Origin of the sequence: Blautia sp. NSJ-140 (assembly GCF_022868965.1) — a bacterium.
In the GTDB taxonomy this organism is placed as follows: Bacteria; Bacillota; Clostridia; order Lachnospirales; family Lachnospiraceae; genus Blautia_A.
On record NZ_JALIFS010000019.1, the window covers coordinates 1 to 49,474 of the forward strand.

Annotated in this window: 43 protein-coding genes, 1 pseudogene and 1 riboswitch; of the genes and pseudogenes, 9 read left to right on the forward strand and 35 right to left on the reverse strand. The window is 43.5% G+C overall.

Features of this window, described 5'->3' with window-relative positions; translation table 11 throughout:
* Positions 1 to 170: 170 nt before the first annotated feature.
* The 10 genes and pseudogenes from MUB50_RS16225 to MUB50_RS16270 form a co-directional block, all read right to left on the reverse strand.
* Complete coding sequence (locus tag MUB50_RS16225) at positions 171 to 950, reverse strand: YibE/F family protein (protein ID WP_244791691.1); 780 nt, start codon at positions 948 to 950, stop codon at positions 171 to 173.
* Positions 947 to 2,047 carry a YibE/F family protein gene (locus tag MUB50_RS16230; RefSeq protein ID WP_244791718.1) on the reverse strand — a complete coding sequence of 367 codons (1,101 nt, stop codon included), beginning with the start codon at positions 2,045 to 2,047 and terminating at the stop codon, positions 947 to 949. Before MUB50_RS16230 ends, MUB50_RS16225 begins: the two co-directional genes overlap by 4 nt.
* Positions 2,048 to 2,241: 194 nt before the next feature.
* Entirely contained in the window at positions 2,242 to 3,714 is a 1,473-nt protein-coding gene (locus MUB50_RS16235) for a PTS transporter subunit EIIC (RefSeq protein WP_118515802.1), read from the reverse strand.
* A 113-nt stretch (positions 3,715 to 3,827) separates the two neighbouring features.
* Positions 3,828 to 4,307 carry a PTS sugar transporter subunit IIA gene (locus tag MUB50_RS16240; RefSeq protein ID WP_118626249.1) on the reverse strand — a complete coding sequence of 160 codons (480 nt, stop codon included), beginning with the start codon at positions 4,305 to 4,307 and terminating at the stop codon, positions 3,828 to 3,830.
* Positions 4,308 to 4,558: 251 nt separating this feature from the next.
* A pseudogene (locus MUB50_RS16245) lies at positions 4,559 to 4,675 on the reverse strand (sugar phosphate isomerase/epimerase); the annotation flags it as partial.
* Positions 4,676 to 4,866: 191 nt separating this feature from the next.
* Positions 4,867 to 6,867, reverse strand: a complete 2,001-nt coding sequence (locus MUB50_RS16250) for a CHAP domain-containing protein (protein ID WP_244791693.1) — start codon at positions 6,865 to 6,867, stop codon at positions 4,867 to 4,869.
* Positions 6,868 to 6,898: 31 nt separating this feature from the next.
* On the reverse strand, positions 6,899 to 7,420 hold the full coding sequence (locus MUB50_RS16255) for a cysteine hydrolase family protein (RefSeq protein ID WP_244791695.1): 522 nt from the start codon (positions 7,418 to 7,420) through the stop codon (positions 6,899 to 6,901).
* A gap of 101 nt (positions 7,421 to 7,521) precedes the next feature.
* The gene (locus MUB50_RS16260) at positions 7,522 to 9,594 is read right to left on the reverse strand and encodes a beta-galactosidase (protein ID WP_244791697.1); all 2,073 of its coding nucleotides are present in this window, start codon (positions 9,592 to 9,594) and stop codon (positions 7,522 to 7,524) included.
* Positions 9,595 to 9,942: 348 nt separating this feature from the next.
* Positions 9,943 to 11,238 (reverse strand): aminotransferase class V-fold PLP-dependent enzyme, encoded by a 1,296-nt coding sequence (locus MUB50_RS16265; protein ID WP_244791699.1) that lies wholly within the window; start codon positions 11,236 to 11,238, stop codon positions 9,943 to 9,945.
* A gap of 675 nt (positions 11,239 to 11,913) precedes the next feature.
* Positions 11,914 to 12,555 (reverse strand): YczE/YyaS/YitT family protein, encoded by a 642-nt coding sequence (locus MUB50_RS16270; RefSeq protein WP_118515793.1) that lies wholly within the window; start codon positions 12,553 to 12,555, stop codon positions 11,914 to 11,916.
* A gap of 363 nt (positions 12,556 to 12,918) precedes the next feature.
* Positions 12,919 to 13,026, forward strand: a riboswitch (glycine riboswitch).
* A gap of 1 nt (position 13,027) precedes the next feature.
* Here MUB50_RS16270 and MUB50_RS16275 point away from each other — a divergent pair.
* Positions 13,028 to 14,440 carry an alanine/glycine:cation symporter family protein gene (locus MUB50_RS16275; RefSeq protein ID WP_244791701.1) on the forward strand — a complete coding sequence of 471 codons (1,413 nt, stop codon included), beginning with the start codon at positions 13,028 to 13,030 and terminating at the stop codon, positions 14,438 to 14,440.
* Positions 14,441 to 14,648: 208 nt separating this feature from the next.
* Here MUB50_RS16275 and MUB50_RS16280 read toward each other — a convergent pair whose 3' ends face one another.
* The 6 genes from MUB50_RS16280 to MUB50_RS16305 all read right to left on the reverse strand — a co-directional run bounded on the left by MUB50_RS16280 (position 14,649) and on the right by MUB50_RS16305 (position 20,357).
* The gene (locus MUB50_RS16280; protein WP_118515790.1) at positions 14,649 to 15,206 is read right to left on the reverse strand and encodes a TIGR00730 family Rossman fold protein; all 558 of its coding nucleotides are present in this window, start codon (positions 15,204 to 15,206) and stop codon (positions 14,649 to 14,651) included.
* Complete coding sequence (locus MUB50_RS16285; RefSeq protein ID WP_182434024.1) at positions 15,203 to 15,409, reverse strand: hypothetical protein; 207 nt, start codon at positions 15,407 to 15,409, stop codon at positions 15,203 to 15,205. The genes MUB50_RS16280 and MUB50_RS16285 overlap by 4 nt, the downstream gene beginning before the upstream one ends.
* A 134-nt stretch (positions 15,410 to 15,543) precedes the next feature.
* Entirely contained in the window at positions 15,544 to 17,064 is a 1,521-nt protein-coding gene (locus tag MUB50_RS16290; RefSeq protein WP_244791703.1) for an FGGY-family carbohydrate kinase, read from the reverse strand.
* A 10-nt stretch (positions 17,065 to 17,074) separates the two neighbouring features.
* The gene (locus MUB50_RS16295; RefSeq protein WP_244791705.1) at positions 17,075 to 18,007 is read right to left on the reverse strand and encodes a transketolase family protein; all 933 of its coding nucleotides are present in this window, start codon (positions 18,005 to 18,007) and stop codon (positions 17,075 to 17,077) included.
* Between the two features lie 2 nt (positions 18,008 to 18,009).
* Complete coding sequence (locus tag MUB50_RS16300; RefSeq protein WP_118515784.1) at positions 18,010 to 18,840, reverse strand: transketolase; 831 nt, start codon at positions 18,838 to 18,840, stop codon at positions 18,010 to 18,012.
* Positions 18,841 to 18,956: 116 nt separating this feature from the next.
* Positions 18,957 to 20,357, reverse strand: a complete 1,401-nt coding sequence (locus MUB50_RS16305) for an L-fucose/L-arabinose isomerase family protein (protein ID WP_118515782.1) — start codon at positions 20,355 to 20,357, stop codon at positions 18,957 to 18,959.
* 233 nt (positions 20,358 to 20,590) lie between these two features.
* Between MUB50_RS16305 and MUB50_RS16310 the strand changes: the two genes are divergently transcribed.
* Complete coding sequence (locus MUB50_RS16310; RefSeq protein ID WP_118515780.1) at positions 20,591 to 21,598, forward strand: LacI family DNA-binding transcriptional regulator; 1,008 nt, start codon at positions 20,591 to 20,593, stop codon at positions 21,596 to 21,598.
* A gap of 79 nt (positions 21,599 to 21,677) precedes the next feature.
* Here the strand turns inward: MUB50_RS16310 and MUB50_RS16315 are convergent, their stop codons facing one another.
* The 5 genes from MUB50_RS16315 to MUB50_RS16335 form a co-directional block, all read right to left on the reverse strand.
* Positions 21,678 to 23,135, reverse strand: a complete 1,458-nt coding sequence (locus MUB50_RS16315; RefSeq protein WP_244791707.1) for a S1C family serine protease — start codon at positions 23,133 to 23,135, stop codon at positions 21,678 to 21,680.
* Positions 23,136 to 23,231: 96 nt separating this feature from the next.
* The gene (locus MUB50_RS16320) at positions 23,232 to 24,029 is read right to left on the reverse strand and encodes a metal ABC transporter permease (protein ID WP_015526431.1); all 798 of its coding nucleotides are present in this window, start codon (positions 24,027 to 24,029) and stop codon (positions 23,232 to 23,234) included.
* Positions 24,026 to 24,688, reverse strand: coding sequence for a metal ABC transporter ATP-binding protein (locus MUB50_RS16325; RefSeq protein WP_110103058.1), 663 nt, complete (start codon positions 24,686 to 24,688; stop codon positions 24,026 to 24,028). The genes MUB50_RS16320 and MUB50_RS16325 overlap by 4 nt, the downstream gene beginning before the upstream one ends.
* 39 nt (positions 24,689 to 24,727) lie before the next feature.
* Entirely contained in the window at positions 24,728 to 25,657 is a 930-nt protein-coding gene (locus tag MUB50_RS16330) for a metal ABC transporter substrate-binding protein (RefSeq protein ID WP_420314116.1), read from the reverse strand.
* 17 nt (positions 25,658 to 25,674) lie between these two features.
* Complete coding sequence (locus MUB50_RS16335) at positions 25,675 to 26,091, reverse strand: Fur family transcriptional regulator (RefSeq protein WP_138276917.1); 417 nt, start codon at positions 26,089 to 26,091, stop codon at positions 25,675 to 25,677.
* A gap of 209 nt (positions 26,092 to 26,300) precedes the next feature.
* Here MUB50_RS16335 and MUB50_RS16340 point away from each other — a divergent pair, with 209 nt between their 5' ends.
* Positions 26,301 to 27,065 (forward strand): DeoR/GlpR family DNA-binding transcription regulator, encoded by a 765-nt coding sequence (locus MUB50_RS16340; protein WP_118515774.1) that lies wholly within the window; start codon positions 26,301 to 26,303, stop codon positions 27,063 to 27,065.
* A 152-nt stretch (positions 27,066 to 27,217) separates the two neighbouring features.
* Here the strand turns inward: MUB50_RS16340 and MUB50_RS16345 are convergent, their stop codons facing one another.
* The 4 genes from MUB50_RS16345 to MUB50_RS16360 all read right to left on the reverse strand — a co-directional run bounded on the left by MUB50_RS16345 (position 27,218) and on the right by MUB50_RS16360 (position 30,137).
* Entirely contained in the window at positions 27,218 to 28,735 is a 1,518-nt protein-coding gene (locus MUB50_RS16345; RefSeq protein WP_118515772.1) for a CoA-acylating methylmalonate-semialdehyde dehydrogenase, read from the reverse strand.
* Between the two features lie 643 nt (positions 28,736 to 29,378).
* Positions 29,379 to 29,663: a branched-chain amino acid transporter permease gene (locus MUB50_RS16350; RefSeq protein WP_280520166.1), complete on the reverse strand. Its 285-nt coding sequence runs from the start codon at positions 29,661 to 29,663 to the stop codon at positions 29,379 to 29,381.
* 37 nt (positions 29,664 to 29,700) lie between these two features.
* Positions 29,701 to 29,913 (reverse strand): hypothetical protein, encoded by a 213-nt coding sequence (locus MUB50_RS16355; RefSeq protein ID WP_118626225.1) that lies wholly within the window; start codon positions 29,911 to 29,913, stop codon positions 29,701 to 29,703.
* A 2-nt stretch (positions 29,914 to 29,915) separates the two neighbouring features.
* Positions 29,916 to 30,137, reverse strand: coding sequence for a hypothetical protein (locus MUB50_RS16360; protein WP_015526439.1), 222 nt, complete (start codon positions 30,135 to 30,137; stop codon positions 29,916 to 29,918).
* A gap of 314 nt (positions 30,138 to 30,451) precedes the next feature.
* Here MUB50_RS16360 and MUB50_RS16365 point away from each other — a divergent pair, with 314 nt between their 5' ends.
* Both MUB50_RS16365 and MUB50_RS16370 read left to right on the forward strand, forming a co-directional pair.
* Positions 30,452 to 31,204, forward strand: coding sequence for a hypothetical protein (locus MUB50_RS16365; protein WP_244791709.1), 753 nt, complete (start codon positions 30,452 to 30,454; stop codon positions 31,202 to 31,204).
* Complete coding sequence (locus MUB50_RS16370; RefSeq protein WP_244791711.1) at positions 31,114 to 33,270, forward strand: HD domain-containing phosphohydrolase; 2,157 nt, start codon at positions 31,114 to 31,116, stop codon at positions 33,268 to 33,270. The genes MUB50_RS16365 and MUB50_RS16370 overlap by 91 nt, the downstream gene beginning before the upstream one ends.
* Before the next feature lie 85 nt (positions 33,271 to 33,355).
* Here the strand turns inward: MUB50_RS16370 and MUB50_RS16375 are convergent, their stop codons facing one another.
* Both MUB50_RS16375 and MUB50_RS16380 read right to left on the reverse strand, forming a co-directional pair.
* Positions 33,356 to 34,693 (reverse strand): MATE family efflux transporter, encoded by a 1,338-nt coding sequence (locus MUB50_RS16375; RefSeq protein ID WP_178687514.1) that lies wholly within the window; start codon positions 34,691 to 34,693, stop codon positions 33,356 to 33,358.
* 27 nt (positions 34,694 to 34,720) lie between these two features.
* Positions 34,721 to 36,076, reverse strand: a complete 1,356-nt coding sequence (locus MUB50_RS16380) for an MATE family efflux transporter (protein ID WP_244791714.1) — start codon at positions 36,074 to 36,076, stop codon at positions 34,721 to 34,723.
* 428 nt (positions 36,077 to 36,504) lie between these two features.
* Here MUB50_RS16380 and MUB50_RS16385 point away from each other — a divergent pair, with 428 nt between their 5' ends.
* A complete protein-coding gene (locus MUB50_RS16385; RefSeq protein WP_244791716.1) occupies positions 36,505 to 38,265 on the forward strand; it encodes a diguanylate cyclase domain-containing protein in 1,761 nt (586 codons plus the stop codon).
* A 61-nt stretch (positions 38,266 to 38,326) separates the two neighbouring features.
* Here MUB50_RS16385 and MUB50_RS16390 read toward each other — a convergent pair whose 3' ends face one another.
* The 6 genes from MUB50_RS16390 to MUB50_RS16415 form a co-directional block, all read right to left on the reverse strand.
* Positions 38,327 to 38,797, reverse strand: a complete 471-nt coding sequence (locus tag MUB50_RS16390) for a GNAT family N-acetyltransferase (RefSeq protein WP_138276912.1) — start codon at positions 38,795 to 38,797, stop codon at positions 38,327 to 38,329.
* A gap of 357 nt (positions 38,798 to 39,154) precedes the next feature.
* Complete coding sequence (gene asrC / locus MUB50_RS16395; RefSeq protein ID WP_118064000.1) at positions 39,155 to 40,120, reverse strand: sulfite reductase subunit C; 966 nt, start codon at positions 40,118 to 40,120, stop codon at positions 39,155 to 39,157.
* Positions 40,121 to 40,134: 14 nt separating this feature from the next.
* Positions 40,135 to 40,923, reverse strand: coding sequence for an anaerobic sulfite reductase subunit AsrB (gene asrB / locus MUB50_RS16400; RefSeq protein WP_118368662.1), 789 nt, complete (start codon positions 40,921 to 40,923; stop codon positions 40,135 to 40,137).
* 1 nt (position 40,924) lies between these two features.
* A complete protein-coding gene (gene asrA, locus MUB50_RS16405) occupies positions 40,925 to 41,923 on the reverse strand; it encodes an anaerobic sulfite reductase subunit AsrA (RefSeq protein WP_118626213.1) in 999 nt (332 codons plus the stop codon).
* A 20-nt stretch (positions 41,924 to 41,943) separates the two neighbouring features.
* On the reverse strand, positions 41,944 to 42,633 hold the full coding sequence (locus MUB50_RS16410) for a Crp/Fnr family transcriptional regulator (RefSeq protein ID WP_118626211.1): 690 nt from the start codon (positions 42,631 to 42,633) through the stop codon (positions 41,944 to 41,946).
* A gap of 109 nt (positions 42,634 to 42,742) precedes the next feature.
* Positions 42,743 to 43,435, reverse strand: coding sequence for a Crp/Fnr family transcriptional regulator (locus tag MUB50_RS16415; protein ID WP_118368665.1), 693 nt, complete (start codon positions 43,433 to 43,435; stop codon positions 42,743 to 42,745).
* A 148-nt stretch (positions 43,436 to 43,583) separates the two neighbouring features.
* Here MUB50_RS16415 and hcp point away from each other — a divergent pair, with 148 nt between their 5' ends.
* A complete protein-coding gene (gene hcp / locus MUB50_RS16420) occupies positions 43,584 to 45,158 on the forward strand; it encodes a hydroxylamine reductase (RefSeq protein WP_173754347.1) in 1,575 nt (524 codons plus the stop codon).
* 70 nt (positions 45,159 to 45,228) lie between these two features.
* Here the strand turns inward: hcp and MUB50_RS16425 are convergent, their stop codons facing one another.
* A complete protein-coding gene (locus MUB50_RS16425; protein ID WP_022427004.1) occupies positions 45,229 to 46,116 on the reverse strand; it encodes an AraC family transcriptional regulator in 888 nt (295 codons plus the stop codon).
* A 151-nt stretch (positions 46,117 to 46,267) separates the two neighbouring features.
* On the opposite strand from MUB50_RS16425, the gene MUB50_RS16430 reads away from it, so the two are divergent.
* Together MUB50_RS16430 and MUB50_RS16435 are read left to right on the forward strand one after the other, a co-directional pair.
* Complete coding sequence (locus MUB50_RS16430; protein ID WP_147419635.1) at positions 46,268 to 46,420, forward strand: DUF1349 domain-containing protein; 153 nt, start codon at positions 46,268 to 46,270, stop codon at positions 46,418 to 46,420.
* A gap of 3 nt (positions 46,421 to 46,423) precedes the next feature.
* Entirely contained in the window at positions 46,424 to 47,620 is a 1,197-nt protein-coding gene (locus MUB50_RS16435) for an MFS transporter (RefSeq protein WP_118626207.1), read from the forward strand.
* Positions 47,621 to 47,853: 233 nt separating this feature from the next.
* Here MUB50_RS16435 and MUB50_RS16445 read toward each other — a convergent pair whose 3' ends face one another.
* Positions 47,854 to 49,209: an MATE family efflux transporter gene (locus MUB50_RS16445; RefSeq protein ID WP_092071000.1), complete on the reverse strand. Its 1,356-nt coding sequence runs from the start codon at positions 49,207 to 49,209 to the stop codon at positions 47,854 to 47,856.
* Positions 49,210 to 49,474: the final 265 nt, after the last annotated feature.

Sequence of the window (49,474 nt, forward strand, 5' to 3'; positions counted from 1 at the left end):
TCTCCTTATATTATAGTTTTGTTTTGTGTAAATATCTATATCTTGTAGAAATTAATTCTGCAGAAATCCCTTTACTTATCAGTACTAGCACATGGTGGAAGTTACTTTTTCATTCAACCTCTTCACATTTTCACATTCTTCTCCACAGGTCTGACTGTTTTTTAACGCTATTATATAACTTCAGATTTTTCTTCCGAATCAGTACGGTGAATCTGTCGAATAATACATCTGATCGATACCGGGACGGTAATAAGGCAGGCTACCGCACCAGATAGCATGACTGCAACATCCTGGAATAGGAACTGGGAATTAAGAATAATCTCCATGGTATATTGCTGTGTCTGAATGTATGAAAATAATAAAATAGTTCCTCCAAGATAGGCAAACAGCAACGTATTTACCGTTGTTCCGATAATTTCTTTCCCAACCTGATAGCCGGAAGCTGTAAGCTCTTTCGCTGTCAGACCGTTTTTATGAGTCCAGACTTCATATACAGAAGATGTTACAGATAATGCTGTATCGATAACAGCCCCAAGAGTACTGAAAACAGTTACAAATATTCCTACATGAAGCATGTTAATATGAAGGTCCGTACTGTAATAATACATAAAATCGTCTTCCGAAATCTGCAGCTCATTTAACCCGTAACTTCCTGATCTCCATGTAATAATATAGATCGGAATAAACAAAAGTAACATTACCAGCAGTGTAGCCAGAAAAGCCGCCCGCGTCTTTGGATTATTTCCGTTCTGATAAAACAGAGAAATATAACAGACACCTGCACCTGCCACCAATATCAGGAGCAGTACAGGAAAACCGGCAGACATCAGCATAATTGAAAAAAATAAAATTACAATATTCCCCGCCAGTGTCATAATTGACATGGCTCCACGCTCTCCGCCAATCAAGATCACCAGAAAAATTAAAATCAATGCAAGAAAAATGATCATTCTCTGACACTCCTTTTCCGTGATGGTATTTTCATAATCGCTGAAGCAATAAAAACAGATACCGGTATTGCCAGTACAATTCCAATACTTTCTATCAGAAAACGACAGATATCATATGGAATGTGATATCTCACGATCGTTATAAAGCTTACATCATTATTCATCTTAAGTATGAACATGGGAATCATGCCACTTGCCAGAACAAACAACAGTACATTTATCATGGTTCCCATAATATCATATCCGATTTCACGACCGGAATGTATCAGTCTTCTCAGAGAAACCGATGGATTTTTCCGCACGATTTCTCCTACTGCTGCGCTGATCGTCACCGTCACGTCCATAATTGCACCAAGTCCTGTCAGCATAATATCTGCCCAGAATATATCCGCAGAATTGCCCATACTTCCAAGGTATTCCAGATTGGAATAATCCAGATCTCCGTACATATAAATAGAAAATTCAAACAATGCCATGATCAGAAACAGAACACACAGTGTTGAAAGAACTGAGGAAAATGTTTTTCTGTGAATTCCATTCAAGCAGATCAATGTAGTCAGTGAAAAAAGAACTGCGATGACATTACAGATATTTAAAATATTTTTCCCCTCTGTAAAAGCCTGAAATCCATATGCAAATATGACCGTATTCAGTATCAGTGATATTATCGTGTAAAATCCCTGCTTTCCTGTAATGCAGATCAGAAGAAAAAATAATCCTCCTGCCAATAAGGCCAGATACCCATCCCTTTTTACAGAACGTATCGTTTTTCCGGGGCTTTCCTTTGAACCGCTTAAAAGAACGGTGTCTCCTTTATGATATTTCTTGGTCTGAACCTGAGAAGATGTATATTCATTAGAGACCGTTATTTTTTCCCCTTTATGCGAACCGTTTAATATCCGTGCCGTAATATTCTGAGTATAGTAATATTCTTTTGATCCCCTGGTTCCTTCTCTGCTCAGAGTCTGTTTTTCTGTTACAGAACATATTTTTGCCAGCGGTGTATGATAAAATCGGGAATTACAGCAGGTAAACAGAACAAAAATAATATATATGCCGGCTAAAAGATATTTTTTGTGAAATACGCAGGATTTCATTAACTTCATTCCCCCTGTAGAAATATTGCAATCGTAAACGCAATGACCTATTGCTTTTTATCGAAGTAACATTGTACGCTTTTTGAAAGTATCGGTCAATATAAGGTATACAAAAAAGCAGCAGCAGAACCGTTTTCACAATTCTGCTGCTGCCCCATAATTATTTTAACAAATACCTGACTCCAAAAAAGCCATTATTTACAAAGCTCAGAAAATGCATCTGCAACAAACTGAACCTTGGTTCCGATGATAACCTGTACAGAAGTTTTTCCAGGTTTGATCACGCCTGCAACACCTGCAGATTTGATCACTTTATCATTTACTGCTGTAATATCCTTAACCTCAAGTCTCAGTCTTGTGATGCAGTTATCAATGCTTGTGATGTTCTCTTTTCCGCCACAGCCTTCAAGGATTTTTGCGGCAATAGCAGTATAATCATCATTTGCAAGCTCGATATTCTTCTCTGCCTCAAGATCGTCATCGTCTTCTCTTCCCGGAGTCTTCAGATCAAATTTCTTGATGGCAAAAAGGAATACAACATAGAATACGATGAATGCTGCAATTCCAAGAGGAAGGATGAGCCATGTCTTCTGTGCTGCCGGAAGTGAGGATGAGAAAAGTAAATCCATCGCACCGGCGGAGAAGCTGAAGCCTGCACGGAATCCAAGAGCAACTGTGATCATGGTAAAGATACCGTAAAGTAATGCATAGATCACATAGAGGCCAGGAGCAAGGAACATAAATCCAAACTCGAACGGCTCAGTTACACCACAGATAAATGCACAGATTGCTGCAGATGCAACAAGACCGATCGCGATTTTTTTCTTTGCAGGTTTCGCACATTTAACCATTGCAAGTGCTGCACCAGGAATACCAAACATCATACATGGGAAGAATCCGGACATGTACATTCCAAGGCTCCAGGATACATCTGCAGAGGTTTCACCTGCCCAGAAGCGCTGAAGATCACCAAGTCCAATGGTATCAAACCAGAATACATTGTTCAGTGCGTGATGTAATCCGGTAGGAATCAGCAGACGGTTCAGGAATGCATAGATACCTGCACCAACAACATCCATACCTGCAACCGCTTTTCCTAATGCTACAAGTGCGCTGAAAAGTAATGGCCATACAAACAGTAATACAACAGATACGATAATGGAAACCACTCCTGCGATGATCGCTACGCAACGCTTGCCGCTGAAGAATGACAGCCAGTCAGGAAGCTTGGTGCTCTTGAATTTGTTATAGCATGTAGATCCGATGATACCGGCAAGGATTCCGATAAAAGGATTCGCAATTTTGTCAAATGCAAGAGTTTTTGTTGCACTGTCAGCGATTGATGGAATGATGGTTGTAACAAATCCTGTAGAAAGAAGTGTTGTGAGCATCAGCCAGGATGCAAGTGCAGCAATTCCGCCGGTTCCGTCATTCTTTTCTGACATACCGACACCAACACCGATAGCAAAAAGGATCGCCATGTTGTCGATCAGCGCTCCGCCTGCCTTAACCAAAAACAGACCGATCAGATTGGCTGCGCCGTGAATGTCTCCACCCTGCATGGTTGCCGGACATAACCTGTATCCGATACCCATGAGGATACCACAGATTGGCAGTACTGCCACTGGAAGCATTAACGCTTTTCCCAGTTTTTGAAGAAATTTCATATATTTCCCCTCCCTTAAAATAAATATATTTGACCGGATCACTCCGGTTATAACACCCCGAAAATTACTACTATCTCCGGGCTGTTATAAGCCTGTCAGCTGCATGAAGATGATCATGAAAGCTTGAGGACGGCTTCATCCGCCGAAACATCCCCCTCCTTCTGGAGGCTTATCTTTCCGTAATCATCTGTGTTGCAGATCAGAACCGGGATAATTGTATTTAAACCGGCTTTCTCGATTTTGTCCAGATCAGCCTCTATCAGAAGATCACCCTTTTTAACCTTGTCACCTGCTGCAACGTGCGCTTTAAAGGGTTCGCCCTTAAGTGTGACTGTATCCAGTCCGATATGTATCAGTATTTCCGCTCCCTGAGTGCTTGTCAGCGTAACTGCATGAAGAGTATCAAATACCATTGCCACCTCACCGTCTGCCGGAGCATATATCCTGCCGTCTGCCGGGATCACTGCAAAACCGTCACCCAGTACCTTATCCGCAAAGACAGGGTCCGGAACCTCTGCAAGGGGAACCACTCTTCCTCTGCAGGGTGCATAAATTAAATTTCCTTTATCTTTTCCTTTAAAAAATTTCAACATATTCTCTTCCTCCCGTTATTTTCCCACTTTCTCCGGTATTGATATCCACGATGTCGCTTTGTAAATATGTCTATATATATTTTTTCTGTGCCGGGTTTATATTATATATTTCGTATAATTTTCATTTTTTGTTTTTTAGGCATGTGTATATATTAACCATTATTTTCGGTTTTGTCCATATTTTTATCGGTATTTTTCAAAAAAATAAGCTGTAGTACATTAATGCGACAGCTTATACAAGAATATTCAGTTTACTTCAGCAGTTCTTTTTCAATCCTTTCCCCTGCCTCCGGAGCCTGTTTATTCATCTTCTCCGGGAAGCCAAACATGGATACACAGGCAATATTGTCACCGCCCACCTTCGGTGCAAGCTGCAGATATCCTGTCATTTTTTCCTGTATTTCACAAATTGTACAATATATGTAAAACTTTGTCGGTTGCTTACTGCAAAATTTCGATCTGTTTTGAAATAAGCTCCTTCACATTTATCAAAAAACTCCCTCACATATCAGTTTTTCTGATACATGAGAGAGTTTCTGATTTATGACTGATCTATGATCTATTTTGCTTTATAACGGTAAACGGTTTTTACTGCTGTGCTGTCTTTACTGGTTGTCCAATCACTTTCGGAGGTTGTCGTCTGAGTCTGGAGTTTTTTGTTCTGGTACTGGTTCATGCGGTACCAGGCCTGGCCTCTGGCTCCGTGGCTTCCGTAGGCGCCGTTGCAGGTAGTTCCGCTGGAGCACCATACCCGGCTGCCGTTTCCTTTCCAGTTCAGCAGATAATAGGTAATGCTCGGGTCATCTCCATCTGCGCCGGAAGCAGCTACGGTTACCTGACTGGCTGCCACACTGTCAAAATGTACATAAGAGCCCGTCTGTGCAAAGTTTACATTCTTTCCGGTATTCGGTCCGCAGAAATGATAGTAATAATAGCCCACCAGCTGTCTGGAAGCAGATGTCTCCAGTGGCCTTACAGACTCATAAACACCACCATCATTGACATAGCTGGAGGTTGTTTTCTGATAGGTGTGTTTATACTGGATCGTATATTTATCGGAAGTGATATTCTTTGGAAGCGTATCCACATAAACCCAGTTTTTAGGTTTCGCCTTGATCTTAAAGGTCTTTGTTACGGTTCCGCTGTAGTTTCCCTTAAACTTCACCGTTACCTTATAAGTGCCAACATTTTTTCTTCCCTGGGAATATGACACCTTGTAATTACCGGAACTGATGTTTTTTTTATTCGCACCGGTTACTTTCACCTTCGGTGTTTTTACTTTTCCGTCGTATGTATAGCTTGTGGCGGAAAGCTTTATTGTCTTCGGATAATAGATGGTTTTCTTTCCGGTCACCGCACCGCAGGAGCAAAGATACTGAACATATCCGTTTCTGGATGTAGTTGCTTTCTTTACCTGTTTTTTGTAGCTGTGTTTATGAGCCTTTCCGGTGATCTTAAAGGTTTTTGTAACGGTTCCCGAGTAATTGCCTTTAAACCGAACTGTTACCCGATAGGTTCCAACATATTTTCTTCCGGCAGAATAGGTAACTGTATAGTTGTCTGCACTGATCACCTTATTGTTGCTGTCTGTAACCTTTACCGTTGGCTTTTTTACTTTTCCATTATAAGTATAGCTTGTTCTTGAGAGCTTTATTGTCTTCGGATAATAGATGATCTGTTTATTCTGTATACTTCCGCAGCTGCACTGCTCCTGTGTATATCCGTTGGCAGTGGTGGTTGCCTTTACTGTTACTCTCTGATAGCTATGTGTATGTGTGACCGGAGCTGCCTGGACAGTGAAATTCACAGAATCCGAAAATGTATATGCATACTGTGCATGATTCACAGATGCCACCGCTACCCTGTAATTCCCCGCTGGCAGTGTGCAGGACCAACTTGTTCCATTCACTCCATACTTAACTTGCGTCGCATTGGATTCTCCTGCTTTATACACATATACATCATAATATCTGGCATAGCTTGTTGCATTCCAGGAAAACGTTGTGGTTTGATTCGCTTTTCCCGGATTCACGCTCACATATGGCTTGCCCGGTACACGAACGCCCGGATAGATAAAGCCAAGCAGCACCTTATTGGAATCATAAGGGCGCCTTCCTCCGACTGCATTGGTCAGTGTATATCCATATGCAACTCCATGAGAGGATGTCTGATCTTTGTCCGTTCTTCCTCCCTCATCTACCGTAAATCTGTTGTTTCCAAGATTGGCTGTTACATAAGCAACATGTCCGTAATAATCTCCGCTCCATACAGCAATGGAACCGGGAACAGGCTCATTTCCTACTGCATAGCCCTGGTTGATAGCATTTTGCCACCAGCTTACCGCATTTCCCCATGCAGGCAGTGCGATTCCCTGTCTGTCATACACGCACTGCCATGCAAAGCGTGTGCAGGGGATCTCATATAAGCCATCTCGATCCACATCCTGTGTTGTAGGATAGGGATTACCGGCAGCTGTTACCATTGCCGCCGGCACCGCACTGAAGGCAGTTACTGCGGACAGCGCAAGGACCATTAATTTTTTCAGAAGCTTCTTTTTCATAGTGTTCTCCTTTCCTGCGGTTTCATCCTTCTTACCGGATGATCCTGATCTGGCACGCCTCCATAGCTTTCAGTGCATTCTCATGACTCTCCGGTGTTACACCTGCGCAGCATGTGGCATCAACACAGATCGGCACTTCCGGAAGGGATGCCTTGATCAGAAGGGCATTGGAGATCACACAGATATCTGTGCAAAGTCCCACAAGAGTAATGCTTCCGATTTCTTCATCCTCATTGAGTGCAACCAGTTCTCCCGCCAGATCGGTGGAACCGAAGGTTTCTTTGTCAATGGGTTCTGTTTTCCTTAAGGCGTCCAGTTCTTCCCGGATCTGCCATCCATCTGTGCCCCGGATACAGTGAGGAACCGGAAGGTTTTTCCCTTCCTGTGTCTCCAGATAATACGTTTCATGGGTATCCCTTGTGAAAAATACCTTTCCTTCAAAATTCCGGATCTTCTCCTCCACCTTCGGAACAATGGCAGCTGCCTCCTTCGTGCCAAGTGCACCGTCGATGAAATCATTTTGCATGTCTACTATAATGAGAATGTTCTGCATGTCTGTCACCCCTTGTTTCATAATTTATTTCTGTCCGGCAAATTTATGATACCTTTATTGTGCATACTCTCGCGGAAGATGTCAAGGTAAAGAAAAGTCGCTCAGGCTTCAACAATCCGTACATCCCACGCAGGAATGATCAGCAGTGACTCAGCTTTGATCGTCTCACCGGTAAGTACGTCTTCTCCATCACTGTATTTATACGCAACAGACTGTTCCTTTGCAGAATAATTCAGAAAATACCGGACGGTTTTTCCAAAATCATTCGTTCCTTCACGAACGATCACCGGATATTCATAACCGGATAACTTTACCCCTGCATCGCCAAGAGCAGCTTTTATCACATTCTGAAGTGTGGCATTATCTGTCATGCATCCCAGATAGTATGCTATACCCATTCCATACTTGTTTCTGGTTATTGCAGCATATCCTTTCCAGTTATAATGTTCATATCCTGCAATCACCTCTGCGCCTTCCGGTTTGAGAAGTTCCATAAAGACCCTGGTTTCTCCAATCTCTGCCGAATCCGCATCATCAGAATTTATATCTGCATCTGCACTCCTTGCAAAATCATCCAAACTTTCTGCACCATACAGTTTTCCTGACAGATTCACATTGTGCGGGAAGGTAAACTGATCATAGCTGATACCCAGAGCATCTTTAAGGATATGCGGCTGTGCATCTGCATGAACCTTCACATTCTCATTGGCAAAACCGCTTTTAAATGTCACGACCAACGTACCACCGTCTTTCACATACTGATTCAGCCTCTCTAAAGTGCTGTCAGGTGCAGCATAAAGCGCCGGTACAAAAATCGCCTTATACTGAGAAAGATCCTCAGATTCCGGCCAGACGAAATCACACTCCACATTCATCCGGTACAGTGCATCGTAGATCCAACGCACCACATCATTGTATCGGATCTCTCCATTATCCCCGGAAGTCGCCTGGATACCAAACCAGTTCAGTGCAGTCAGAGCCTCATTACTCACCATCACAGCCACATCATTTTTCTTCTTGAGATTTACCATATGACTGCCTTTTTCCCGAAATTCCTTTCCAATGATGCAAGCCTCCCGGTAAGTATCATTCTCCGCAAGATCATGGCTGAGAAGCCCCTTCCAGTATGTCTCAAATGAATTATGGATAGAATGCCAGTGCCAGTACATCACACTGTTGGCCCCGGACGCAAGATGGCTGTAAGCACAAAGCCGAAGCTGTCCCTTATACGGCGTCCAGCATGGAAATCCCTGCGCTTCCGTCTCCAGCACCAGATAATTATCATGCTTCAGACTACGGATCATATCCCCACCAAAAGCGATCTCCGTACCGGTCAGCTCATCCTGGGAGGGATGATAAATATCGGTTCCGGCAATGGTCAGAGCCTCCGAAACATGCAGATGGTTCACATCCGGCTGCACTCCGTAAGAATAACCTCTCCACTCAAAATCCATATTGTGAGTAATAAACTGGTCTTCTCTCTTATACTCACTGACGATCCCGGCCTGCCAGCTTAGGAATCTATCCACCAGAGTCCTCTGAAATTTCTCAAACTCTGCTCCCAGGCTGCCGTTGATGGTTCCTCTCACATCCGGAAAATCCTCCCAGGCATCAATCCGATTGCTCCAGTAATCCAGCCCGAATTCATAATTCATGGCATCCAGATTATCATGAAATTTTTCTCTTAAATATTTCACAAAAGCCAGCTGTACATTCTTACCTGCTGTGCCGTAATATTTTGTCTCATTATCCACCTGGAAACCTATAACACATTTCCTGTGGGCACTGATCTCCATCAGCTTGCGGATCACACGCTCCGCATAAAAAAGATATACCGGATTGGTAATGTCCATGATCTGTCTTGCACCATAGATCCCTGCGCCTTTTTTCGTTGTAGCGATCACATCCGGGTGAGCTTTCACCATCCACGCAGGCACTGCGTACGTAGGCGTTCCGATGATCACATTGATTCCGGCTTCCTCCATGGCATCCATAACACGCTCCACATGAGAAAAGTCAAACACCCCATCCTGGGGCTCGCAGGTGCTCCACGTAGATTCCGCAATACGCACCGTATTGATCCCGGCTTTTTTCATCATATCTATATCTTTATCAAGTCTGTCATACGGCATGTATTCGTCGTAGTATGCCGCACCAAAAAGAATTTCCTTCATCTCTGCCTCCCACTGTGTGTTTTGATAATCCTATCTTAGCAGAAATTTCCTGCACAGAATATCATTTATTCAATATAATTATCATTTATCCCACATCAGTATCACTTGCCTGAAAAATCCCCAATATCCTTATAAGAAAGAATCCTGCTTGCAGGATTCTCCGCCTGCGACGGGTCGCTTCAGCGACATTATTCCTCTCCGTCGCAGTGCGATCCTGCCCGGAGGACTTTTTTATGTTATAGGAACATTACGGAGTAATTTCCTATAACATAAAAAACCGCCCTTTTCTTCCATGCCAAAACATGAAAAAAGGGCGGTTCCTGTTTCATTTTTTTACAAAAACTGTTTTTATTTACCTTCAGCAATATCCTTAGTGATCTTCAGGAATTTATCGATATCATCTGTTCCATGGCAGTGGAGCGGAGAAACACGAAGTGCACCTTCAAGACCAAGAGTCTCAACAATACGTTTGGAATATGGGCTGCTCTTTACACGCTCGAACAGCGTAACACCATGCTCAAGATATCTTCTTGCACACTCTGCAAATTCAATACCCTCAATACCCATGGCAACGATCAGATCCTTATAAGTAAGATCCTCCATATCCACATAAACCTGAACCCCCGGAATATGACGAAGCCCCGGAACCTTATCGGTACCTTCCAGCATGCGGTACAGAAGCGCTCTCTCCTGAAGATGAATATGATTCATACCCTCAACAAAAAGCTCACGCTTATTATATTTCTGTGCAGAATCACCCAGGAAATGCTTACCGATACTGCAAACATAATCAATAACCGCCATCATAGCCGCAAAGTTAGCCGGAGCCGGAGTACCAAGAGCCCATACATTATCATCCTTGCAGGTCAGCTTGATATGCGGCATCACAGCAACACGGTCAGAAACATAAGCATAACCGCAGCCACGAACACCAAAGAACTTATACGGTGCAAAGTTGCAGACATCCACATCCCAGTCCTCAACATCGATCACTGCATGAGGCGCATGCTGAACTGCATCACTTACAATGTAGATATCCGGGTTGATCTCTTTTGCACGACGTGCGATCTCCTTGATATCCATGATATTACCGGAAATATTGGAAGCAGCCATAATACTGAGAAGAACCGTATCCTTATCTACATACTTCATGATCTCATCCGGATCAAGGCCACCAGTCACCTTATTAGCCGGAACCTCACGGAACTCCCTGCCGGTTTTTTTACAGTAATACTCAACCGCATCATGAGCAGACGGATGTTCCAGAGCAGAAGTAACTGCGTTCTTACCCCAGTCAACACCTTCCATGATCGTACCAACCGCATGGAACATGGTCTGAGAAGCAGTCAGCTCAGTGATAAGAGCACCACTCTTTGCACCAAAAATAACCTCCAGGATCTCCCGAGTACCATTCTTAACATAATCCGCCAGATCAAAACCTCTGCCACGAGCACGCTCCGGACAATCCGGGAACTCCTCGATAGCAGCCTTAGCCTCAACAGCCCTCTTAAGTCTCAGCGAACCACCAGAGTTCTCAAAGAAAAGTCTCGCACCATACTGCGGATCCTTATCTGCATAATAAAACTGAGATTTCAGCTTCTTCTGATATGTATCTGAAAACAAAACGCCATGATTAAATTCCATAATCGTATCCTCTCCTTCATCACATAAGCCCCGGCAACCCGGACAGCCAGCTATTCATGAACACTCTCATTTCATACGACTGTGTTCATTATATATCTCTCATCAGAGGATATCATAACACATTTATAAATAGTTATAAAATGAATAATGTAACTGTATTATATTAACATTGTTTATATTTTAACACATCATAGCAGTTCTGTAATACCGTCAAAAAGCAATATGCACTTTTTACATAACCACGAACATTACAATTCTGCTTCTTAATATCGTTTCCTCATATCTCATCACATAAAAACCCAACCTGTCATCCCAGCTATCCAGCGAAGCGCTGATAGCCCATCCAACTCCCAAGCAGCCACACTACCCTACCACCCTGAAAAGCCAGCCCGCCAGGCGTGTGCTGCCTGTCACCGGACTCTGCAGGAGGGGAGCTGATTCTTGGCTGCCAGAAATCTGCGTTGTTTTACAAAAGTCCGCTGTCTGAGCGGCTACAAGACGCGAGTTCGGACTTTTGGAAAACGCTTTTAGCAGAATTCCGGCAGCCTAGAAGCCAGCCCCCGACGAAGCCCCGGTGACAGGCAGCACACGCCTGGCGGGCGTCCCTTTTCACAAAAAAAAACTGAACCAGCCACATCCCGCAGCCAGTTCAGCTCAACCCATACAACTACAAACTCACTCACCATCAACCCAGGCAAGCAGCTTCCCGGTAAAATGCCGGTTAAAGAAATGAATCACCGGTCCCAGCCCAAAAGCCGTCACCAGCGTACCAATTCCAATCACACCACCGGCAAAATAACAAATCAGCGCACAAACCACATCATTGGACATCCTGTGCCAGAAATAAGGAATTTTCGGCCATTTGTCCGTCATGATCAATGACAAACTGTCATAAGGCGCAACACCCTCATCCGGCATCTGATACATCGACAATCCCAGACAGATAATCGCAACGCCAACGCACAATGCCACAAGTTTCACCGGCATAGCCACCAGTTCCAGCCCCATAACACCCGTAAAAATATAATAAAAAAACGTACAGATATAAGCCAGGAACACCGCATTCACAACCGTACCGATTCCCAGAAACTTCCGTCCGAACGCAATCTGCACAACCAGCAATACAACATTCACCAGCAGCTGAAAATTACCATAAGCCATACCAAGCTTAGCCGCAACAGCCATATTCATCCCACTGAACGGATCTGTTCCCAGCCCGGCCAGCTTAAAGATCGCGATTCCCATGCCCGCCAGAATGTTACCGATACACATGATCAGAACATGCTTCCAGTTGATGTTTCTTAAATAATCCCCCATAACACCAATACCTCATTCTCTCTGAAAAATATATCAGACGAATACACCATCCGCCCTCACTACACAGAGCACGATCCCAAACGATCACTCTGTAACAGCTCTTTCATTCTATCACACCCAACCACTCCCTGTAAAACGCAAAACCTCAAAAAACAACAAAAAAACAACTGGCAGATCAGGCAGGCATAAAAAATCCCCAAACTCCCAATTATATGTCGATTAGTTTTTCTAATAAATGCATTTTTTTTAAAAAACCCATTGAAATCCATCAATTCATGTGATACTCTGTGTTACAGTGTTTTTCTACACAAAACGAATGACCGTCACCACCGCACACAAAAAGGTCCTGGCATCATTCAAAAATAAAAAAACTCAGGAGAGTCTCTTCAAATCAAAAGGGAAGAGCGCCGAAGGTGTACGCAGCACACAAAATGCTGTAAATCTCTCAGGCAAAAGGATGGAGGAAAGAGTAATGTTTACACAAATCAACAACTTTATCACATGGTTTGACGGAGTCGTTTGGGGACTTCCGCTGATCATTCTGATCCTGTTCACAGGAATTCTGTTAACCACTCGGTTAGGTCTTTTACAGGTAAGACACCTCGGAAAGGCACTGAAATTCATGGTAAAAAATGAAGAAGGCGGCGATGGTGAGGTCACAAGCTTCGGAGCTCTGTGTACTGCACTTTCAGCAACCATCGGAACCGGAAATATCGTAGGTGTCGCAACTGCTATCGCAGCCGGCGGACCAGGAGCACTTTTCTGGATGATCGTAGCCGCATTCTTCGGAATGGCAACCAAATATGCAGAAGGACTTCTGGCGATCAAGTACCGTACCATTGACAAAGAAGGCCACGTTCTCGGCGGACCATTCTACTACATCGAAAACGGTATGGGAAAACAGTGGAGATGGCTTGCCAAGATCTTTGCATTTTTCGGAGCAGGTGTAGGACTTTTCGGTATCGGAACCTTCACACAGGTAAACGGTATCGCATCTGCAGTTACCAATTTCTTTGACCCGGATAAAGCACATACAGTAGCACTTTTCGGAAATACATATTCCTGGGCAACTGTAGTCGCATGTCTGATCCTTACCGTATGTGTAGGACTTGTCGTTCTCGGCGGAATTCAGAGAATCGCAAAGGTATCCCAGATCGTTGTACCGTTTATGGCGGTTCTCTATGTTGCACTGGCACTGATCATCGTGATCACAAACATCACAGCAGTACCTGCAGCGATCGTGACTATCGTAAAATCTGCTTTCACAGGAAGTGCACTTGCAGGTGGCGCAATGGGAACCATGGTCGTGGCTATGCAGAAGGGTATCGCCCGCGGTATCTTCTCCAATGAGTCCGGTCTTGGTAGTGCCCCGATCGCAGCCGCTGCAGCTCAGACAAAGGAGCCGGTACGTCAGGGTCTTGTATCCATGACAGGTACATTCATCGATACCATCGTGATCTGTACCATGACAGGTCTTTCCATCGTCATCACAGAAACATGGAACACAGGCCTTGAGGGTGTTGCCATCACAACAGCCGCTTTCCAGAAAGGTCTTCCTTTCCCGCCGTTTATAGCATCCTTCTCACTGATGCTGTGCCTGGTATTCTTCGCATTCACAACAATCCTCGGATGGGATTACTACGGTGAAAGATGTCTGGAATACCTGTTCAACAGAAACAAAGCCGCAGTTACAACATACCGCTGGCTGTACATCATCTGCGTATTCATCGGACCATATATGACTGTAGCAGCTGTATGGAACATCGCAGATATCTTCAATGCCCTGATGGCATTCCCGAACCTGATCGCTCTTCTTGCCCTGAGCGGTGTGGTCGTAAAGGAAACTAAAGATTTCTTCAAAAGACATAAAAATTACGAATTCTGATCCCAAATATCGTAATCAAATGTAAACACACATAAACCCATAATGCCCCCTAATATCATACAAAAAAAAGACGCGAACCTTTTTATCCTCTGATAAACCCCGATAAAAGGCCGCGTCTTTTTTATATGTAAATCTCTGGTTCCCCTCGATCATTTACCCGAATCAGGAAAGTATCCGCCTGACCATTGACTTTCTCACTTTATTTTCTTTATAGCCTTCCCCCATAATTCCGGTAATTCTCAATATAATCCAGGATCTCCTCCGGGTCTTTCATGAACCGGCACATACCCACAACATCTCTGGACATAAATTTTTCCCCGGCTGTGTATTCCAGGAGCGCCTGCATGCTGTCATAATATCCCTGAATATTATAAAGAACGATCGGCCTGTCAATCCGTCCCAGACTCTTCAATGTTAGGATCTCAAAAAACTCCTCATAAGTACCAATTCCCCCAGGTACCACGATAGTCGCATCCGAACGGCTTTCCAGCAGGTGCTTCCTCTCACGCATATTTTCAGTAAAAATAAACTCTGTACAATGCTCATACAACACTCCCGGCTGGTCAAAAAATCTCGGCGCGATACCCAGGATATAGCCTTTTTCTCTGTCAACACCCCGGGCTGCCGCACCCATCAGCCCCTCTTTTCCACCTCCGAAAACAAGGCCGTGTCCTCGCTTTCCCATCAGCCGTCCCAGTTCTTCCGTTTTCTCATAATAGATCTTTTTCAGTTCTGCACTGGACGCTCCATATATACAAATATTCATAATCCTGTCTCCTTCCCTGCTGCCTCCGCAAATGCCCGGAGAAGCTTCAGCTGCTCTGAAGAATCATACATCATCTCCGGATGCCACTGCACGGCTACTGCAAATGGATAATCATTTATCTCTGAATATAACTTTTGCCGGCCTCTGCACATGATACTGGCAAAGACCGGCTTTCCGTCATTTCCGATACATCTGGAGTGCATCCGGAAATGCCTGTTATTTTATTATAATCTGACATACACATGGGGTCAAGCAATTGCCACTGCTTGAAGCTCCCGTTTTGTTGCTGCTCACTCCGCGATCAGCAACACATTTTTATATTGAGAAATTTTTATGCTTATACAAGAACTTTTTCTACTGCGTTTTTCCATCCGATGTATTTCCGGTTTCTTTCCTGCAGATTCATGGAAGGGATGAACTGATTGCGGTTCTTCACCTCAAAGATGCTTTCCATTTTATAAAGTCCACAGCTTAAGCCAGCCATCAGACCAGCTCCCAATGCGGAAGACTCCTCACATCTTGGAAGGCTTACTTTTGTTCCGAGGACATCACTCTGAAACTTCATCAGGTATTGATTTCTTGTAGGGCCACCATCTACACAGAGTTCTTTTACAGTCATTCCATCTTCTGCCTTCATCATCTCAACGATATCTGTGATCTGATAAGCAATAGATTCCAGGGCTGCTTTTACAATCTCTTTCTTTCCGGTTGTTCTGCTCATTCCGTAGATAATGGCTTTTGCATCGGATTTCCAGTAAGGTGCTCCCAGACCGGAAAATGCAGGAACCAGATAGGTAGTATCATTCTTATTTGCCTGCTCTGACATTTCCTGAGTCTCTCCCGGAGACGTGATCAGTCCCATGTCATCCTTCAGCCATGTGATCACTGCACCTGTGTAGTTGATATTTCCTTCCAGCACATAGGTAACTTTGCCGTTAAGTCCCCATGCAAGAGAAGTCACAAGACCAAGATCTGACATGATCGGTTCTGTTCCTGCGTTCATCATAACGGAGGAACCGGTTCCGTATGTAGCTTTGACCATTCCTTTTTCGATGCAGCCCTGTCCGAACAGTGCACCCTGGGAATCTCCGATCACACCACAGATTGGGATCGGTGTCTGAAAATATCCCTCAAAATCAGTTGTTCCGTACTGCATGCTGGAATCGCATACTTCCGGAAGCATATCTGCATTAATGCCAAACCAGGTACAGATCTCTTTATCCCATTTCAGGTTGTGGATATTGAAAAGCTGGGTTCTGGATGCATTGGAATAATCCGTTGCATAAACCTCGCCTTTTGTCAGTTTAAACAGAAGCCAGGTGTCGATGGTTCCCAGACAGAGATCGTTATCTCTTTTTGCCTGTTTTACTTCCTCCACATTTTCCTGAAGCCATGCAAACTTCGCTGCCGGGAAATATGGGGAAAGGTGCATTCCTGTCTTCTGACGGATGATCTCTGCCACACCGCCGTTTTTCTTCTGCTCACGGTCCGGATCGATCATCACGTTTGTCTTGATCCGCTCACAGATTTCGGAAGCTCTGGAGCACTGCCATACAATGGCAGGTGCCAGAGGCTCACCTGCGCTGCGGCTCCACGCTGCGGATGTCTCTCTCTGATTACTGATTCCAAGACATGCGATCTCTTCTTTCTGGATTCCGGCCTTCTCTACGAGATTTTTTACAACCTGGATCGTATTGCTGTAGATCTCGGAAAGATCATGGGAAACCCATCCTTTTTCGTTGATCAGCTGTCTGTGAGGAAGGTCTGTCCTGCAGACCAGATCACCGTTCACATCGAACAGGATCGCTTTTGTTCCCTGGGTACTCTGATCAACCGCAAGAACATATTTTTTTTCCATAATTTTCACCTTATTTCAGCGCGTCTTTTACAGTTTTTGCGATTCCTTCTGCGTTCATTCCGTAGTAGTCAAATACTTCCTGGGAGGTTCCGCTTACAACCGGAGCATCCGGAAGTGCGATATTCAGGACTTTGCGTGGGCACTCAGCACCAACAACCTGACTTACCATAGAACCAAGTCCGCCAAACGGCGCATGCTCCTCAGCAGTTACAACAACCTTTGCATTGGATGCGGCTTTTACGATTGCTTCTTTATCCAGAGGTTTTACACAATACATATCAAGAACTGTTGCGTGGATGCCGTCTTTCTCAAGAAGTTTGGCAGCCTCGTAAGCCGGGCGTACCATTTCGCCACATGCGATGATCGCTGCGTCTGTTCCTTCTGCAAGAACAGTTGCCTTATCCATTTCGAACGGGCAGTTGTCCTCTGTATAGATATCCCCAACCGGATTTCTTCCTACACGGATATATGCCGGTTTCTCATCCTTCAGAAGCGCCTCGATCAGCTTTGCAGTCTGGAAACGGTCACTTGGAAGGTAAACTCTCATGTTCGGGATTGCGGACATAGCTGCGATATCCTGTGCGGAATGATGGCTCATTCCAAGGGCACCATAGCTGATTCCACCACTGATTCCGATCAGTTTTACATTTGTGTTGGAGTATGCAACATCGATCTTGCACTGCTCATAGCTTCTTGTGGAAAGGAAGCATGCAGGAGAAGCTGCAAAAGCTTTTTTGCCGCAGTGTGCAAGACCGGCGGACACGCTGACAAGGTCCTGCTCAGCGATTCCCATCTCAACGAACTGCTCCGGATACGCCTCTGCAAAAGGTGCTAAGGATGCAGATCCTCTGGAGTCACTGCAGAGAACAACGATATCTTTATCTGTTTCCGCTTCTTTCAAAAGTACGTCACAAATTGCTTTACGGTTTGGGATCTTATTCATAATTACAGCTGCTCCTTTCTCTCTTCAAAATCCTTCATGATCTGCTCATACTCTTCCTGACTCGGTACATGATGATGCCAGGATGCTTTGTCTTCCATAACTGCGGAGCCTTTACCTTTAACAGTGTTTGCGATCAGAACTGTGGGCTGGCCCTTTGTCTGTTTCGCTTCCTCAAATGCTGCATGAAGCTGCTCAATGCTGTTTCCGTCAGCAACATCGATCACATGCCATCCAAAGCTCCTGAATCTCTCATGAAGATCGTCATGTCCCATAACATCCTCTGTATTTCCGGAGATCTGGAGTCTGTTGCGGTCAACGATCGCGCAGAGGTTATCCAGTTTATACTGATGTCCTGCCATAGCTGCTTCCCATACAGAACCCTCTGCAAGCTCACCATCACCCATTACTGTGTATACACGGTAGTCTTTCTTGTTCATTTTTCCTGCAAGTGCCATACCTACGCAAACCGGAAGTCCATGTCCCAGAGAACCGGAGTTCATCTCGATTCCCGGAAGCTTGTTGTTTGGATGTCCGATATACTGTGTTCCGAATTTACTGAATTTCTCGTTTACTTCTTTGATATCAAGGAATCCTTTCTTTGCAAGTACTGCATAGTAAGCTTCTACGGAATGCCCTTTACTCATAACAAAAAGATCTCTGTCCGGATCATTCATATTCTCCGGGGAAATATTCATCTGATCAAAATACAGTGTGACCAGAGTCTCCATAACACTCATATCACCACCGATATGTCCGCCTTTACCGGCAACGATCATATCTACGGTGTCTTTTCTGAGATCATACGCAAGTTTGCTTAATTCTCTAAAATCCATGCTGATTCCTGTCCTTTCTTTTTTCAGTTTATATGTCTCACAGCTTTACGCATATTTTTCCTTTATACCGGGGATTTTCCCTGTCCGGAAAAATATGCTGCTGTTTTTTATTTATATCATTCTCCGCGAAGATAAGCTTTTACATCTTCCTCGATCGGGTCATACAGATCCGGTGTTACGCCGATATATTTGCATGCCTCGTAAAGTACCGGAACAACGTTCTTGTGGATACCGACACAGTGATGGATGTATGGTCCCTCAACCAGTTTAGCCTCAAGACGTTTGATATTCTCAACCTCAACCCAGAGGTAAGTTCCCATACCTTTCGGTCCGTCGATACCTTTTGCGTTTCCAAGAAGAAGAGAATACTCTCCGTTGTCTCCGTCAAAGCGAACCAGGGAAACGTCGCCGTGTTTTGCCTCCGCTGTGATGCTTCCCGGATGCTCGAATGCCAGCGGGTAAGTAAGCTTCGGTGTCTCTTTTGCAATGGAGATCGGCCATGGTCCGCAATGCTGAAGAAGCTCGCCGTTTTCTACATCAGGATGGCGGATGGTCCAGTCAGCGAAGAAGCTTCTTGTTTCACCCATACCTGCTGCCTCTACCATAAGAGCTGTGATCGCACCGTGGATATCTGTCTCACATACAGTCGGGATACCCTCGTCATTTAACAGGGAGTTTGCTGCACATGGCATGATTCCAAGCTCGCTCTGAAGCTGATTCCAGCACTGGATCGCAATTGCTTTGCAGCCGTATTTCTCTGCCAGATGCTTCATGGCAACCTTAAGAGCAGCTACATTCTCAAGTTCATTCTCTTTGACGCAGATCTCCATGTTGTCGCGGCAATACTGCATAACCTCCTGAACCTCTGTCTGCTCTGCTTTTGCTTTCTTTACTTCATCAGTAAGCTCCGGCATCGGGATCGGTGCAAGCTGAATATTGAATTTCTCAAGGAGCTCGCCCTCGTTGCACATGGTTGTCCAAAAATCGAACGGTCTTGTAGAAATCTGAAGGATACGGATATTTTTGAATGTTTTTACTACATTACAGACAGCAAGGAAATCTTTGATCCCTCTTTCGAATACCGGGTCATTCAGTCTGCAGTTTGTCATGTATGTAAATGGAACACGGAATCTTCTTAAAACTTTACCTGTTGCAAAAAGTCCGCACTGTGTATCACGAAGTCTTGTTCCGTCCGGCTCAGGTCTCTCATCCAGAGGTCCCCACAGAAGGACCGGAACATCAAGCGCTTTTGCAAGTCTTGCACACTCATACTCTGTACCGAAGTTGCAGTGTGGAAGGAAAAGTCCGTCAACCTTCTCTTTTTTAAATTTGGCGATGATCTTCTCAAGACCCTCATCATTGTAAAGAAGACCCTCATCATTAATGTCTGTGATATCTACGAAATCAACGCCAAGCTCCTCAAGTCTCTTAGCAGTAAGTCCGCGATATTTTACTGCATCCGGTGCGCTGAAAATACTTCTTCTGGTTGGTGCGTAACCAATTTTGATCTTGTCCATTTTTGAACTCCTTTCGTGAATCCAGGTTTACTGGTTTGCGTTTATTCTTATATGATCCATTTGCTCTGTTCTCTTTTGTTATCTGCATGATATCTTGAAATCCACTTTATTTATACACATAATAAAGTTATTTATACTTTATTTTCCACTTTATTATTGTAAATACATGTGGAAAAGATTATAATTGAAACAATTTCAAGCACACACTACCGTGGATAAAGGAGAACTATATTATGGGAATCACAGCAAAAGAACTGGCCGCCAGACTGAACCTCTCAGCCACAGCTGTCTCCATGGCACTGAACGGAAAACCTGGCGTCAGCACAGAAACCAGAGCCATGGTCATCCGGGAAGCAGAAAAAGCCGGCTATGACTTCAGCCGACTTTCCATGAAAAAAAATGCGTCCGGAGATATCTACTGCATCATCTGCCGGGCACACAACGCGATCTTAAATTACACACCTATTTTTTCAGAACTTACCGACGGCATCGAACAAGAATGTCGAAAAAACGGATACCATCTGAAAACCTTCCAGCTTTATGAAAAAATCGATGATCTCCAGAAATATATCGAAGAACTCCGCATTTCCCAGTGTGCAGGTGTCATCCTTCTGGGAACCGAAGTCTCTGCTTCCGTATGTCATGAATTCCTTCAGCTCTCCGTCCCTGTCATTCTTCTGGACTCTTACTTTGACTCTGCCGACTGCAGCTGCGTACTCATCAACAACGCACAGGGAGCCTACCTGGCCACCAGCTACCTCATCGACCGCTGTGGCCGCCAGCCGGGACACCTCTGCTCTTCCTACAGGATCACTAACTTCCGCGAACGGACACACGGTTTTCACCGGGCAGTACGCGAACACGGAATGTCCACTGCCAAATCCATCATTCACGAACTCTCCCCATCCATCGAAGGAGCCTTCTCTGACATGCTGGAGATCATAGACAGCGGAACCCCTCTTGCCGGCGCATACTTCGCAGACAACGACCTCATCGCCATCGGCGCCATCAAGGCCCTGAAACTCCGCGGCTACAAGATTCCCGAAGATATCACCATCGCAGGCTTCGACAACATCTCCGAAGGCCGCGTCATAGACCCCGCCCTCACCACCATCGACGTCCCCCGAAAATTCATGGGACAGACAGCCGCCGCCCAACTGATCCGGGAGATCAAAACCCCCGTCCCCCACTCCGTAAAAATCGAAGTATCCACCACATTGATCAAACGGTTCTCTGTATAAAAAAAGAACACCCCAGGCGATATCCCGCTTGCCCGGGGTGTTCTTTTCAAACGACAGGGATGAAAAAGACCCTGTATGATCAGTCATGCAAGCCATTCTGCTCAAAATCTCTGAACAAGCTGGCTTCTCCATCATCAGCAAATGCATCTGCATCCCCCTGATCGGAGTCATCCTGTCCTCCCTGGATATCTGCATCCTGGGAATCCTGGCTATCCTCAGAGCTGTCCTTGCTATCCTTGTTGGAACTATCATCCTTACCAAGTTTTACAGTAAGTGTCTTCTCCTTATACTCATTGCCATCCAGAACTGCAACCGTCACATCGATTTTTTCCTTCGGCTCATAATACTGAAGCAGCTCAACCAGCTGATCGATGCTGGTGATCGTTTTACCATCAAATTCTGTAATGACCATATTCTTGGTAATACCCGCATCATCGGCAGGGCCGCCCTCAGTTACTTCCGAAACAAATACTCCCTGCGGGATACCATAAATCTGTACAGCCTCAGTACTTACCGTACTGCCTGTGATACCAAGAATACCATGATTATCCACTTTATCTCTTGCCTTGGCATTCATCATATTCTCAAGAGAATCCGCAACATCAGAAATTGCAATGGCATAACCCATACCTTCAACCTCAGTAGAAGCAAGCTTGGAAGAGTTAATACCAACAACCTCACCATCCATATTCAGAAGCGCACCGCCACTGTTACCGGGATTGATAGCCGCATCTGTCTGGATCAGGTTCACGCCCTTGTTGATACTGCTGCTGTTATCTGTAGAATCACCAGACTCGATCTGACCTGATGCATCTGTCTTACGGTTCTTTGCACTGACAATACCGGTAGTAACAGACTGTCCATAGCCAAGTGCATTACCAATGGCAACAACCTGCTCACCGATCTTCAGATCATCAGAGCTTCCGATCTTTGCAACAGCAATTGCATCCATTGTATCATCAGAAACATCCTTCGTTGCAACAGAAACAACTGCAAGATCCTCGTTTTCATCAAATCCCTTTACCGTAGCCTCATAAGCATTACCATCTGCAAAAGCAACTGACAAGGTATCTGCCCCATCCACAACATGATAGTTTGTGGCGATCAGCAGCTCAGAATCTGTTTTTCCGATGATAATACCGGAACCGCTTCCCTCAACTTCCTGCTCCTGGCTCGGCGCGTACTGAGAACCAAACATGCTGTAATAATCCTGAACCTCCTGAACTGACTTGGTTGTGATGGCAACTACAGAAGGCATTGCCTCCTCAGCAACATCTGATACATCCAGACTGCCCTTTGTATCGGAAGATTTTGTATCCTCTGTATCTTCACTGTCTTTATCTGATTTTTTATCAGACTTCATAAGAGTCAGATTCTCGGAGCTGTCGGTTGCTGCCTGTACGGACTGCGCACCGGAGAAATAATTTATACCTTCATATGCGCCAACACCAATGCCACCGGCAAGTACTGCACACAGGCTGATGGTTGCACCCTTTTTCATCATTTTCTTTATTTTTAATTTTCTATTATTGTTCATGGTTAAGTCCTCCCTGGAAAAAATTTCTTCTCCGCTTCCTTTTGATGCTTCAAAGTATATGGGTTAATTGTGTTTACTTTGTGGGAAAAATGTGTTTTATTTGTTAAAACTTTTCACTGTCATCACAACTACAAACCACGCAACCTCAAGAAGAACGATCATTCCGCCTGGTTTCAGTCCGGCATAATAGGAAAGAAACAGTCCGGCAATGGTGGTACATACCGCCACGATAATGGCACAGATCAGTGTTCCCTTATAGCTTTTTGCCATCTGCATGCCACACGCCACCGGAACTACCAGCATGGAGGAAACGATCAGGGTTCCTACTGTACGGGACGCAATGGAAACTGTCAGAGCCGTCAGAATAGTAAAAAGAAAATTAATATTCCGCACGGAAACACCGGATATCCTTGCCGCATTTTCATCAAATCCGATATAAAACAGCTCCCTGTAAAAAAACAGCACTGCTGCCAGTACCAGCACACTGATCACAACTACCAGCGCCAGCTCTCCTTCACTGATGGACACAATACTTCCAAACAAAAAGCTGTTCAGACTGGCACCGTTTTCCACAAAGCCGGACAGCACACCGGCCAGTCCGATCCCGGCAGACATGACGATGGAGATCGCTACCTCCGAATAACGCGGGATTTTTTTTCGGATAGCCTCAATTCCAAGAGCAGCTACGATGCACATCACTACTGCACCGGCTACCGGATTCACTCCCAGTATCAATCCCAGCACAACACCGGCCAGTGAAGAATGGGAAAGCGCATCTCCGATCATGGACATCCGTTTCAGAACAATGGTGATCCCGATGCAGGGCGTGATCACAGCCAGAAGGATTCCCACCAGAAAAGCCCTCTGCATAAATCCATACTGTAAAATACTCATACTTCGTCGATCCTCCCCTCTTCCGCTTTAAAAAACCGGTTTGCTCCTTTAAACTCACCGGAATTTCCATGAGTAACCATAAGGATCGTCAGCCCCTGTTCCTCATTCCGCTTCTTCAGAACTTCTGCAAGTGTTTTCACAGAAGCCATATCCATTCCTGTGGTAGGCTCATCCAGGATCAGGATCTTCGGTTTTCCTGCCAGTGCACGTGCCAGCATAACCCTCTGCTGCTGTCCGCCGGAAAGATCTCCGATCCTTCTTTTCCAGAACTCTTCCATTTCCATCTCCGCAAGTGCGGCTTTCAAGCGCGGGATCTCTTTTTTTGCCCGAAAACGTGCCTTCCAGGAAGAGGAATACACGCCTGTCATCATGATCTCTTCCACAGTCGCCGGAAAATTCTGGTTTCTGCTGATACTGTTCTGTGGAACATATCCCAGATCTCCCTTTCCGAATGTGGCAGAAATATCTTTTCCATTTACGGTAATACTTCCCTCCTGAGCCTTCAGTTCGCCCAGAAGAAGCTTCAGAAATGTACTTTTTCCACTTCCGTTTTCACCGGTAAGAATGGCATAATCGCCATCCTTCACCTCCAGGTTCACCTGATCCAGCACAGGTGTCCCTGTATAGTGAAACGAAAGATTCTCTATCAAAATTCCCATAATTTCTCCTTTTTTTGTTACAGCTTCTGTCCTGCACCTTCAGTTCAATGCCTTCCTGAGCGCCTCCAGATTCTTCCTCATCACAGAAAAATAATCCTCTCCGGCCTCTATATCCTCCTCACTTAATCCCTCGATCGGATTCAGCACAGCAGTCACCGCATCCACTTCCTTCGCCACTGTCTTAGCAACCTTGGGACTTGCCAGCTCCTCAAAAAATATGGTATGGATGTCGTATTTTTTCGCATACTCGATCACTTCCTGCATCTTGGCAGGATCAGGCTCTGAATCCGGTGTCAGCCCTTCGATAGCCAGCTGCTTAAGATCATATGCATTGCACAGATATCCAAAAGCCTCATGAGCCACTATGATATCCCGGCTCTTCGTACCTTTCAGACCATCTCTGAATTCCTGATCCAGCTCATCAAATTCACCGGCATATTTCTCATAATTTGCTTCATAATAATCGCCGTTCTCAGGATCAGCCTTTACCAAAGCATCCCTGATATTTTTCATTTCCTGCTTTGCACGCATGGGATCCAGCCAGACATGAGGATCTTTTCCTTCATCACCATGAGCATGGTCATGTCCTCCATCCAGAAGCTCCACACCATCCGATGCCTCAGACACAACCAGGTCCTGATTCTCCAAAGTATCCAGTACATCCTCCGCCCAGTGCTCCAGGTCCGCGCCATTATAGACAAACACATCTGCGTCCTCAAGATTCCGGATATCCGTTGCCGCCGGCTCCCAGTCATGAGGCTCCGTTCCCGCCGGAACCATATCCTTTACCTGAATCCTGTCGCCCCCTACCTTCCGGGCAAAATCATACATGGGATAAAAGCTGGCCATCACCTTCAGTCGGCCATCCTCCATAAATGGCTGTCCCACCGTTCCGGCCCTGTGCAAGCCATATCTGGTCACACCGCCCACAATAAAAAGCGTCACCGCCAGAACTGCTGCCGCTGTCATCTTCCCTCTGTTAACATTCATTTTTTAAGCCTCCTGCAGCTGTCACAATATCCATAAAAGATCGTCCGGCTCTGATCGATCTCAAATCCGTGTTCATCCAGCACATGTCCCACAAAATGATCGATACATCCACACTGCAGAGGAATCGTATGCCCACATTCAAGACACACAAGCTTACCGTAATTCTTCCGTTCCTCGTCACGTATAAAACGATACTGGGCAGGCGCTCCCTCCACAGATGGAACCTTCAGCACTGCTCCCTCCTTCTGCAGCCGTTCCAGTCCTCTGTATACTGTTGTCCTTCCAATCTGGATCTCTTTTCCATGAAGGAGCTCCATAAATTGATCTATGGTATAAAATGTATCTCCATATTCCTGCAGGCATTCCAGAATTATTTTCTGCTGCCTGGTGCTGTATTTCATTTTTTCTTCCATTATATTCCTACTCTCTTCTATCAACTGCACCTTACATGGCAGATTTGAATTTGAAAACCGTTTTCATATTACATTCAAATAAGAATTCCGTCAAGATATTTTTGGGGGAAAATAATTTTTGGTATGTTCTCATAAAAGCACTTTATCTCTACTTTCTTTTATGATAAAATATAACCAAGACTTAACCAACAGAAAGAAGGTAGATCTCTATGAAATCACAGCGACTGGACATGATCGAAGAATATGTGCTGGAGCATAAGAACGCTTCTCTCGATACATTATGTGAGAAATTCAACGTATCCAAAAACACCATCAGAAGAGATGTCGATATCCTTCTGAAACGTGGCAGTATCATGAAAGTATATGGCGGTGTCGCAGCACTCGAAACTCCACAGACTCTTCCCCTTCTGTCTTACGAAGAGCGTGGCGGACGTTTTCCTGAAGAAAAGAAAGAAATCTGCCGCCGTGCCGCAGAGCTTGTGGCAGAAGACGATACCATCTATATCGATACAGGTACAACCTGCCTGAACCTGGTTGATTTTATTGCAGATAAGCACTGTACGATCCTGACCAACAGCCTGCTTATCTTCAACAAGGCAGCATCCTATCCGAACCTGGATATCATTTCCGTTCCCGGAAAACTGAACCGCAAAACCCTGTCCTTCACAGGACCGGATATCAATGATTATCTGCAGACTTATAACATTTCCATGGCTTTTATGGCCTGCACAGGTGTAACCATGAAGAGCGGACTTACCAATGCCAGCGCCGAGGAATACATCACCAAAAAAGCCATTGCAGAGAATGCCAACAGCATGATCCTTCTTGCAGACCATTCCAAATTCGGCCGGATCTCGCTTATGACCTATTCTTCAATGGAAAAGCTTGACGCCATCGTAACCGACCAGTCACTTCCTGAAGAATACGACAGCTTCTGCCAGGAGCACGGAATCCGTGTTATGACGATCGATTAAATCGGATATTGGCCCTAAAAAACGGTGCATCTGCCGGAAATCCAGCAGATGCACCGTTTTTGAATATGCTCATTTCATTAGAGGATTTTATCTGAAAGGCAGATCTTGCCCAATCTGCCTTACAGTGTCATAAATTTATTTATGAAGCTTTCTTAAGCCTCAGTACTTCCTTCCCATGTGCCGACCTTTCTCTTTCCGGCGGCTTCATCGAACCAGTGTGTTGTAACTGTTTTTGCTCTTGTGAAGAAACGATAGCCGTCTTTTCCGAGAACATGCAGATCACCAAAGAAGGAATCCTTGTTTCCGGAGAATGGGAAGTATGCTGTCGGAACCGGGATGCCTACATTGATTCCTACCATACCGCCATCTGTCTCCATAGCGAATTTACGGCTGTAATATCCGCTCTGTGTAAAGATACAGGAACCGTTTGCAAATGGATTGGCATTCATGACTGCGATGCCTTCCTCGTAATCCTTTACTCGTTTGATACAGGTTACCGGTCCGAAGATCTCACGGTTTCCAACTGTCATCTCAGGTGTTACATGATCAAGAATTGTCGGTCCTACGAAGAATCCGTTCTCATATCCCGGAACTACTGCATTACGTCCGTCAAGCACAAGCTCTGCACCCTCATCAATACCCTTCTGGATCCAGTTGCAGATCTTCTCCTTGTGGCCTGCATTTACAACCGGTCCGAGATCAGTATCTTCATCATATGCACAGCCAAGCTTCATAGCCTCTGCTTTTTTCTTAAGAAGTGAAACAAATTCGTCTGCGATACTCTCCTGTACGCATACAACCGGAAGAGCCATACATCTCATACCTGCGCATCCGTATGTGGAGTTGATGATCGCATTAACAGTAGCCTCAAGGTTACAGTCCTCAAGTACAAGTGCATGGTTCTTTGCCTCACACTGTGCCTGAACTCGTTTGCCATGAGCTGCAGCTTTGGAATATACCTGTTTGCCAACACCTGTTGTTCCTACGAATGTAACAGCCTTTACTCTCTCATCTGTAAGAAGGATATCAGCCTCTACACGGCTGCAGGTCACAAGGTTTACAACACCCTTCGGGAATCCGCCCTCTGTGTAGAAAAGCTCCATGATCCTCATAGCTGTAAGTGGTGTCTGAGAGCTTGCTTTCAGTACTACTGTATTTCCACATGCAATGGAAAGCGGAACCATCCAGCCCCATGGGATCATTGCCGGGAAGTTCATCGGAACAATACCAGCAGTTACTCCAAGTGGTTTGCGATATGTAGCTGTATCATATCCTGTAGTTACCTGCATTGCAGCATCACCCTGGATCATTGTCGGAAGTGCACATGCCTCTTCTGTAGGCTCAATTGCTTTCTGAACATCTCCTCTTGCCTCTTTGATGTTCTTTCCGAGCTCTTTTGCACAAAGTACGGAAAGCTCTTCCTTATGAGCATAAAGAACATCTCTCCATCTGAACATATACTGCTGTCTCTTTGCAAGAGAAAGTGAGGACCATTCCGGGAATGCAGCCTGTGCGGAAGCGATCGCCTCTTCTACCTCATCCGGTGTACAGCAGGGAACCTGCGCGATCACCTCACCTGTACTGGAATCTGTAACATCCATGTATTTCTCTGCCTTTGACTCTTTCCACTCACCGTTTACACAGTAACCCATTTTTTTGATCTCAGCCATTTTAAGATACTCCTTTCGTGCTTACCTTTTTATTCTTAACTTCATAAAAATTTTAGTCATTCTCGTTTTGTTATGGTCACATATTATCATTTATTTTAAATTTTGTCAATATAGCATGGTTATATTTTGAGTATATTCTTCAAAATTATGTGTTAATTTATTCACATTTCATGGTATTCCATATTTCCTGTGTAAACTCTTGAAACGTATGCATTTACAGCCATAAAACCGCATAGTGTCTTGTCGTTTTTTATTCCATTACAGGAGCAAAAGTTACTCATTTTTGTTATTTTCATAACACACCAATCCACCCACACTGCTTATTACTTCCAGCTACGCTGAGTCTTTTAAATCTGTGCGATCAGATTCACAGACAAGTGAGCAGATTACAGATCCCGCTGATTCCGGCGTATTTTCTCTATATTTTCCAGGAGTAAAGAAATACATCTGTACTCGCTCTGCGGACACGCTCATTTTCGCGATCGCCCGCTTCTTTTCACGGCTTATTATACTTTCACACTCTAGGCCTGCTTATCTGTTCTACAGCATTTTCATAAATTACTGCTGCAGTCAAAAAAAAAACAGGATACGGTTATCGTATCCTGCCTTGGCTTTTCATTTTCTGTTTTTCATATATTTCTGCCTAACTAAATATGGTCTGCACCAGCACCATATAAAACACCGTTCCCCCTCCTATGCTGAGTAATGTACTCTTCTTCCATTTATGTAATGCCACAATAAACAGTATTGCGATCAGCTCCGGCAGTCCATAATAAGTACTTTCCGGCACATCTTTCAGGCAAAATACCACCAGCAATCCGATCACTGCACAGGGCAGCACTTTTCCCAGATAGGTGATCACAGCCGGCGGTTCCTTTCCTTCCGGTGGATCTACCGTGCAGTTCACAGTAAATGACTCATCACACATTCCAAAAATAAGATAAAACTTTTTCCATCCGGTATTTTTACAATTTCCACAGCTGATGCTGCCCGTCCATGGTAACAAGATCTCCCTCATTGATATCTCTTTCATACAGGAGGCCGTCATCATGTCGCAGACTTGTTTCATTTCCATTTTCATCTTCTATCAGCACTATTGACATAAGTGCTTCACCTGGTTGTCGCTCTTCACAGCCGAAATCCATGTCTTCTTCTATCTTCAGAACCTTATACTGCATGATCAGATTTCCTCCAGCAGCACATCGTTAACGGCCTCATAAGCGTCCTCAAGCGCATCCAGTGCCTCTGTCAACGTGTCCATCTTCCGGCTGTCCGCATTTTCTTCTTCATAGGCTTCTATCACTTCAGCCATTACATCCTTCAGCTCCTCCAGTGAATTTGCTATATCCTGCAGCTTCTGATCCTTATCCTCTTTTGATGTGATATTTACGATCTTACTCATGATCCTTCCTCCTGTCACTTTACTCTCATTCTTTATTCTGATCCTTTATCCTGCATATATCATGCTTTGCATATATCATACTCCACATTCCCCCATTGTACCATATCCTGCGCGCAGATGCATCGGATATGTTGTTACTGCTCACTCCGTTCTCACCAACACGCTTCGCGATGCACAGAATTTATGCTAATCACATAAATCCGCGCAGTATGTCTGTTTATACTGATTTTTCCGCTCCGGTCTGGTATAATCGATCTAAAGGAGTTTTTCAATTTACAAACTAATCCTTTCCCATTATAAGGAGACATATTACCATGAAAGAAAAAACAGAAACCTTTAACCAGGGAAAAAGATATTTCTTTTATATTCTGATGTTCACCATCCTTGGCTGGTTCATTTTTATGCAGATTTTTGGTGCAGATGAACGTTCTTCCGACACTTCAGCAGCCTCTGTGATCTATTCCGGTACCGTCACCTGGCAGAAACCGGATGGAACCACCCAGGAAATCTCCGTTCCGGGCACCTACAAGGTTCCCGTCGGTGACACGATGGTCCTCACCATCCAGCTTCCCGCTGATCTTACAGATACCTGCTTTGCCATCCGTTCTTCTCTGCAGGATGTGGATTTTTATGTAGGGGACAACCTCAGGACCAGCTACTCCACGCATAAAACAAGGCTTGTGGGCAAAAACTCCGCCAGCCGTTATGTTTTCTGCCCGGTTTATGCTTCCGATGCCGGCAAAGAGCTCCGTATTGAACTAACCACCTACACCTCCAATTACACCGGAGTTGTCAATCCTGTTTACTGCGGAGACAAGGCAGATATCTGGATATATATTTTCAGCAGATACGGACTGGAAACCTACATTGCTTTTTTATCCTGTTTTCCGGAATCGTCACGATCCTGTTCAGTTTCGCTCTGGGACTGGTCTATCATACACGATTTGACATGGAATATCTTGGATGGTGCATGGTTATGGGCGCAGTCTGGATGCTGGGTGAGTCCAAGCTCCGTCAGTTCCTGGTCCCCAACGCTTCCGCTCTCGGATCTCTGTGCTTCGTTATGATCCTTTTGTGTCCGCTCCCGATCCTGTTTTTTGCGGACAGTCTCCAGAAAGGGCTGCATCACAGATTTTATGTCTGTCTTGGAAGCATCGCAATGGTAAATTTTGCAGTCTGTACGATCCTCACTGCTGCCGGTATCGCAGATTATATCGAAACCATGCCTGTAAGTCACGGAATCCTGGCTATCACCGTTACCACAATATTTGTACACCTTTTTCAATATATACGCACCGAAAAAAACAGGGCCGACCGGCTTTTGCTCGTTGGTCTGCTGACAGCGATCCTGTGTATTGCCGTTGAAGCAACCTCTGCATACTTTGTCACATTGATGTCCGGACTGTTTGTGGGCGCCGGCATGTTGATCTTGCTTTTTGTCAATATTGTAAGAGCCATCAAAAATATCCAGGATATAGAACTGAAACGCCAGCAGAGCGAAATCCGCAAAAGCCAGGAACAGAATGAAAAAATGTCTCTGCAGATGATACAGACCCTTTCCACCACCATTGAGGCAAAGGACGCGTACACCCGCGGCCATTCCTACCGGGTTGCACAATATGCAGCCCTGATTGCAGAGGAGCTGGGCTGGACGCCGGAGGAAATCCTGAATCTAAAACGTGCTACTCACCTTCACGATATCGGTAAGATCGGTATCCCGGATCCGTTCCTGAACAAACCTGCACAGCTGACTGATGATGAATACAACCTTATAAAAAAACACACCGTTATCGGTGCCGAGATCCTGAAGGACATATCCCTGATCCCTCATGCGGCAGAAATCGCAAGAAGTCACCATGAGCGTTATGACGGAAAAGGCTATCCGGACGGACTGGCCGGAACAGAGATCCCCATCCATGCCCGCATTGTGGCTGTTGCAGATTGCTACGATGCCATGAACTCCCGTCGAATCTACCGTAATGCGCTTCCACCGGAAGTTGTTTACGAAGAATTCCGTAAAAACCGTGGTACACAGTTCGACCCGAAGATCACCGACATTTTTCTGAAACTGCTCAATGAAAAGCGACTGCCTCAGTGGGATCCTTCCCAGGAAGAACCGGACACCTATAACCTTCCGGATATGCAGCTTACCGTCAGCAAATTCATCTCTGACATAATGGCCACCATAAAAAGCCAGGAAGATGCAAAAAGCTATGATTTCCTTACCGGTCTTCCCATGCGCAACCTGGGCGAACGTCTTACCGCAGAATTTATGCAGACGCATGATGGATGTCTGATATTCCTTGATATGGACAACCTGAAAAAGATCAACGACATCTATGGCCACAAAGCCGGCGACCGTGCGCTGAAATGTCTTGGAAAGCTGCTTCAGAAACGGGCAGATCAGGGGATTTCCTGCAGACTTGGAGGCGATGAATTCCTGATGTTCCTTCCGGACACAGATCCTGGTTCCCTGTCTCTGCAGATGGACGATCTGTTCCAGAAATTTCACACCATCACTACCGATGATCCGGAACTCCGTTTTGCCACACTGTCCGCAGGACTGTGTCTGTGCAGCACCGATGATTCCTTTGAGGACTGCTATTCCAAAGCAGATAAAGCTCTGTATTACGTAAAACAAAACGGCAAAAACCAGTTCTTTTTCTACCAGCAGATCGACCGCAGCACTCTTGCGGCATCCGGTTCCGGAAAAGATCTGGAGCTTGTGGCAGAGTCCCTTCAGAAAAGCGGCATCTATGTAGGTGCTCTTGATCTGAATTACCGGGATTTCGCACGACAGTATGAATACATAAGTCAGCTTGTCACACGCAGCCAGTGCAGATGTTATCTGGCGATGATCACCATCGAGACACTTGTGGATACGGTTCCTGATATCGAATCCATTGAGCAGGCTCTGGAATATATGGAACAAGCCATCCGGCAGAATATCCGCCGTGTGGATATCTGTACACGCTACAGTTCCCTGCAGTATCTCATCATACTGTTTGAACCTGATGAAACGCATATCCCTGATATCATAGAACGTATTTTTACCCAATATTACCGTCAGTGTGACAGCCATGATTTCCAGCCATCCTATGAATACCTGAAAATATCTCCACAGGAGTTATAAATACTCCCCTGACATGATAAAGCCATAACGAAAAAAGAGGTCGTACTTGACGGCCTCTTTTTCGTTAGAGTTTTGCAAAATATCATTAAGACATGGCTCTGGAATTTTCCTGCATGAAACTTTTCCCGTATGTTCGATACAGATAAACAGCTATAAAAATAGTCACGGCTTCCGCCAGCGGCATCGTCATCCAGACACCGGCCACACCTATAAGCTTCGGAAGGATCAGTATGAACACGGCCACCAGGATCAAAGAACGCATTGATGAGATCAATGCCGAAATAAAACCATTTCCCAGGGCAGTAAAGTATCCGGAAAGAAATACATTTAAACCAATAAACAGGAAAACCGGACTAAACAGCTTCAGGCCATCCCATGTCAATGTAAATACATTTCCGTTCCCGACGAATAAATGGATGATCTGTTTTCCAAATACAAGTGATACTGTGAGGATCAATACTGAACTGATGGCAATCGTAATAAAACTATATCGTGTTATTTCTCTGATCTTGTCATGATTTTCAGAGCCATAATTATAGCTTATGATCGGAGCCGCTGCAACGGCAATTCCCATATAAAAAGCAATGAAGAAATAGTAAATATACATAATGATCGTCACAGCCGCAACTCCATCTTCACCAAAATATTGCATGATAATAAGGTTAAATAAAAATGTAGTGATCCCGGTAGACATCTCCGTCAGCATTTCACTGCTTCCATTAGTGCAGGATTTCAGAAGAACACTCCCATCTGCCTTCGGTCTGCAAAACCTTATATGGCTGTATTTCAGGAAATAAATAAAGCCTATCAACATGCTTACTGTAATGGAGAGAAATGTTCCCCACGCGGCTCCAAGCGTTCCCAGTCCGAATATAGCCACAAAAATATAGTCGAAAACAATATTAAAAGCCAGACCGGTCAGAGACATGATCATTCCGATATACGATCTCCCATCCGTCCTCACAAGATATTCGAAAAATAGCTTGAATGACATCGGAACCGATCCTAAAAATATGACAAATGCGTATGGCACCACATGCTCCATCAGGCGCTCACTGCTTCCCAAAAAAATACAGATCGGTTTCAGGAAAAGGATTCCCACAGCTGTAAAAGCAACCGAAAGTACGAGCAGCACGATCGTCATAAAAGTAAATATCTCATTTGCTTCCTGTTCTCTTTTTTGTCCCATCCTCTCTCCTATAATGGCACCTGATCCCGTTGCAAGCATGACAGATGTTCCGAAAATAACACAGGTGATCGGAATAACAATATTAATTCCTGCAAGCGCGTCAGAGCCTGCATACCGGGATACAAAAAATCCATCTATCGTTGTATAAAATGATAAAAAGATCATAGTCAGTACCGATGGGATCAGATATTTTAAAAACTGAGGATAAGACATTTTTGCTTCAAAATATTTCATTTTTTAATCTCCTGCTTAATCCCCTGATCAGTCAAAATCTCTGGTAATGTTCGTAAGCCATTTATTTCTGAAATAGTGGATGAACACCACAGGCATTTTTTCGAATTCATCCAGGGTCATTATAAAGTATACCCAGACAGGCGGCAGTTTTAAAACATATGCGGCAATAAAGGTCAGAGGAACTGCAACAAGCCACATAAATATGGAATCCACGATCATTCCGAACCTGGAATCACCACCACCTCTGAAGCAGCCGCATATAAGACAGGTATTGATTCCCTCTCCCACAAGACGCCAGGTTGTCATAATTATAAATATACCAAGATAATACATGGCTGTCTCTGTCAGTTTATCCCGGTAGAAGTCCAGTATCATAGGGCGGACTGCCAAAATAATGGCACATCCGATGAGACTTACGATAATTGTTATTCTCAGCATACGTTTCCCATATTCTCTGGCTGTATCCTTGTGATCTTTACCAAGCTCCTGACTGATAATGATGGTAGTAGCGTTGGCAAAACCACGGCAGGCGATGGCACCAATGTTTACCACCATAACAGCTACGGCATTTGCGGCAACCATATCATCACCAATGTGGCCAAGGATCGCTGCGAATGCTGAACCGGCAAAGCTCCAGACAACATCATTTATCACAGCCGGAGAAGCAATTTTCATAAAGTCCCTGAACAGAATACCGGATTTTGCACAGAAATATTTTATTCGGAATCTGACATCGGAGCTGTTTAATGAGTAGATAAGACAGATCAATACCTCTGCGATCCTGGCAATAACAGTACCAAGGGCAACACCGGTAACACCAAGCTTTGGAAGTCCAAACAGGCCAAAGATAAAGGTGGCATTACAAAGTACATTGACACAAAGCGATACAATGTATGTAACAGAAGGCAGCATTATTTTTCCGACACTTCGGAGGGCACTCATGAAAATCTGAGAGAAGCCCATAAACATAAAGGAAAATGAGATCACCTTCAAGTATTCGCTGCCGGCAGCAATCGTATCCGGACTGTTTGTAAAAATCTTCATGATCGTAGTCGGCATGGAAAAGGAGATAATGAAAAATACAAGAGAAACGATCAGTGAGATCCGCTCCGCCAGGCCGAGAATCTTTTCTACTGTCTTTTTATCACCCTTTCCCCAATACTGGGCACATAAAACCGAAGTACCTGTAGCCATGCCATAATACAAACAGAAAAGAATAAATGTATACTGGTTGGCAAGAGATGAAGCCGACATGGCAGTCTGGCTTACATATCCCAGCATTACAGTATCCGCAACATTTACTAATGTTCCGATCAGATTTTGGATCATGATCGGAAATGCTAATTTTGATGCATATTTCAAGAAATCTTTTTTATTTAACATACAACAGTTCTTCCTTAGTTCTTAGAATTTATAAACCTGTGGCATATCTGGCAAAATGCCTGTCTTTCTCATATTTTGCAAGCAATCTGTCTATATAGAAATCCTCAAAATACAGCTCCATCCTGTCATTAAGTGGAAGGGAATTCTCATCTGCTCAGGACCGATTTTGCAGCACCGATCCGGTCTTCAGTGAATTCCGATAAGATATTTACTTATAAAGGACAGTATATCATATACCCTGCAAAACCGCGAGTCTTTTTCAGTATTCTTTCCAATATATTCCTTAATTGTATACTATATTTCGCCCTCTGGTCATATTTCCATTGTACATAAAAAAACAATATCACTTTAACGCAAAAAATCATTCTATTTTTTTACTTCTATGATATAATGTTTTATTGTGAAACTAATAAAACGAGGTGAACCAGGTGAAGAAAAAAACAATTGTACCACTTATCGTTTTTTTACTGGGCATATGCCTTGTTGGTTTAATTGTATACAAAACAGGCTCACATGAAACTGACCAGCAACACATAACAGCACAATTAAATGCAACAACCTACGGCGAACGTATAAAAAATGAGATTACAAATGGAATTGCGATCACAGATGCGCTAAAGCAGATCCTGATCAGTGAAAACGGAAAGATCAATCAGTTTGACACAATTGCGGAAAATATTATGTCTGACGTTATTGAAAGCATACAGCTTGCTCCGGATGGTATTGTGACAGATATTTATCCTTCTGAGGGGACGGAATCGGGTAAGGTCGATCTGTTCCAGGATAAAGATCGCAGCAAAATTTCCTGTTACGCAAGAGACAATCACGTGATCATTACACAAGGTCCTTTCGATTTAAAACAGGGTGGTTGTGGAATTGCTGTCCGCAATCCAGTCTACCTGAAAGATAAAAACAACCAGGAATATTTCTGGGGATTTACTATTGTTATCCTGCGTGTTCCTGACATTTTTTCAGATGCGATCAGTGCACTTTCGGATTTCGGATATGAATACAGGCTTTCAAAAACAGATACTCCCTGGATCGATACTTATAAAGTTGTTTATCAGTCAGATGACCAATTTACTCATACTGTTTCTTATGGTTTTACGATAGGGGAATCAAACTGGAAATTAGAAGTAGCTCCTGAAAACGGGTGGGGAAACCTTAGATTACTGGTAATCGTCGGCGGAATGTTTACTGCTGTCGTTTTGCTTCTCTCAGGTCTTACCCGGGTATGGTTAGTATCGAAAGAAAATAAAAACAAATTTCAAATACTGGCGCACACAGATTCTCTCACCGGTATTTACAACCGCTGTGGATTTGATGAATCAGCCGAAAGGATGATCTCTAAAAATCCAAAAGCGCATTTTGTGGCCGCACTCCTTGATATTGATGACTTTAAGTTTATTAATGATATTTACGGACATGCCTATGGAGACAAGGCATTAAAGAGTCTTACAGATAGCATGAAGGCTTTTTTCCCAAAAAACACATTGCTGGGAAGAAACGGTGGTGATGAGTTCTGCATTCTTCTGCCGAATCATACCTGTAAAAAAGCGGAAGAAATGCTGCTGCAATTTACCAAGCTTCCAAAGACATTTTCATGTAAGGGAAAAGAATATCCGTTTTTTATTTCTCTCGGATATGCCGAATACCCAACCTTTGCATCCAGCCGTTCACAGCTTATGCGCTGTGCAGATGCAGCACTTTATGAAATAAAGCTTCACGGAAAAAACGGATGTATGGCTTACAGGGATGGGCTCCGGTCAGGAGTCCGCAAACAGCTCGGATTTGCATTCAAGGATATCTCTGAACACCTTCCGGGTGCATTTATCATATACAGAGCGGACAAAGATGATGATGAACTCCTGTATGCAAACCACGAGTTCCTTCAAATGACCGGATATAAAAATTTAGATGAATTCTTCAGCCTCACAAATAAAAGCTTCCACAACCTGATCCGTGAGAATGAACAGCAGCAGATAGAAGCAAGCATCTGGAAACAGATCGATGCCGGCAATAAAGATGCTTACATCCACTTTCATCTTCGAAAAGCGGACGGCTCTTACCTTTCTATTCTTGATCACGGAAGGATCGTGGACAGCCAGCAATACGGAAGAGTATTTTATGTATTGTTTATGGACTGGGAAGCCATGCATGTTCATTACAGTGATAAATTTTCCGGCTAAGATACAGACATCTCAGTCTGTGTCTTAGCCGACTGCTTTTTCTCTGGGCGGTTCAACCATCTTATAATATGTATTCCATCTGTCTTTCTTTTGTCCGCATTCCCATTTTCTCATAAAATTTTTCTGCTGAAGTATTTCCTGCCCACACATTCAATGTCACTTCATAGCATCCCAGCTGCTTTGCTTTATTTTTTATATATTCAAACAGACTTTCCCCAATATGCCGGCCTCGTGCCTCCTGATCGACACACAGATCATCTATAAAAAGAGATTTAAACGGTACCATATTGTTTGAAAAAGGCTGTTCCTTTAATTGACAAAATGCATACCCCACACAAACATCAGCCTCATCCGCTGCAACATATATTGGCTTTTCTTCATTTTTCAAAAGCTCTGTCAATTCGTCTGTCGTATATTTTGTTGTGCCCGGAATAAAAATATCAGGCCTTATATCTGCATGGATCTGCAGCACCTGTCCTAACAATTCCAAGATCCTCGGAATATCTTTTTCTTCTGCTTTTCTGATGAGCATTTTTCCCTCCTGTTTTTCAATAACTGATTTCATAGATTCTTTATACATACACCATAATACCATCGTGTGGATTCCAGGTAAATAAATGTTGACGATTTCAAGGGCGATTCACCCAAGTGCCACATCAAGAACCATCATCAGCTTCGCATCTCTTCTTTCATTAGTACGAACTAACTGCTATATATAAAAGAAACCGTGCGAAAACAAAACTGTAATTTCACATGGTTTCTTTTCCTGTATATATTCAGCATATCACTTAAGAAAGCTTATAAAAATAGCATCATTTTAAACGGTCAGGTTTTTTCCGGTCAACCTTCTTTTGCAAAATTCCTTATATTGGAATTATCTTATTTATAATTATCTGTAATGTATTCCGCTCCAGTAAATATTATCTTTCACTATCGTTTCCTGCGGAAGTACTACACCATCCAACGCCCACCTTTTATATTCTGCAAACCCTACACGGTCAATAATATATCCCACATGTTCCTTACCGCCAGGCGCATTTGGATCAATATATTTTTTTACAAATTTATAGGTGTTCAGGATAACCTTGACGATAGTGTCTTCATCTGCCCAGATCAAAAAATCTTCTCCCAGACGTGGATTTTTCTTTCCAGTTCGTCCCATAAGTGTCAGACGATAATATTTTTTTTCACTTCTGGTCCATGCTCTGGTAGGACATTTTGTCACACATACTCCACAGCCTACGCATTTTTCTTCATTGCGCACGATTCTGTAATTATCCATCTTTAACGCATCCACCGAAAGCTTATCACAGCCTTTTACACAGGCGCCACAGGATACACAACGATCAGGGTCATATTGTGGCTCTGTCATACCGATAATTCCAAAATCGTGCATTCTTGCTTTGATACAGTCATTGGCACAACCTGTAAGTGCAATTTTAAAATGAAGATCATTAGGAAATATAGCCTTTTCGATTCTCTTCGCAAAAGCTGCTGTATTATAATTTCCAAAAGGACAGACTCTGTTTCCGATACATGCACAGACATTTCTGGTTCCTGATGCTGAATACCCGGTACCTGCCTCATTTTGATTGATCTGAAGATTATCAATGATGGGTTGAAGCATCTCATTAACTTTATCCATATCTTCCATATGGATTCCTTCAATTTCGAATCCCTGACGAGTGGTAACATGGATCTGTCCGTTTCCATATTTTCTGGCAATATCCACCACCTGCTGCATAACGTCTGCATTACAGCACCCTCCCGGAACACGAACTCTGGAAGCCGTAAGCCCACGGACCTTTGATACACGGAAGGCATTTTTCTTTAGTTTCTTTGTATTGATATCCATTACGATTTCCTCCCCTAATCAAACAGTTTTTTACCTTCTGAATAACAGAATACCGGACCATCCAGACAAATATAGGTATCATTCATTCGACAATGCCCGCATTTACCAAGTCCACAGCACATTTTTCTCTCCTGAGATATCCAGATTTGTTCTTCCTTCATTCCCAGCTTTAAAAGCTCTGCTACTGCAAATTTCATCATGACCGGTGGTCCGACAACAATAGCTGCAGTCTCATGGATATTATCAAGCTCAAGTTCCGGAATATATTTTGTAACAAGTCCTGTCCTATAAGAATCGTCATCAGCGGAATCCACTGTCAGGATCAGCTCCATCTGCTGTTCCCAGATCTTCAGATCCTCACGGAACAAAATATCTGACGGCGATTTAAACCCAAGGATCGTGTGTAATTTTTTCACTTCATCCGGATGCTCACCGAAGTAACTGATCACTCCTCTCACAGGAGATACTCCTGTTCCACCAGCTACCACGATCAGTTCTTTTCCCTGATAATTCTCCTTCTCAAAACCGTTTCCATACGGGCCACGCATAAAAAAACAGCTTCCCTCATTCAGTTCAAAAATCTCTCCGGTCACCTTGCCAACCTTGCGTATGGTCAGATCAACATAATCTTCTCCTATACCACTGACAGAAATCGGTGCCTCACCATATTTAGGAATAGAAACTTCAAAAAACTGTCCCGGTCTTACTTCACCCACATATGTCATACGGAATGTATATTCTGTCTCTGTATGCTTCACGATTTCTTTTATCTTAGATAAGAAAGGAATATATTCATTCGTCATCTTACTTTCCCTCCTTTTCTTTCAGTTTCTGAAGACATTCGATATAGGAAATATACTCCGGACAGACATTTTCACAACGCCCGCAGCCGACGCACATATGATATCCGAATCTTTTCTTATGATCTGAAATTTTATGTAATACCTTAAAGCGCATTCTTTCACCCTGACTTTGGCGGAAGCTGTGTCCTCCGGCAATATCAGAATATCCATCTACCTGGCAGGAAGCCCATACACGGCGACGCTCTCCGGCCTTTGGATTATCTTTATAAAAAATATCCTGCATAGTAAAACAGGTACACGTAGGACAGACAAAATTACAGCGGCCACAGCCAATACATCGACTGCCATATTCCTGCCACATGGAATCCTGGTGGATTGTATTTGAAAGTTTTTCCGGAACCTCTATATGAACCTCATTATTTTCCACAAAAATCGGTTTCTCCTGAACATTCTGTCCATAATCCCATAATAATTCTTCCAGTTCTCTGCATCTCAGCTCCATGTAACATCCATCTTCATCCTGAAAAATATACATATCATATTCTTCACAACGATTCGTTCCCATACTTACGCAAAAACAATTTTTTCCGGATTCCTTACACCCCATCACAGCAAAAACTGTGTTTTCCCGCATTCTTCTGTAATAATAATCCTCTGCACCATTTTTCAAATACATGTCGTCCAGACGTTTCAGGGCATGAAAATCACAGCTTTTCAAGAAAATCAACCTCTGTCTTGCCGCTCCGTCTGCTGTTTTCATCTCATTCTCCGTAAAATAAAGAATCGTCTCTGAAATCGGAAGCAGTACCTCCTTAAAGCTGTAATCCGACTTCTGATCCCAGACAATCTCTTCCCAGCTGTTCAGCAGACCATAACGAACTACATCTGTATCTGAAAAGCATCCTGTCCCCTGGTAAATTTTCGGTCCATACACATCATAGGATTTCTGCAAAATTTCAAAAATATTCTGCATCTCATCACTGCTGACTCGTTTTCCCATCAGATACCCCTTTCTTATAATCACATTTTATAAAATTCTGCAAGACCATCAAAATCTATCAGAATAAAGCGCTTATTACCATAACAGATCAGACCTCTGTCCGTAAGAACCTTACAGGCACGAGATACATTTTCCCTTGGTGCACCAACCAGATCTGCCATCAGGGTAATGGTAAGATCAATATCTATCATCACCCCTTCTTCCGTATCTACGCCAAAATCACGACCGAGCTTCCATAATTTTGCAGCTATTTTTCGCTCCATCTGCATATTTCCGGTCGTATTCTTTAGCTGGTGCCCCATTCGCCAGAGATTTCTCTCATACTCTCTCAAAACAGCTCTTGTCAAAGCATGGCTCTGTTCCATAAGCTGAAGAAACTGTTTTTCTGCAATTTCTATCACCTGCACCGGACAGGCAGCCTCACAAAAAAGTGCATTCGGCTTTTTGCTTACAATGCTCTGATTTAAAAGCCGTCCTTTTCCCAGGATAAAAATCACCTTTCGATTTCCATGCTTGGTCAGATTATAAAGCATCACTTCGCCGGAATACACAAAATATACTGTTTTGGTTCTGCTTCGTGAATGAAAAATCACTTCTTTTTTCTTATAAGAAACAACTTCACTTTCATTAAGCAGATTCTGCAGAATATCCTTTGGGATTTCTTTAAAAAAATCCATCTTCTCCAGTTCCCTGAGTGTTATCTGTCCCATTGTATCAACCTCACTGGTATAGCTTTTGCAGTTTCTGATAATAAACTACTCTTGTCTCGCTTTCCTTTTGTATTATAATGAAAAAGTTTATCGTTTTCCGTGATGTATATCACATTTTTATTCCTGAATCCGTATCATTACAGACAGTCAGCTCAAAATGGTTTCTGTTTGTTTTTATAAGTCCTTCTTTTTGCAGCTTTGATATCTCCGCAGACATTGCCGCACGGTCAATACAAAGATAATCTGCCAGCTGCTGCCGGTCAAAAGGAATGTCAAAGGATAAAGATGCCTGTCTGATAGATACCGCCGACAAATAGGACAACAGCTTATCCCTGGTCGTTCGTTTACCCACATGTGTGATCTTATCGTTGAGGATCAGGATCTTATTTGCCAGGACACCGACCAGGTTACGAATCAGCTTCTGATGATGATCACATACTGTTGGACAGGAAACCAGAAGTCTTTGAACATTTAAAAAAATAATCTCACAATCTTCATCTGCTACCACACTGACATTCAGAACAGCTCCCGGACTTGCTGCATATGGTTCACCGAAAAAATCTCCTGCATGACATTTTGACAGAATATTCCGATGTCCCCAGAGGTCTTCCTGAATAACAAGAACACAGCCTGCCACCACAAGTCCCATTACTTCGGTAGAATCTCCGGCTCTGAAAATATAAGAATCCCGTTTTCTGGAGATTGTTGCTGCATTTACACAGTGCAGTATGGATAATATCTCATTATCAGTAAGACCTTTAAAGAAAGGACTGGTTCTTAAAATGGGTAAATATTTTTTCAAAATTAATCCTCCTGTTGGAAATCAAACATACACGTTGTAATTATTATACTATACTCCTAACAGAAACCAAGGATAAATATTACCGGCCGAGGATAAAATAATAAGAAAGATCATTCGAAAAATCACAGAATAAAAGGAGAATACAATAATGGATAAAAAAATGTTTTGTTTTCAGTGTGAACAGACCGTCGGATGTACAGGCTGCACGGGAAATGCCGGTGTCTGTGGAAAAAAAGCAGATACAGCGAAATTACAGGACGAACTGACAGGTGCGTTGATCAGTCTGGCTAAAGCTGCCGACAGCACGGAAACTATTTCAAAAAGAACCGGACAGATCATAATCGAAGGACTGTTTACTACAGTTACAAATGTAAGTTTTGACAATGCTGCAATCGAAAATATGATACAAAAAGTCAGAGCTGAAAAAGAAAGACTGGCTCCTGACTGCAGAACAGAGGAATATGATCTTCAGCAGCTGTGGAATGCCAACGAAGATATCCGCTCTTTGAAATCTCTTATTCTCTTTGGTATCCGCGGAATGGCTGCCTATGCCTATCATGCAAATGTTCTGAATTATGAAGATGCCGAAGTGAATCAGTTCTTCTGCGAAGCATTATCTAAGATTGGTTATGAAGAAAGCACAGAATCACTGCTTTCTACAGTACTCAAAACAGGAGAGATCAATCTGAAGTGCATGGCACTTCTTGATAAGGCAAATACAGAAACCTATGGAACACCAGAGCCAACTGATGTTACACTTACGGTAGAAAAAGGGCCTTTTATTGTCGTGACCGGACATGACCTGAAAGACCTTCAGCTTTTGCTTGAACAGACTGAGGGAAAAGGAATCAATATCTATACACATGGTGAAATGCTCCCTGCCCATGCCTATCCATTCTTAAAGAAATACTCTCACCTGAAAGGCAATTTCGGAACTGCATGGCAGAATCAGCAGAAAGAGTTTGACCATCTTCCGGCCCCGATCCTCTACACTACCAACTGTCTGATGCCTCCAAAAAGCAGCTACGCTGACAGAGTGTTTACAACAGAAGTGGTTGCCTTCCCGGGAGCTGTCCATATTGACGAGAAGAAAGATTTCACACCGCTTATTGAAAAAGCACTGGAGCTGGGTGGTTACAAAGAAGATCAGATGTTCTCCGGTATCAACGGCGGAAAAAAAGTAACAACCGGTTTTGGTCATGCAGCCATCCTGTCCCATGCAGGTACTGTAGTAGAGGCTGTAAAATCAGGTGCGATCCGCCATTTCTTCCTGGTTGCCGGCTGTGATGGTGCCAAGCCAGGTCGAAACTATTATACGGAATTTGTAAAGCAGACACCTTCTGACAGTATCGTTCTCACCCTGGCATGTGGAAAATTCCGTTTCAATGATCTCGATCTGGGAGAGATCGGTGGTCTTCCACGACTGATGGATATGGGTCAGTGTAATGATGCTTATGGTGCGATCCAGGTTGCTGTGGCACTTGCAGATGCATTTGGATGTTCTGTAAATGAGCTTCCGCTTTCCTTCGTACTCTCCTGGTATGAACAGAAAGCAGTCTGTATCCTGTTAACCCTCCTGCATCTGGGTATCAAAAATATCCGTCTTGGTCCTTCTCTTCCGGCGTTCCTTTCTCCTAATATTCTGAACTTTCTGGTTGAAAATTATGGTATTGCACCTATCACCACACCGGAAGAAGATATCAAAGCACTGATGAACCAGTAAAAGTAAATTTTTCAAAGCCTTTACAAAATCAACAAAGCCGATACAGGATTCCAAAAGTCCTGCATCGGCTTTATTTACAGGTCTGAAGACTCGGATCAGCCGACAACACTTTTAAACATGTGCAGCGATATTCTGATGGAGTTAAATGATAACGTTTTTTAAACAATCTGCAAAAATAATCAACGTTATGAAATCCGCTTTCATAAGCGATCGTTTTTACTTTTTTATTCGTATTTTTCAATAACCAGGAAGCTGCCTGAAGTCGATATCCTATCAGATAATTAACCGGTGTAGTATGTAAAAAACGGTGGAACAAATTAAGTGCAGTACTTTTGCTGATTCCTATATGCGAAGCAATTTCATCCAGAGACAAATTGCGATTATAGTTTTCATGTATATATTGCATGATCAACTGCACCCTTTTCTGTGCAACTTCATCCACTGTCTGTACATCTCCTTTATCAGATAACTTTACATTTTCATAAAAAGTCAGCCATAAATCCTGCAGCAATGCCAAAGTAGCAAGTTCTCTTATTTTCTCATTCCTCTGTATTTCCATTATTTTTATCATAGTTTGTATGATCTTTGTTTGCCATAGTTCATCAGGCTGAAAACGCTGGAAATATATATTCGATGAAATGATTGGCAAGATATATTTCTTATAGATCAGGCTGTTCTCCGGCGCAATAAATTCCGGCATACATACAAAGTTAGGAATGATACCACCTGATGATGCGTAAAAGCGGTGCAATATTTTAGAATTAATAAAAATTGCTTCTCCTTCTGACAATATAATCTGTTTTTCTCCTATTCCGCATGTAACTTGTCCGGACTCGACATATAAAAACTCAAATTCTCTGTGCCAGTGCCACTCAATACAATGAAAATCAAACAATTCCAGATTATCATAATAATACTGGAACGGATAATCACTGCTTCCATGCTGTTTAATTTCCATGAACTCCTCGTCTGTAAGTATTTTATTATAATCCATCCCATATCACGTTCTTTCTTTTTTACGATATTATACAGTATTTCTACAATTTAATTCAATGTATATATCTGATATTTGCTATATAATCAAGTAAAAAAAGAAAAGAGGTATTCTTATGATTTTTAAATGGATGAATGAAAGTGAGATCAACATTGAGGGCGACAAAATTGAAATAACCGCACCACCCAGAACAGACTTTTTTGTGGAAGTATTGATGAATATGAAGATTGAACATAAAACTGTTAAAAACATTCGGAGAGGAAAATAAAAAATGAATGCTGTAAAAAAAACTAACTACCATAAGACAAAAATAGCCTGTTATATGGGATTTATCACACAGGCTATTGCGGCAAACTTCGCACCGCTTCTTTTTTTGAAATTTCACAGTGACTACCATATTTCTCTCGGTAACATTGCTCTGATATCCACTTTCTTCTTTTTCACACAGCTTCTGGTTGATCTGTTCTGTGCCAAATTCGTAGATCATATCGGATATCGTGTGTGCATTGTTGCATCAGAAATATTTGCTGCATTGGGTCTGCTTGGACTGGCATTTTTACCTGATTTTTTACCTGATCCTTTTATTGGAATTATATGTAGTGTTATTGTTTATGCCATCGGAAGCGGTTTAATAGAAGTACTTTGCAGTCCTATTATCGAGGCCTGTCCGTTTGAAAACAAAGAAGCAACTATGAGTCTGCTCCATTCGTTTTACTGTTGGGGAGCTGTTGGGACAATTTTGATTTCCAGCTTATTTTTCCTGATATTTGGAATAGACAGTTGGAAGTGGCTCGCCGTAATATGGGCAATCATTCCTGCAGTTAATACTTATAACTTCATGACCTGTCCCATTGAATCTCTGGTTGACAATGGTTCTGGAATGGGAATTAAGGATCTGTTTTCCAAACCATTTTTCTGGGTTGCAATATGTCTGATGATCTGTTCCGGAGCTTCTGAACTTGCAATGGCTCAATGGGCATCTGCTTATGCAGAATCAGCACTGGGATTATCAAAAGCTCTGGGAGATCTAACAGGTCCATGTATGTTTGCAGTAACAATGGGAATCAGCCGTATAATTTTTGGTAAATATGGAGAGCAGTTAGATTTAATGAAGTTTATGAGTGGTTCAGGCATATTATGCGTTGTCTGTTATCTGCTTACTGCTTTGTCATCCAACCCGATCATCGGACTGATCGGTTGTATTGCATGTGGATTTTCAGTTGGAATCATGTGGCCTGGAACCATCAGTATTTCCTCAAAAACTTTTCCAACAGGTGGAACGGCTATGTTCTCTCTTCTTGCCATGGCAGGAGATTTAGGTGGCAGCATTGGACCTGGAATTGTTGGTCGTATCACTCAGAATGCTGGAAATAATATTAAGATTGGCATGGGATTCGGACTTATTTTTCCAGTAATTCTATTGTTTATGTTATTCCTGCTGTATCGGAAGAAGATATCAAAGCACTGACTTATTGATTGTAATTATATTTTTTCACTCTGCAAACCCGGAAGCTGTATCATCACTTTGTTGCCAGATACTATAGACCTGATACAACATTGATCGGAACCTGAAGATTTCTGGTAAAATTGTCATGATTTCCGCATGCCAGCATCTTCATCTGTACCCGCATTGCAGAACTCAGATTTAATATCATCATGATCGCAGTACGTGCCACACGTTCTGTGCTGTATGCCAGGATATTACAAACTGTAATCCCCTTCTTCCGTGCTGCTATCAGTCGGCCATGATCTCCGAAGAGCCACATAGGATATTAAAAAGTTTGCAAACCAACCGGCTGGTACAGCAAGCCAGACAAATACAATGCCAAAACGCGGTGCACAGATCAAAGCAACCGACAGGCGGATCGCCAGGTTCACCATATTTGCAATGAGGAACGGGCGCATGATCCCAAGACCACGAAGAACCCCATCGGTTGCCATTTTGATTCCCATAAAGATGAAGAAGTAACCAAGCCATCTCATATAACCCTCGGATACCTGATAGGCCAGGGCAGTTCCATCTTTACCAAGGAATAGCGAGGAAATCTGCGTGTGCAGTGTTTCAATGACTATAAAAGCAAGAACTGCAAAACATACATCTAACACCAGTGCAGCGTGATATCCTTTTTTGATCCGTTCAATTTTCTTTGCGCCAAGATTCTGGGAAACATATGGGGAAACCGCATTGCCAATGGATACAAAAATCAATGAAAAAACATTCTCTACCCGCATCGTCGCCGCATACCCCGCAAGTGCCTGTGTACCGAAGGGATTTACAACTGCCTGTACGATCATCATACCGATGGACACTGTAGACTGCTGAAGAACCGAAGGTACAGCAATTTGAAGCATGGAATGTAACTCCTGCCTGTCAAACCAGTCAAAGCGACTTTTATATCGACGCATCCGGCTAAGGAAAAGCAAAAGCGAAAACACCGCAGAAATTCCCTGTGCTATAAGAGTCGCAAGGGCTGCACCAAACACACCGAGACCAAGTCCGGCCACCATCCAGAGATCCATAAAAATATTTAAGATTGACGAAAATATCAGGAGCCCCAGCGGGATTTTTGATTCGCCTATGGAAGTAAACATATTGGAAAGAATGTTATACATAAACAGAAAAGGAAATCCCACGAAATAGACCCGCAGATATAACACTGCATCATCCAGTATATCGCCAGGGGTTTGTAACACACTCATCATCCAGTGGGAAAAGCAAAATCCAAAAACCCCAAGGACTATACTTAGAATTAAAAAGCTAAACAAAGATGTTGACACGATGGTCTTCATTTTTCCATACTTCCTGGCACCGAAATAACGGCTCACCAGCACACCGGCACCGACACCTGCTCCCAGTGCCACACAAATAAAAACATTGGTCAGCGCTGCACAGGCCCCGACAGCTGCAAGTGCGGAGGAACCAACAAATTGGCCGACGATGATAGAGTCAGCCATATTGTATATTTGCTGAAAAAAGCTGCCCAAAATCATTGGCATTGCAAAAACCGTCAGCGCTTTAAGAGGCGCATCTGTGATCAAATATTCATCTTTTGACATTATCATATTCCTCCACAGGTTTCATAATTTCACTTATTGCTACACTGCCCGGCGTTATCAGCTGCAGCTGCAATACGATCTTATCACGTAGTGACATGCTCCCACCACTTAAATCTTACGATTTTGAAGTGGGGGTTTCCTGCTCAATTACCCTTTAGGGCAAAGCTAAAACAGGCTATCCCCGCGTGTCCCGCGGTTTTGTTTTTTATGTTTATCCGGTTACGGATTTTTTTCTTGTGCCGTCAGGCACATTCTTTATAGATTC

Excerpts from the sequence above, each read along its gene's own strand:
- MUB50_RS16225 (WP_244791691.1), bottom strand. The coding sequence starts at position 950 with ATGATCATTTTTCTTGCATTGATTTTAATTTTTCTGGTGATCTTGATT.
- MUB50_RS16230 (WP_244791718.1), bottom strand. The coding sequence starts at position 2,047 with ATGAAATCCTGCGTATTTCACAAAAAATATCTTTTAGCCGGCATATAT.
- MUB50_RS16235 (WP_118515802.1), bottom strand. The coding sequence starts at position 3,714 with ATGAAATTTCTTCAAAAACTGGGAAAAGCGTTAATGCTTCCAGTGGCA.
- MUB50_RS16240 (WP_118626249.1), bottom strand. The coding sequence starts at position 4,307 with ATGTTGAAATTTTTTAAAGGAAAAGATAAAGGAAATTTAATTTATGCA.
- MUB50_RS16250 (WP_244791693.1), bottom strand. The coding sequence starts at position 6,867 with ATGAAAAAGAAGCTTCTGAAAAAATTAATGGTCCTTGCGCTGTCCGCA.
- MUB50_RS16255 (WP_244791695.1), bottom strand. The coding sequence starts at position 7,420 with ATGCAGAACATTCTCATTATAGTAGACATGCAAAATGATTTCATCGAC.
- MUB50_RS16260 (WP_244791697.1), bottom strand. The coding sequence starts at position 9,594 with ATGAAGGAAATTCTTTTTGGTGCGGCATACTACGACGAATACATGCCG.
- MUB50_RS16265 (WP_244791699.1), bottom strand. The coding sequence starts at position 11,238 with ATGGAATTTAATCATGGCGTTTTGTTTTCAGATACATATCAGAAGAAG.
- MUB50_RS16270 (WP_118515793.1), bottom strand. The coding sequence starts at position 12,555 with ATGGGGGATTATTTAAGAAACATCAACTGGAAGCATGTTCTGATCATG.
- MUB50_RS16275 (WP_244791701.1), top strand. The coding sequence starts at position 13,028 with ATGTTTACACAAATCAACAACTTTATCACATGGTTTGACGGAGTCGTT.
- MUB50_RS16280 (WP_118515790.1), bottom strand. The coding sequence starts at position 15,206 with ATGAATATTTGTATATATGGAGCGTCCAGTGCAGAACTGAAAAAGATC.
- MUB50_RS16285 (WP_182434024.1), bottom strand. The coding sequence starts at position 15,409 with ATGCACTCCAGATGTATCGGAAATGACGGAAAGCCGGTCTTTGCCAGT.
- MUB50_RS16290 (WP_244791703.1), bottom strand. The coding sequence starts at position 17,064 with ATGGAAAAAAAATATGTTCTTGCGGTTGATCAGAGTACCCAGGGAACA.
- MUB50_RS16295 (WP_244791705.1), bottom strand. The coding sequence starts at position 18,007 with ATGAATAAGATCCCAAACCGTAAAGCAATTTGTGACGTACTTTTGAAA.
- MUB50_RS16300 (WP_118515784.1), bottom strand. The coding sequence starts at position 18,840 with ATGGATTTTAGAGAATTAAGCAAACTTGCGTATGATCTCAGAAAAGAC.
- MUB50_RS16305 (WP_118515782.1), bottom strand. The coding sequence starts at position 20,357 with ATGGACAAGATCAAAATTGGTTACGCACCAACCAGAAGAAGTATTTTC.
- MUB50_RS16310 (WP_118515780.1), top strand. The coding sequence starts at position 20,591 with ATGGGAATCACAGCAAAAGAACTGGCCGCCAGACTGAACCTCTCAGCC.
- MUB50_RS16315 (WP_244791707.1), bottom strand. The coding sequence starts at position 23,135 with ATGAACAATAATAGAAAATTAAAAATAAAGAAAATGATGAAAAAGGGT.
- MUB50_RS16320 (WP_015526431.1), bottom strand. The coding sequence starts at position 24,029 with ATGAGTATTTTACAGTATGGATTTATGCAGAGGGCTTTTCTGGTGGGA.
- MUB50_RS16325 (WP_110103058.1), bottom strand. The coding sequence starts at position 24,688 with ATGGGAATTTTGATAGAGAATCTTTCGTTTCACTATACAGGGACACCT.
- MUB50_RS16330 (WP_420314116.1), bottom strand. The coding sequence starts at position 25,657 with ATGACAGCGGCAGCAGTTCTGGCGGTGACGCTTTTTATTGTGGGCGGT.
- MUB50_RS16335 (WP_138276917.1), bottom strand. The coding sequence starts at position 26,091 with ATGGAAGAAAAAATGAAATACAGCACCAGGCAGCAGAAAATAATTCTG.
- MUB50_RS16340 (WP_118515774.1), top strand. The coding sequence starts at position 26,301 with ATGAAATCACAGCGACTGGACATGATCGAAGAATATGTGCTGGAGCAT.
- MUB50_RS16345 (WP_118515772.1), bottom strand. The coding sequence starts at position 28,735 with ATGGCTGAGATCAAAAAAATGGGTTACTGTGTAAACGGTGAGTGGAAA.
- MUB50_RS16350 (WP_280520166.1), bottom strand. The coding sequence starts at position 29,663 with ATGTGTGATGAGTCATTTACTGTGAACTGCACGGTAGATCCACCGGAA.
- MUB50_RS16355 (WP_118626225.1), bottom strand. The coding sequence starts at position 29,913 with ATGCAGTATAAGGTTCTGAAGATAGAAGAAGACATGGATTTCGGCTGT.
- MUB50_RS16360 (WP_015526439.1), bottom strand. The coding sequence starts at position 30,137 with ATGAGTAAGATCGTAAATATCACATCAAAAGAGGATAAGGATCAGAAG.
- MUB50_RS16365 (WP_244791709.1), top strand. The coding sequence starts at position 30,452 with ATGAAAGAAAAAACAGAAACCTTTAACCAGGGAAAAAGATATTTCTTT.
- MUB50_RS16370 (WP_244791711.1), top strand. The coding sequence starts at position 31,114 with ATGGGCGCAGTCTGGATGCTGGGTGAGTCCAAGCTCCGTCAGTTCCTG.
- MUB50_RS16375 (WP_178687514.1), bottom strand. The coding sequence starts at position 34,693 with ATGAAATATTTTGAAGCAAAAATGTCTTATCCTCAGTTTTTAAAATAT.
- MUB50_RS16380 (WP_244791714.1), bottom strand. The coding sequence starts at position 36,076 with ATGTTAAATAAAAAAGATTTCTTGAAATATGCATCAAAATTAGCATTT.
- MUB50_RS16390 (WP_138276912.1), bottom strand. The coding sequence starts at position 38,797 with ATGCTCATCAGAAAAGCAGAAGAAAAAGATATTCCGAGGATCTTGGAA.
- asrC (WP_118064000.1), bottom strand. The coding sequence starts at position 40,120 with ATGGATATCAATACAAAGAAACTAAAGAAAAATGCCTTCCGTGTATCA.
- asrB (WP_118368662.1), bottom strand. The coding sequence starts at position 40,923 with ATGACGAATGAATATATTCCTTTCTTATCTAAGATAAAAGAAATCGTG.
- asrA (WP_118626213.1), bottom strand. The coding sequence starts at position 41,923 with ATGGGAAAACGAGTCAGCAGTGATGAGATGCAGAATATTTTTGAAATT.
- MUB50_RS16410 (WP_118626211.1), bottom strand. The coding sequence starts at position 42,633 with ATGGGACAGATAACACTCAGGGAACTGGAGAAGATGGATTTTTTTAAA.
- hcp (WP_173754347.1), top strand. The coding sequence starts at position 43,584 with ATGGATAAAAAAATGTTTTGTTTTCAGTGTGAACAGACCGTCGGATGT.
- MUB50_RS16425 (WP_022427004.1), bottom strand. The coding sequence starts at position 46,116 with ATGGAAATTAAACAGCATGGAAGCAGTGATTATCCGTTCCAGTATTAT.
- MUB50_RS16430 (WP_147419635.1), top strand. The coding sequence starts at position 46,268 with ATGATTTTTAAATGGATGAATGAAAGTGAGATCAACATTGAGGGCGAC.
- MUB50_RS16435 (WP_118626207.1), top strand. The coding sequence starts at position 46,424 with ATGAATGCTGTAAAAAAAACTAACTACCATAAGACAAAAATAGCCTGT.
- MUB50_RS16445 (WP_092071000.1), bottom strand. The coding sequence starts at position 49,209 with ATGTCAAAAGATGAATATTTGATCACAGATGCGCCTCTTAAAGCGCTG.